Source organism: Kribbella sp. NPDC104740 (assembly GCF_055583505.1).
Genome location: NZ_JBVJNV010000008.1, coordinates 1 through 54,804, shown reverse-complemented (window position 1 = coordinate 54,804; position 54,804 = coordinate 1). Strand labels below are relative to the sequence as shown.

Here is a 54,804-nt window from a genome sequence, read left to right as displayed (position 1 = left end):
CTGCTCGGGTCGCGGTTCGAGGGGATGAAGGAGGCGATGCAGAACGTCACCCCGGAGGATGTTGCCCGGGTCAACGAGATGCTCGCCGACCTGAACGCGCTGCTGGCCGCGCACGCGCAGGACCGGCCCGACGTACCGCAGCTGTTCGAGCAGTTCATGGCCAAGCACGGCGAGTTCTTCCCGGAGAACCCGCGCACCGTCGACGAGCTGATCGACGCGCTGGCCAAGCGGGCCGCGGCGGCGCAACGGATGATGAACTCGATGACGCCGGAGCAGCGGGCCGAGCTGGCCCAGCTCTCGCAGCAGGCCTTCGGCAGTCCCGAGCTGTCGCAGCAGCTTCAGCAGCTCGACTCGCAGCTGCAGGCGCTGCGGCCGGGCGAGGACTGGTACTCCGGCGAGCGGATGAGCGGCGACGACCCGCTCGGTCTCGCCGAGGGCGCGCAGGCGATGAACGACCTGGCCGAGCTCGACGCGCTGGCCGAGCAGCTGTCGCAGTCGTACCCGGGCGCCCGGCTCGAGGACATCGACCTGGACGCGCTGGCCCGGCAGCTCGGCGACGAGGCGACGGTCGACGCCCGGCGGCTGAGCGAGCTGGAGCGCGAGCTGCGCAACCAGGGCCTGCTGGAGCGCGCTCCGGACGGCTCGCTGCGGCTTTCGCCGAAGGCGCTGCGTCAGCTCGGGCAGACCGCGCTGTCCGACGTACTGCGGGCTGCTCGTGGGCAGTCGGGTGAGCGCGAGTCGGCGTCGGCCGGGGCCGCGGGGGAGTTGAGTGGTTCGACTCGGCAGTGGCAGTTCGGCGACACCCAGGCCTGGGACGTGCCGAAGACCGTGCGCAACGCCGTACTGCGGAACGCCAGTGTCGGTGCGGATGTCCGACTCGACGTGGCCGATGTCGAGATCGCCGAGACCGAGCACCGGGCCCGGGCAGCGGTGGCACTGCTGGTGGACACCTCTTGGTCGATGGTCCAGGAGAACCGCTGGCTCCCGATGAAGCGGACGGCGCTCGCGCTGCACCAGCTCATCTCGACCCGCTACCGCAACGACGCGCTCCAGCTGATCACCTTCGGCCGGTACGCCGGCGTGGTGGAGCTGCCGCAGCTGATCGGGCTCGAGGGCACCTGGGAGCAGGGCACCAACGCGCACCACGCGCTGCTGCTGGCCGGCCGGCACCTCCGCCGGCACCCGGACGCGAACCCGGTGGTCCTGATGGTGACCGACGGCGAGCCGACCGCGCACCTGGAGCCGGATGGCACGGCGGAGTTCTCCTACCCGCCGGAGCCGGCGACGCTGCGCAAGACGATCTTCGAGGTGGACCGGCTGGCCAAGCTCGGGGCCTCGCTGACCGTCTTCCGGCTCGGCGACGACCCGCGGCTGGAGCGGTTCGTGGACCTGCTGGCCCGCCGCAGCGGTGGGCGAGTTCTCGCCCCGGACGCCGACGGACTCGGAGCAGCGGTGGTCGGTGATTACTTGAGAACTCGGCGAAAGTTCTGACAATCCCAAGGTGGTAAGGGTTTTCCACCTTGATCGTGTGGGCAGGGTCACGATCTCAATGTGAGACCAGTGTGCAAGTGGACTGTTTTTTGGGCTTACTCTGAAAAGACGCCCCCGCCACTGGAGTCGGACGGGCCAGCGACCACCACGTCGCGACCCACACCGCATCGCTCGACCACCTTGGGAGTGACTGTGCCGAAACTCGTCTACGACTTCGCCGAAGGCAACAAGGACATGAAGCAGCTCCTGGGCGGCAAGGGGGCGAACCTGGCGGAGATGACCAACCTCGGCCTGCCGGTGCCGCCCGGCTTCACCATCTCCGCCGACGCCTGCAAGGTGTACCTGGCCACCGGGTCGGTGCCGGTGGAGCTGGCCGACGAGATCGACCACCACGTCGACGCGCTGCAGCAGACGATGGGCAAGAAGCTCGGGCAGGCCGACGACCCGCTGCTGGTCTCGGTCCGCTCGGGCGCCGCCGTGTCCATGCCCGGGATGATGGAGACGGTGCTCAACGTCGGCCTGAACGACGACTCGGTGAACGGCCTGGCCCACCACTCCGGCAACCCGCGGTTCGCCTGGGACGCCTACCGGCGGCTGATCCAGATGTTCGGCAAGACCGTGCTGGGCATGGAGGGTGACGTCTTCGAGGACGCCATCGAGGCGGCCAAGCAGGCCAAGGGCACCAAGAACGACCTCGACCTGGACGCCGACGACCTGCAGGCGCTGGTCGCGACCTTCAAAGCCGCCGTCCGCGAGCACACCGGCCGCGACTTCCCGCAGGACCCGCGCGAGCAGATGGACCTGGCGATCGAGGCCGTCTTCGGCTCCTGGAACTCCGAGCGGGCCATCCTCTACCGCCGCCAGGAGCGGATCGCCACCGACCTCGGTACCGCGGTGAACATCTGCTCGATGGTCTTCGGCAACCTCGGCATGGACTCCGGCACCGGCGTCGCGTTCACCCGCGACCCGTCCAGCGGCCAGCCCGGCGTCTACGGCGACTACCTGCAGAACGCCCAAGGCGAGGACGTCGTGGCCGGCATCCGCAACACCGTCCCGCTGGCCGACCTCGAGCAGATCGACAAGACGTCGTACGACGACCTGATGGCGATCATGGCCAAGCTCGAGGGCCACTACCGCGACCTGTGCGACATCGAGTTCACCGTCGAGCGCGGCAAGCTGTGGATGCTGCAGACCCGGGTCGGCAAGCGCACCGCCGCGGCCGCGTTCCGGATCGCGACCAGCCTGGTCGACGAGGGCATGATCGACACCGACGAGGCGCTGAAGCGGGTCAAGGGCGCGCAGCTCGCGCAGCTGATGTTCCCGCGCTTCGACGCCGACGCGTCGAAGGAGCTGATCACCAAGGCGATCGGCGCGTCGCCGGGTGCGGCGTCCGGCAAGGTCGTGTTCACCTCGGCGGCCGCGGTCGAGGCGGCCGAGCGCGGCGAGAAGGTCATCCTGGTCCGCCGGGAGACGAACCCCGACGACCTGCACGGGATGATCGCGGCGCAGGGCATCCTGACCAGCCGCGGCGGCAAGACCTCGCACGCGGCGGTGGTCGCGCGCGGGATGGGCAAGACCTGCGTCTGCGGCGCGGAGGAGCTCGACGTCAACGTCGCGGCGGAGAAGATCACCGTCGGCGGCAAGACGTTCGGCCCGGGGGAGCTGATCTCGATCGACGGGACGACCGGTGAGGTCTTCCTGGGCGAGGTGCCGGTGGTGCCGTCACCGGTCGTGCAGTACTTCGAGGGGACGCTCGCGGCCGACGCCGGGGACGAGCTGGTGGCAGCGGTGGACCGGCTGATCACGCACGCGGACGAGATCCGGCGGCTCGGCGTACGGACGAACGCGGATACCGCGGACGACGCGGCGCGAGCCCGGCGGTTCGGGGCGCAGGGCATCGGGCTGTGCCGGACCGAGCACATGTTCCTCGGCGAGCGGCGCGAGTCGGTCGAGCGGTTGATCCTGGCGGAGAACGCCTCTGAGCGGGACGCGGCGCTGGCGGAGCTGGAGCCGTTGCAGCGTGGGGACTTCCTGGAGCTGCTGGACGCGATGGACGGGCTGCCGGTGACGATCCGGCTGATCGACCCGCCGCTGCACGAGTTCCTGCCGTCGATGGAGGACCTGGCGGTGAAGGTCGCTGTCGCGAAGGAGCGCGGCGAGGAGCCGGGGCACGAGGTGAAGCTGCTCGCGGCTGTCGAGCGGTTGCACGAGCAGAACCCGATGCTCGGGCTGCGCGGCGTGCGGCTGGGGCTGATGATCCCGGGGCTGTTCGCGATGCAGGTGCGGGCGATCGCGTCCGCCGCGGCCGAGTTGCGCAAGCAGGGCAAGGATCCGCGGCCGGAGATCATGATCCCGCTGGTGGGCGCGATCCAGGAGCTGCAGCTGGCCAGGGACGAAGTGGAAGGTGTGCTGAAGGAGGTCGCCGAGTCCGAGGGCGTGGAGTGGACCATTCCGATCGGCACCATGATCGAGCTGCCTCGCGCTGCGGTGATCGCCGACCAGATCGCTGAGGCCGCCGACTTCTTCTCGTTCGGGACCAACGACCTGACCCAGACCACCTGGGGCTTCAGCCGCGACGACGTCGAGGGCTCGTTCTTCTCGCGGTACCTGGAGAAGGGCATCTTCGCGGTCTCGCCGTTCGAGTCGATCGACCGCGAGGGCGTCGGCAGCCTGGTCCGCACCGGCGTCGAGCGCGGGCGGGCGACTCGCCCGGACCTGAAGCTCGGGATCTGCGGTGAGCACGGTGGTGACCCGGACAGCATCCACTTCTTCCACGAGGTCGGGCTGGACTACGTCTCCTGCTCGCCGTTCCGGATCCCGGTCGCCCGGCTGGAGGCGGGGCGCGCCGCGCTCGACTGACCGGTGAATGCCTGAGGCAACGAGTTAGGGTGAGGTCTCCCACGGGGAAACGGGGGAGACCTTGCAGCTTGCCTCAGGCAATCAACGCGCGGTGGACGTGGTGCGGGCCGGTGCTCTCGCGCTGGTGCTGGTCCTGCTGGTGATCGGCGGGGTGCTGGTCTACCGCGACTACGCCGCGATGTCGGACGCACCGGAGCCGCTGGACGACCGGGGCGGCGTGTTCGTGCTGCTCGATCGGCCGGGGGTGCCGGTGAGTGCCGAGGTGGTGGTGCGGGACAGCAAGCTCGACCTGAGTGTGGAGGTTGGGAAGGGGTACGCCGGTCCGGATGTTGGGTACTACTTGGTGCTCACGGGCAATGGTGCTGCCGCTGGGCAGGACGGCGTCAGCCCGAGCGGCGCGGACCCGGACGGCGCGGGCTGCCCGGCGGGGATCACCAGTGCGACCCCCGTGCAGTGTCACCCCGCGCAGCTCGATCCTGAGCTCGCGTTCGCGTCGCCCGAGCAGCCCAAGGACGCACAGGTCGTCGCCGGCCGGATCACCCGCGGCGACGACGGGCTGCGCACCGAGCTGACGATCGACACCGGACGCCGGTTCGCGCAGCTCTACGGGAAGCGCACGTACTTCGGTCTCCCCGCGATCGGCACGGCGTACCTGGCACCGGACGAACGGCGTACGGTCTCCTTCACCGTCGGGTCCGAGAAAGCGTTCGTGCCCGAGCGGCTCGACCTGAGCGTCGACTACGGCGACCTCCCGGTGACCCAGCGCGCCGAGACCGTCAGCCCCGAGCCGTGGATCGCCGGCACGCTGTTCTGGTTCGCCGAGGACGCGGCGACGGTGAAGGCGCGCGGCGCGCTCGTCGACGCGGTCACCGAGGACCGGGAGGAACGCACACTCTTCCTCGTCGGCCTGTACGTCGGCCTCGCGACCGCGTTCGTGCCGCTGCTGCTCCCGGCGCTCTGGCGCTCGGGGCAGCGCCTGCGCCGCAGCAGAGACTAGATTCCTCGCATGGGCTTGCGGGAGACGTTCGGGGAAGACGCTGAGCTGTACGACCGGGTGCGCCCGTCGTACCCGATCCGCCTGTACGACGAGATCGCGCGCCTCCTCGGCGGCCCGGTCACCCGGCCGCGGGTGCTGGAGATCGGCTGCGGTACCGGCCAGGCGACCGCGCCGATGATCCGGCGCGGCTGGTCGGTGAAGGCGGTCGAGCTGAGCCCGACTCTCGGCGCGGTCGCGCGCGACAAGCTGCCCGAGCTCGAGGTGATCGTCGCGGACTTCGACACCTGGCCGCTGCCGGCCGAGCGGTTCGACCTGGTGCTGTCGGCGACGGCGTTCCACTGGCTCGACCCGGAGACGCGGGTCGGGAAGGCGGCCGACGCGTTGCGGCCGGGCGGCGTACTGGCGGTGGTGTCGACGCACCATGTGGCGGGCGGCAGCGAGCAGTTCTGGATCGACGTGCAGGACTGCTACGAACGCTTCACCGGCAAGAGAAGATCCGACGGTCTCCCGGCGGGGGACACGGTGTCGAGTCCGACCGCCGACGAGCTGGCGGCCTCGGGCCGGTTCGGGCCCGTGAACGTGTGGCGGCACGAGTGGGAACTCACCTACACGACCGCCGAGTACCTGGATCTGTTGTCGTCCTATTCAGGGCACCGGGCCTTGACAGAGCAGGCGCGTGACGGACTGTACAGCTGTATCCGGGGCCTGCTCGACGCGTCGGGCGGTTCGGTCACGAAGCGTTACCTCTCGCTGCTGACCGCAGCAAATCGTCTTCACCAACCTCTTGCGTTGGGCTGATCCGGCAGTCCAAGATAGCCGGGCGGGAAGGGCATCACACGTCGACTTTCGGGTCTGACTCGAACCAGCCGCTGTGGCGGCTCGTGACTCCCTTCCCGCACCAAACTTCCTTGTGTGGATAGGGTTTCGGCATGGCCATCTTCGCTGTGCAGCTGACGTTCGACCCTTCCGGCACCGAGGCGCGGATGCAGGTCCGCCCCGCCCACCGCGACTACCTCGCCGAGCTCCAGCAGGCCGGCAAGCTGGTCGCCGCCGGCCCGTTCGCCGACGAGTCCGGCGCGCTGCTGCTGTACGACGTGGCGGACGAGGCCGAGCTGCGCGACATCCTCGAGAAGGACCCGTACACCCCGGCCGGGGTGGCCGAGGTGACCACTCTCAAGGAATGGAACCGCGTCTTCGGCGCCTAGGCTTCGGCCGCTTCCAGGTCGAGGAAGTCGACGTACGCCCAGAACCAGCTCAGCGGGCCGAGCACCAGCTCCGGCTCGCCGCCGTCGTCCTCGATGAACAGCAGCGTCCCGGTGCCGCCCTTGATGTCCTCGAGGACGGCACCGCAGACCTCGAGCGCGGCCTCGAACGACACCATCTCGGGGCCGCTGTCCCAGTGCGGTTTCGGCAGCGGCAGCACCGGCGCGTCCTCGGTGCCGTCCATGTCGACCGAGACCTGCTGCAGCATCTCGTACAGGTCGTAGGAGATCAGCCCGGCCAGCGGGTGCCCGTCGACACCGATCAGGTACGGGTCGTCGGCGCCACCGCGGAAGCCGTCGCGGACCTGCGGCAGCGCCGCGGCCAGGTCGTCGATCTCCAGGTACGGCGCTTCGCTGAGCTCCTCCTCGCCGTCCTCGGTCATCAGCCCGCTGCGCATCTGGTCGAACTGGTGCAGCAGCTCGGACAGCTCCTCGTGGGCGCCGCCGTTCGGCGCCTTCTGGGCGCGTTCCTCGAGCCCGCGCAGGTGCTCGACCAGGTCGTCCTCGAAGTGCAGGTCGTACTTCGGCAGCCCGGGCTCGCGGCCGGCGTTGATCTGGGCGACCAGCTGGGTGGAGATCGGGCCGAGCCGCTCGGCCAGCACCTCCAGCGGCGTGGTCGGCTTCTCCTCCTCGTCGTGCGCGCAGGAGTCGTCCTCGTCGGTGCCGCCGCCCTCCATCGCGAGCAGCACCGAGAACGCCGGGAACGCGATCAGCGCGGCGGTCGCGAGCATGCCGTCACCGATCAGCATCAGCGGGTTCCCGCCGGCTTCGGTCCGCCGTAGGTGGTCGGGCAGCAGGACCGCGGCCTGCTCGACGTTCACCTGGCTGGCGAGCGAGCTGAGCCCGTGGTCGGTGTCGACGCCGAGCTGCTCGACCAGGGTCTCCGAGCTCATGTCGAAGTTCGAGCGCAGGTAGTACCGCAGCCAGCCGGCGTCGACCGGGTTGCCGAGCAGCTCGGCGATCCGGGCCCGGAAGTCGGCCAGGTCCGCGATCGCCAGCACGACCAGCACCGGCTGGTCGCCGTCACCGATCACCAGCGGGCGGGTGTCGCCGTTGTGGAAGCCCTCGATCACCTGCGCGAGGCTGTCGGCGGCTGCTTCGAGAGGCCAGGACTCGGCCTCGAACTCGGTCACACCGGCGGCGGTGCTGACGTCGTCGGGCATCTACTGGTCCTCTCCGATGGCGGCGGCGGGGTGGCGACAACTGTAAGGGGCGGGCGATCTACCGGGGGTGGCCGGTCGGTGCGGCGTGACATTGGCTACTGTGGGAGCGGCGGGTCGGTGCAGCGGTATCTCACATGTGAGATAAGGTCCCGCGCATGACCGATGACTACCTGAGCCGGATCGGCAACCTGATCCGGGACGCCCGTAAGCACCGCGGCTGGACGCAGACCCAGCTCGCCGATGTGCTCGGCACCAGCCAGAGTGCTGTCAACCGGATCGAAAAGGGTCATCAGAACCTCACTCTCGAGATGCTCGCCCGGATCGGCGAGGCCCTCGACTCCGAAATTGTCTCTCTCGGTGGCGGTCCGGTCCACCTCCGTGTGGCCGGTGGCCGGCAACTGTCCGGATCGATCGACGTCAAGTCGTCCAAGAACGCCGGCGTCGCGCTGCTCTGCGCCTCGCTGCTGAACAAGGGCCGCACCACGCTGCGCAAGGTCGCGCGGATCGAGGAGGTCAACCGGCTGCTCGAGGTGCTGAACTCGATCGGCGTGAAGACCACCTGGCTGAACGACGCCGGCGACCTGGAGATCGTCCCTCCGGAGCACCTCGATCTCGGCGGCATGGACGCCGAGGCGGCCCGGCGTACCCGCAGCATCATCATGTTCCTCGGCCCGTTGCTGCACCGCGAGGACACCTTCGCCCTCCCGTACGCCGGTGGCTGCGACCTCGGCACCCGGACGGTCGAGCCGCACATGTCGGCGCTGCGCCCGTTCGGCCTGGAGATCAAGGCGACCGCCGGTGAGTACCACGCGGTGGTGAACCGGGCGATCACGCCGGGCAAGCCGATCGTGCTGACCGAGCGCGGCGACACCGTGACCGAGAACGCGATCATGGCCGCCGCCCGGTACGACGGCGTCACGGTGATCCGGAACGCCTCGTCGAACTACATGGTCCAGGACCTGTGCTTCTACCTCGACCTGCTCGGGGTGAAGATCGACGGCGTCGGCTCGACCACGCTGACCGTGCACGGCAAGGCCGAGATCGACGTCGACGTCGACTACGCGCCGTCGGAGGACCCGATCGAGGCGATGAGCCTGCTCACCGCGGCGATCGTGACCGGCTCGGAGATCACCATCCGGCGAGCCCCGGTGGAGTTCCTGGAGATCGAGCTGGCGCTGCTGGAGGAGATGGGCCTGGACTACAGCCGCTCCGACGAGTACCTGGCCGAGAACGGCCGGACCCGGCTGGTCGACCTGACCACCCGCCCGTCGACGCTGCACGCGCCGATCGACAAGATCCACCCGATGCCGTTCCCGGGCCTGAACATCGACAACCTGCCGTTCTTCGCGGTGATCGCGGCGACCGCGACCGGGCAGACGCTGATCCACGACTGGGTCTACGAGAACCGCGCGATCTACCTGACCGACCTGAACAAGCTCGGCGGCCGGGTCAAGCTGCTCGACCCGCACCGGGTGATGGTCGAGGGCCCGACGCACTTCTCCGGCGCCGAGATCATGTGCCCGCCGGCGCTGCGGCCGGCCGTCGTCACGCTGATCGCGATGATGGCCGCGAAGGGCACCTCGGTGCTGCGCTCGGTCTACGTGATCAACCGCGGCTACGAGGACCTGGCGACCCGGCTCAACTCGCTCGGTGCCCAGATCGAGACGTTCCGCGACATCTGAGATCACGCGGCGTCCTGCTGGTGGCGGAAGCCCGCCAGCAGGACGCCGTTCGCGGTCCGGAGGAGTTACAGTCGCGCCATGTGGCGATGGATCGCGCCCTTGCTGCAACTGAACCCGGGGCCTCGCCGCAGCTTGTACGGCGGGGTGGCGGCGGTGTCCACGGCGGTACCGATCGTGGTCGGGCAGGCCGCCGGGCGACCAGGCGTTGGCCTGGTGGCCAGCATCGGCGCGCTGGCGGCCCTGTACGGCGGATTCGGCACCGCGAAGCAGGAGCTCGCGGTGGTCAGCACCGCCGCGGTCGGGCTCACGGCGAGCATCGCCGTCGGTGTCACGGCGTCCGGTCATCGGCTGGCCGCCGTGCTCGTGACGACAGCGTGGGCGGTGCTCACCACTGTGGTGTGCCGCATGCTCGGGGCGCGGCAGCCCGGGCTGCTGATGTTCGTGCTGGTGTGCGCGGTCGGGACCACGCTGCCGTCCGCGCTGGCCGGCTCGTGGATCCTCGGTGTCGCGGCCGCCGGTCTGTTCGCCACGGTCCTGATGGGAATCACCGTCGCCGTTCGCGACGCCGTCGAGCACGGGTCCGTTCCGGCGCCGCCGCCGATCGTCACCGGCGCGCTGCCCAACGGGCCGTGGCTCGGCGTCCGGTCGCTGCCGCGCGAGCTCCGGCTGCTGCCGAGCTCAGCGGTCCCGCTGATGTCGCTGCGCGTCGGCGTCGCCGTACTGGTCGGTGGGCTGCTGTCGCTGGCGTTCCAGCTCCCGATGTCCGCGTGGGCGATGACAGTCGCGGCGGCGATCCTGTCGCAGGGCAGCTTCGCGCACAGCGTCAACCTGCGCGCGCTGCACACCGGGGTGGGGACCGCGCTGGGCTGTCTGGTGGCCGGTGCGCTGGTGCTGCTCGACCCGCATGGCGTCTGGCTGGCGCTGATTCTGGCGGCTTTGACGTTCGTCATCGAGCTGGTGGTGGTCCGGAACTTCGCGCTGGCGATGGTCTTCATCACCCCGCTGGCGGTGCTGCTCGTCCACGCGTCAGGGCCGCTGCCGAACCCGCTGACGCTGGTGTGGACGCGGCTGGTCGAGACGCTGATCGCCTGTGTGGCTGCTGTCGCGGTGGGGCAGATCGTGTCGCGGCGGTGGGCGGTGCGGCAGCGGCTGAACGCGGTGACCGCCGCACTGACTGCTGCTGCCGATGCGGTCGAGCAGGGCACGCCGGAGGCGGTTGGGGTGTTGCAACGGACTCGGTGGAACCTGGTGCTGGTCAGTGAGCGGACGGCGGGGGAGCGGGCCGACGTACGGGCTGCTGTGGCGCCGCTCGACCGGGTGGCTGAGGAGACGTTGCGGATCGTCGGGCAGATTGCGGACGGGTCTGCTGTGTCGACTGAGACTTCGGCTGCGCTGCGGCGGGTAGCGGCGTCGCTGGCTGTTGAACCGGCTGTGCTCGACAGGGCCGCGGCTGAGCTAGCGAGCGTCTAGTACGTCGTACTGGTGGCTGGGGAGGTCCCGGCGGGTGCGGATCGGGGAGCAGAGCAGGATCAGTGCGGCCAGCGGGATGCCGGCGGTGGTGATCCAGAGCGCGGTGCTGAGTCCGAGGAGCTGGCCGAGCGTGCCGCCGATCAGGGCGCCGAGCGGGATGGTGCCGTAGTTGACGAACGAGGAGGTCGCGGTGAGTCGGCCGAGCAGGTTCGGCGGGCAGTAGGACTGGTAGAAGGTCGCCTTCACGACGTTGCCGGCCACGACGCCGACGCCGATCGAGAACGCGCCGGCCAGGTAGAACCACGGGCTCAGGGTGCTCAACGGGATGAGCAGCGCGAGCGTCGGCAAGCCGAGCTCGGCGAGCAGGATCGTGCGGGCGGAGCCGAGGCGGTTCATCAGGCGACGGGCGGCGAAGGCGCCGAGGATGCCACCGCTGCCGGCCGCGGCGATCAGGGCGCCGACCGTGCCGGGGCTGAGGCCGGCCTCGCGGACGAGGAAGACGACGGCGATCGACTGATAGCCCATCAGGGCGAGGTTCGAGACCGCACCGAAGAGGGTCAGCGTGCGCAGCCAGACGTTGCGGGCGACCAAGCGCAGGCCGTCGGCGATCTCGGTGCTGATCGACGGGCGTGCTGTTGGGTGAATGGGCTCGCGGTGACGGATGGCGGCGAGGCAGCCGAGGGCGATCAGGAACGTCGCCGCGTCGACCAGCAGGCCGTTGACCGGGCCGGCGAGCTGGATGATCAGGCCGCCGCAGCCGGCGCCGGCGATCTGCGCGGCCGACGCGCTGCCGTGCAGCTTGGCGTTGCCCTCGGCGTGGTCGGCCGGGTCGATCAGGGTCGGGAGGTACGCCGTGTACGCGGTCTGGAAGAGGACGGCGGCGACACCGGTCAGTACGACGGCCGCGAGCAACACGTGGATGGTGAGCAGCCCGGCGGCCGCGATCAGCGGGACGCAGGCGAGCAGGGCGAACGAGACGGCGGCGGAGACGAGCATGATCGGACGCCGGGGGAGGCGGTCGACCCAGGCGCCGACCGGGAGGCCGATCACGAGCCAGGGCAGCCAGGCGAACGCGGTGAGCAGGCCGACCTGGAAGGTGGTTGCCTCGAGCACCGAGATGCCGACCAGGGGGATCGCGACGCTCGAGATCGCCGTACCGAATCTGCTGGTGGTCTCGCCGGTCCAGAGCAGGCGGAAATCACGATGTTTCTCGAGAAGACTCATTCGCGGGGGAACGACTGGAGCTGGACGATCACCGGCTTCGCGTTCGCGCCCGGCTCGACCGCCTTGTACCGCATGATCACCTCGGCGATCTCGTCGTTCATCGCCGTCAGCTGATCCGGCGCCAGCCGCAGGTCGCGCCAGTCCGACAGCGCCGCCGCGTGCTGCCACTCGCCGGGCCAGTTCTCCTCGACGTACGCCTGCACGCGCGCGTAGTACCGCTGCACCAGGTGCTGCAGATACACCCGCAGCGCTCCACTCGTCTCCGGGTCGTCGCGGAACTCCGCCGGGTTCAGCACGGTCCCGCCCTGCGGCACCTGCCACCAGCGCTCGCGCTTCGTCCCGCGCTCGGGGTCCTCCTCGATGTAGCCGTGCTCGGCCAGCAGCCGCAGGTGCCAGCTGATCGTGCCGGTGTTCTCCCCGAGCCGCTGCGCGAGCGTGCTCGACGTGGCCGGCCCGTCCAGCTCGAGCGCCTCCAGGATCGTCATCCGGAGGGGATGGGCCAGGCCGCGCAGACTCCGCGCATCGATCTTCCGCATGATGCAGAGAATACTCTGCAGAGGAGTCTCTGCAACCCCCGAACTGTCGGTGGCACCTCGTACGGTCTGGACATGCGGCCTCATGTGGTGGGTCATCTGGCGGTCTCGCTCGACGGCGTGACCGCCGGTTTCGATGTGGACCTCGCGCGGTACTACGCGATGGCGACCCTCTGGCAGGAGGACGTCACGTTGCTCGGCGCGGACGCGATCCTCGCCCAGGAGGCCGCCGTCCGATCGGCTCCACAGCCGGGCCCGCGCGAGACCGGCCCGCTGCTCGCCGTCGTCGACAGTCGCGCCCGCGTCCGCGACTGGGACCGCCTCCGCGCCACCGGCCACTGGTCCGACGTCCTCGCCCTGTACGCCGACCAGACGCCGGCTCGCCCGCCCGACAGTCGCACCCGCGAGCTGATCACCGGCTACGAGCGCGTCGATCTCGAGGAGGCGCTGCAGCTCCTCGGCAAGCAGTACGACGCCCGCGTGGTCCGTGTCGACACCGGCGGCCCGCTGCTCGGCGCCCTGCTCGACCTGGGCCTGGTCGACGAGCTCAGCCTGCTCGTGCACCCGGTGATCGTCGGCTCCGGACCGCGCTGGACCGGCGGTTTCACCGATCGCCTCGACCTCGCGCTGGCCAACGCCGAACCCTTCGAAGGCGGCCTGATCTGGCTGCGGTACTGCCTGCTCTGAAAACCGGGTACACTGTACGGAGTTTCACCGACGTGAGGAGCAGTGGATGTCCGGATACGAGCCGACCGCGGAGGACCTGGCCGGCGTGCAGGCCTGGTTCGCGACCTACGACAAGCTGGCCGACGCCCGCGACTACGAGGCGATGGCCGACCTCGCCGTCTTCCCGCTGAACGGCGTCACCGACGACGGCAAGGGCAACGGCTCGGCGACGCAGACCAGCCGCGCGGAGTACCTCGAACAGATGGCGCACGTGATGGGCGGCAACGACGACATCAAGCTCGAGACCACCCGGACGCCGCACTTCCTGTCCGACGCGCTCGTCTTCGTGATCAGCGACGGCACGATGACCTACGCCGGCGAGACCACCCCGATCCGGTACGGCGATCTCCTGCTCAAGACCGAGGGCGGCTGGAAGTTCCAGACGATGGCGCAGGGCGGCTGGGCCTGAACCTCCGCGCTGCAGTGCTGAGGTTCAGCGCTGCAGCGCGGTCTCCTGCGCCAGGCGGGACAGCTTGTCGGGGTTGCGCACGGCGTACAGGCCGGTGACGAGGCCGTCGTCCATCCGGAGGGCGACGACGGCCTCGATCTCGCCGGCGCGGCGGACGATCAGCGCCGGGTGACCGTTGACCTCGGCGGCCTCCAGCGACGCGTCGCCGAGGCGGGTCAGACCCTTCGTCAGGAAGTCGGCGACGGTCTCCGCGCCGACAACCGGCTGTAGCACGGCCGGTACGACGCCGCCGCCGTCGCCGAGCAGGACGACGTCCGGCGCGAGCACGTCCAGCAGTCCCTGCAGTTCGCCGGTCGTGACCGCGTGCCGGAACGCGGCCAGCGCGTCGCGCGCGGCGGCCGGCGGAACCAGCCCGCGCGGCCGGCGCGCGGCGACGTGGTCGCGGGCCCGGTGCGCGATCTGACGGACCGCGGCCGGCGTCTTGCCGACGGCCTCCGCGATCTCGTCGTACGGGAGCGCGAAGACGTCGCGCAGGACGAACACCGCACGCTCGACCGGTTTCAGCGTCTCCAGCACGAGCAGCATCGCCATCGAGACGTTGTCCGCGAGCTCGACGTCGTCGGCGACGTCCGGGGCCGTGAGCAAGGGTTCGGGCAGCCAGGACCCGACGTACGACTCCTTGCGGCGGCCGAGCGCGCGGATCCGGTCGAGTGCTTGGCGGGTGGTGATCCGGACCAGGTAGGCGCGCGTGTTCTGCACGGTGCCGAGGTCGACGCCGGCCCAGCGCAGCCAGGTCTCCTGCAGCACGTCCTCGGCGTCGGCGGCCGAGCCGAGCATCTCGTAGGCGATCGTGAAGAGCAGGTTGCGGTGGGTGACGAACGCTTCGGTCGCGGGGTCCAGGGCCATACGCACCTGACTCCTCCCGCGGCGGCGTTGTGACATCGGGATCGTCGACTGTGACGCGGGTCACTGTAGTCGACGATCTGTCACAGGCTCCGGGCGGCCGTCGTCGAGTGGTCATTCAACGGAAACCTGTGGAGGGAAACGTCATGACCTCAGCGCTGGACACACTGCGCGGCACCTTCGGCGGCGAGATCGTCGAACCGGGCGCCGCCGACTACGAAGCCGCCGCCCGGACGCTCCTGGCGGCCGGCAGCCCGGCGGTCGTCCTGCGGCCCGACAGCGTCGAGGGCGTCCAGGCCGGAGTCCGGTACGCCGCCGCGGAAGGGCTCGCGCTCGCGGTCCGCGGCGGTGGCCACAGCTTCCCGGGCTTCGGCACCAACGACGGCGGCGTGGTGATCGACCTGGGCAAGCTGACCGCGGTGGAGCTGGTCGACAAGGAGCAGCACGTCGTACGGGTCGGTGGTGGCGCGCTCTGGGGGCAGGTCGCGGCGGCGCTGGCGACGCACGGGCTGGCGATCTCGTCGGGGGACACGAAGAGCGTCGGCGTCGGTGGTCTGACGCTGAGCGGCGGGATCGGGTGGAAGGTCCGCAGGTACGGGCTGGCGCTCGACAGCCTGGTCGCGGCGGAGATCGTGACGGCTTCGGGCGACGTCGTGCGGGCTGACGCTGTTGAGAATGCAGAGCTGTTCTGGGCGCTGCGCGGCGGCGGCGGGAACTTCGGGATCGTCACCGCCTTCTTCTTCCAGGCGCATCCCACGACCGACGTGTTCTTCGGCCGGATCACCTTCCCGGCCGCCGAGCTGGACGGCGTCCTGCGGGGCTGGGCGGACTACCTGCGCGCGGCGCCGGACGAGCTCACCTCGATCGCGATCTTCGCCAACCCGTTCGCGGGCGGACCGAACGCGCCGCTGGAGATCCATGTCGCGTACGACGGCGACGACGCCGAGGCGGCTGCTCGTGCCCTCGACCCGATCCGGCAGCTCGGGACGGTGCTCGACGACGAGGTCGCGCTGACGCCGTACGCCGAGGTGCTGGTGGACGGGATGGTTCCGCCGCCGGGCTTCCGGGTGCTCAACCGGGGAGCTTTCGTCGACCGGGAGTCCGTCGGCGACGTGCTCGGGATCCTCGCCGAGGTCGGCTCGGCTGAGCGCTCGCCGTTGATCTCGGTGCGCAGCGTCGGCGGCGCGGTGGCGCGGGTCGACGCGGGCGCGACGGCGTACGCGCATCGGAGCGCCGAGCTGATGATCGTGCTCACGACGGCCGGACCGGCGCCTGTCGTCGACGCGGCGGAGCCTGGGCTGGACGCGATCTGGGGACGGCTCGAGCCGCACACCAGCGGGCTGTACGCGAACTTCCTGGCGTCGGCTTCGGCCGCGGATGTCGCTGCGGTCTACCCGGCGGCGACGTACGAGCGGCTGGCGGCGGTCAAGCGCGAGTGCGACCCGGGCAACCTGTTCGCGGGGAACCACAACGTCAGGCCCTGAGCTGTTCGCCCGGCGTTCGGGGGAATGTCGGTGCCGGGCAGTAGTTTGAGGGGTGATGAGGAAGCAGTCGGAGGGGTACGACGAGCACGATGCCGAGCGCTGGGTGCCCGAGCCGGTCAAGCGGCCCGGGCGGACGGCGTTCGCGCGCGACCGGGCGCGGGTCCTGCACAGCGCGGGCCTGCGCCGGCTCGCGGCCAAGACCCAGGTGGCGACGGCCGGCAGCGACGACTTCGTCCGGAACCGGCTGACGCACAGCCTCGAGGTCGCCCAGATCGGCCGCGAGCTGGCCAACACCCTCGGCTGCGACCCCGACATCGTCGACGCCGCCTGTCTGTCGCACGACCTCGGCCACCCGCCGTTCGGGCACAACGGCGAGCGCGCGCTCGACCAGATCGCGGCGGAGATCGGCGGCTTCGAGGGCAACGCGCAGACGCTGCGGCTGCTCACCCGGCTGGAGTCCAAGACGTTCACCGCCGACGGCCGCAGCGCCGGGCTGAACCTGAGCCGCGCGACCCTCGACGCCGCGACCAAGTACCCCTGGCCGCGGCGCGAGGGGGAGCGCAAGTTCGGCGTGTACGACGACGATCTGGCGGTGTTCGAGTGGCTGCGGCAGGGGCTCGGCGACGAGCGCTGCCTGGAGGCCCAGGTGATGGACTTCGCCGACGACGTCGCGTACTCGGTGCACGACGTCGAGGACGGGATCGTTGCGCACAGCATCGACCTCTTCAGCGTCGGCGCCGGGCGCGCGCCGTACTGGGAGACGGTGCGGGAGGCCTACCTGCCGGACGGCGACGACGCGCAGCTGGACGAGGCGTGGGAGCGGCTGACCGCGCTGCCGTACTGGCCGACCGCGCCCTTCGACGACAGCCGGCGGGCTCTCGGTGGGCTGAAGGACCTGACGAGTCAGCTGATCGGCCGGTTCTGCACGGCCGCCGAGCAGTCGACGCATGCTCGCTTCGGACGGCGTTCCCGGTTGGTTCGGTACGACGCTGATCTGGTGGTCCCCGACGGCACCCGCGCGGAGATCGCGCTGCTGAAGGGGATCGGCATGTTCCACGTGCTGAACTCGCCCGAGCGGCAGCGCCGCCGCGCGGTGCAGCGCGAGCTGCTGACCGAGCTGGTCGACGCGCTGGGCAAGACGGCGCCGGACGGGCTCGACGTACCGTTCGCCGCGGACTATCGGGCCGCTCAGGACGATGCCGCGCGGCTGCGGGTACTGATCGATCAGGTTGCCTCGCTCACCGATCCGTCGGCGCAGGCGTGGCACAGCGCCCTGACCGGGAACTGAAAGCGGTCTGACAGCGGGCGTCCCTGGCGTCCTCAGGTGTGCGAGCCCCCCAGCTTCAGCTCGGTGCGCAGGATGTCGAGGTACGCCGTACCGTCGCGTTCGTTCGGCTCGATCACGCCACCCTCGTGCCACTCGTTCCAGGCGTACAGCCAGACGTAGTTGTCGACCGCCGTCGGCCGCGTGGACGTCGCCATGTCGGCGGCGACGTTCCGCACGGCCTGCCGGTAGCCGTCGAACGACTGGTCCGGCATCCAGCGGATCGCCTTCACGTCCGGCGTCTCGATCGGGAACCGCGGCCGCTCGTCGAAGTCCGACAGCACGCACCGCCCGTACGCCGCCGGCGCCTGCGCGTAGAACGCGCGCTGACCCTTCAGGTAGTTCGCGTACGAGCGGCTCTCGATCGCCGGGCCGTCGGTCGTGCAGTACGGCGCGTCGCCGCCGGCCGCGGCGACCTGGCGCGGGTCGAAGCCGGCCTGGTTGATCATCACGTAGATGTCCTCGCCGGTCGCGGCCTTGGCCTGCGCGCGGACGGTGTCGGCGAACTGCTTCACCTGCGCCGGGCTGCCGTCGCCGAGGCCGCGGGCGTCGCAGATGTTGAGGATCTTGCGGCCGTCGTTGGTGCGCAGGGTGTTGTCCTGGGCCAGGTACGCGGTCACGTTCGCGGCGACCGCGTCGTACTGGGTGGTGGGGATCTGGAGGTTGCCGTACGGGTGGGCGCAGACGCCGACGGTGAAGTCGATGGTGTCCCTGTTGCTCGCCTTGGCGAAGGCGTCGAGGGAGGCCTTGGTGATGCCGTTGGTCTGCTTGGTGTTGTCCCAGTACCAGTAGAAGTTGAAGAAGCTGAGACCGGCCGCGGTGGCCTGGGCGATCTGCTTCTCGAGCGTCGCGGGCTGGCTGTCGTCGTAGTAGCCGATGGACGGTTTCAGGTACGACCAGTCCTGGCCGGGCCAGTTGTCGGTCGCGTAGTGAGTGCCGCTGCGGAAGTCGCGGACGCCACCCCACCAGTCGTTGCTGCGGCCGTAGATCTCCTTCGTGCGGGCGATGATCGTGGCGTGGCCGTTGGTGTTGAACATGCCGAAGTAGACGGCGCCGGCGCGGACGTAGTCGGCGTACACGTAGCCGAGGGGACCGTCGAGTTGGTAGCCGGCGTTGAGCAGCTCGGTGGTTTTCGGCTCGAGGGCCAGGCGCCATTCCTTGCCGTTGGTGAAGCGGCGGAGCTGCTGGAGATTCTTGCCGGGCTGGGGGTAGAGGTAGGCGGCGGTGCCTTCGTCGATCCAGCCCTGGGACTTGAGGGTGTCGTGCTCTTGCTGTGAGGCGGTGAACAGCCATTTGGTCGCCGTGGGGGTGGGCTTCAGGCGGTACATGGGGACGGCGCCGGGGAAGGGATGGCGGGGGAGGAAGCCGATCTGGCCGGGCTGGCGGTGCATGCCGGTGGCTGTTGCGGCGGCGACCTCTTGGGGGTCGGCGGAGTAGAAGCGGCCGGTTGCTGTTGTCAGTTCGGTGAGGGGGACCGGGGTGGGGGCTTTGGCTCCGGCTGCTCGGGTTCCGGCTGTGGGCGTTGTGGCTTCGGGGGTCTCGGACGCCGGGGTTTCGGCGTTGACGGGACCGGCGATCGCGACCGCCGCGGCGACCAGAGCGGTCACCGCCAGCGCCGTACCGAGGACAGGACGCTTCACTTCGGCTGACTCCTTGCGGGCTTCTGGTACAGACCGCTTGAAGCTAGCAGCCGGGCGGGGCAGCGGGCCGCTTCGGGATCCCCGTAGACTCGCCGCGTGGCAGGCAGGATCAAGGAAGAGGACATCGCGCTGGTGCGCGAACGGGCACGGATCGACGACGTCGTCGGCTCGTACGTGACCTTGAAGAACGCCGGCGGTGGGTCGCTGAAGGGGCTGTGCCCGTTCCACGACGAGAAGTCGCCGTCGTTCAACGTGACCCCGGCGCGCGGCTTCTTCTACTGCTTCGGCTGCCAAGAGGGCGGCGACGTCATCGACTTCATCCAGAAGATCGACCAGATCACCTTCGGCGAGGCCGTCGAGACGCTGGCCGCGAAGGTCGGCATCCAGCTGCGCTACGACGAGTCCGGCGCGCCGATCCCGAAGTCGCAGAGCAACCAGCGGCCGCGGCTCGTCGAGGCCCACAAGGTCGCCGCCGCGTTCTACTCCGAGCTGCTGTTCGGCGCCCCCGAGGCGACGCTCGGCCGCCAGTTCCTGGACAAGCGCGGCTTCGACCGCGACGCCGCCGCGCACTTCGGCGTCGGCTTCTCCCCGCGCGGCGGCGAGCAGCTCGTCGCGCACCTGCGCGGCCGCGGCTTCAGCAACGCCGAGCTGGTCGCCTCCGGCCTCGCCGCCGAGGGCCAGCGCGGCCTGTACGACCGGTTCCGCGGCCGCCTGATGTGGCCGATCCGCGACGCCGGCTCGGACGTGATCGGCTTCGGCGCCCGCCGCCTGTTCGACGACGACAAGATCGAGGCCAAGTACCTGAACACGCCGGAGACGGCGATCTACAAGAAGTCCAAGGTGCTGTACGGCGTCGACCTGGCCCGCCGCGAGATCGCGAAGGGCAAGCAGGCGGTGGTGGTCGAGGGCTACACGGACGTGATGGCGTGCCACCTATCCGGCGTACAGACTGCTGTGGCGACCTGCGGTACGGCGTTCGGCGACGACCACGCCCGCGTCCTGCGCCAGCTGCTGCTGGACCACGACCAGTTCCGCGGCGAGGTCATCTTCACCTTCGACGGCGACTCCGCCGGCCAACGCGCAGCCGTCAAAGCCTTCGAAGGCGACCAGGCCTTCGCCGCCCAAACGTATGTAGCGGTCGAGCCCGACGGCCTGGACCCCTGCGACCTCCGCCTCCAGAAGGGCGACGCCGCAGTCCGCGAACTCATCGGCCGCCGAGTGCCCCTCTACCGCTTCGTCCTCACCGACCGCCTGTCGAAGTACGACCTCGACCGCGCCGACACCCGCATCGACGCCCTCCGCGACGCCGCCCACCTGGTCGTCAGCATCCGGGACCGCTCCAAGGTAGACGCCTTCACCCGCGAACTGGCCGGCCTCCTCGGCATGGAGGTGGACCAGGTCCGCACCGAGGTCCACCGCGCCGCCTCCCGCCCAGCCCCGGCTCCCCGTACCGGCCCCGCCGACCGCACTCCCGTAGTAGTCCAAACCGAGGCCCCCCCACCGCCCCGCCAAAACCTCCCTTCCCCCCGAGACCCCCGCTTCCAAATGGAATGGGACGTCCTGAAACTCGCCCTACAACACCCTTCGCTGCTGGGCCCAGCCTTCGACGAACTGGACGACCAGGACTTCACCCACCCCTGGCTAGCCGCAGTCCACACCGCCGTAGCCAAGCTAGGCGGCCCCACCCAGGCAACCCCCGGCGAATCCTGGGTAGTAGCAGTCCGAGAAGCCATGGGCAACGACCCAGCCGCCGCCGTAGTCTCCGCCCTGGCGGTCGAACCCCTACGCCTAGGCCGAGACCCCGACGACCGCTTCGCCCGGGCTCACCTGGCCCGCCTCCAAGAACTGACCTGCCTCCGCCGAATCACCGACCTGAAGTCAAAACTCCAACGCACCAACCCCATCGACAAGGCCGACGACTACAACCGCATGTTCGGCGAGTTGATCGCGCTGGAGCAGTACAGAACAGAACTCCGAGAACAAGCCATCTCCGGAGCCCTGTAACTGCGCTCTCGGCCCTCGGCCTCACTCCTCGGACCGAAAACCAGGGCCGTGTCAGGGGTTTGCCCCAGTGATTCTCACCACCGGCAAGGGATGATGGAGTCCAGGTCCGACCGAAGGAGAAGTTCGATGGGCTGGTTCATCCTGCTGGTGCTGATCGTGGGCGCCGTCGCGGCGTACAAGTACCGCGTCCCCCTGATCGCCAAGCTGACCGGGCAACCCCAACACCGCATCCAGCGCGCCCTGGAACGCCGCAAGAACAAGAACTGACCCACCCAGCCCGGCCCCGTCGCCTCAGCGCGACGGGGCACCCCAACCCGCGCCACCCACAGAACGTCCGCCGCGCGATACCGCCGCAGCAGCAGCCGCGCCACCCACGGAACGTCCGCCGCGCGAGACCACCGCAGCAGCAGCCGCGCCACCCACGGAACGTCCGCCGCGCGAGACCACCGCAGCAGCAGCCGGTCCAGCTCCTCGTTGTTGAGTAAGACGTCGAGCGCGGCGGTCCTCCGGTGTGAGCGTGCCGACCTCGCCGTCCAGCACTGATCGCGTCACCGTGCCGGCCACCGGCAATCTTCCGACCAGTCGAGAACTCACCGGGTGTGGTCTACCTCACCCCAGCGCTCCCGCACCTTCCAAGCCGGCGCCACCACCACCCCGCCGTACAAACAAAAAGACCGGCTCCGAGTACCCGGAACCGGTCGATCTTGTCTTGCTCCCGCGACTGGACTCGAACCAGTAACCTGCCGGTTAACAGCCGGCTGCTCTGCCAATTGAGCTACGCGGGATCGATTCTGTTTCCTGCCCCCGATCCCCGAGGACCGGATTAGGTTAGCAGGATCAGGCCGAACTACAAAAACGGGATTCGCCGCCCCCGAGCACCCGCCCGAACTGCCTTTCGCGTCAGATTCCGAACTCGTCCCGGACCGCGTGCAACGCCGCCTCGGCCTGCTCGATCAGCCCCGGCCGATCCGGCTCCAATCCCTTGTCCAGAACGAAGTTCCACGCCACCGGAGCGTCCGTCGAAGCCGGGCTGCGCCGCCCGACGATCCGCACACCCTTCTTGCCCACCAACGGCACATGCCGCTGTACGACGATGCTCGCGTCCACCCGCTCCCGCAGCAGCTGCCCGAACCGCCCCGGGTCCTCCACCGACAGATCGGTCGACCGCAACGGCGTACCGAACGCAGTCGTCTCGAACACCCGCAGCACCGAAGCCTCAGAGTCCCAAGCCGCCCGCTCGATCGCCTCCCACCCAACCCGCCGAACCTTGTCACCCTCCGGCAGGTAGACGGCAGAACGAGTCCCCGCCACCCAGTCCCCATCAGCCAGCTGTACGGCGGCCAGGATGTCGTCCCGCCCACCCGCAGCCACCCGAACTCCCTCTACCAACTCGGAGGGCCACGCCGAACGCCGAAGTCTCAACACACCCCCATCGTCCCAGCCCCCTCCAAGCCATCCCCGCCGACCCCGTCAGTGCGAGCACCTGGTCCTCACCACCGCCGCACCGTTCGCCACGTTCAGCCGCCCCGCCGAACCCGCCGAACTCGCCGGACCCCGCCGAACCCGCCGGATCTCGCCGGATCCGCTGCGCCGCCTCTCGCCGCAGCCAGCCCATCCGCCCGGCGTGCCGGGACGCTCCCAGCTAGGTGCGCCGGCCGTCCGGGCCGCTGACTCCCAGCAGTTGGCCACTCGGCTGGCTGGGCCGCGCACCCAGCCAGCTGACCCCACCCCGCCGCATCCAGCGGACCCGCCCAGCCCCGCTGGGCCGCTCCCAGCCGCTGACCCCCGGCTGGGCGAGGCGCTGACCCAGCCAGCTGGCTACTCGGCTGGCACGGCCACTCACTTAGCCAGCTGACCACTTGACCCACCGCATCCGGCTGACCCGCCCACCCCAGCCAGTTCGCCGCTGGAGGAGCACGGCCCGGACCGCTGCGAGCTGTGGCATCTCATCCGCCTGCTGGCCTTGACCATGCCGCGACGGCCGGTACGCCGTACGCCCTTCCTCAGCGGCAGGTACGCCGTACACCGGTCACGTCGGCGCTGCGACCGACGTGGTGGTCGGCGTGAACCTTCCTGATGCTGCTCGTGTACGGCCACGCAGACAGTTCGCCGGAGAGCGGCGCCGCGGACTACGCGGCGCGCGGACGCGTGTGCAAGCGCGGCGCGCATAGTCGGTGGCGCGCAAGGTGGCGTGGGCATGGCGGTATGTGGAGGCGGCGGACCAGGCAAGGCGGCGCGCGGGGGCGCGGGTGTGGGGCCGACCGCGGTGAGGGCGGACCTGGCAACCACCGCGCGGAGGTGGTGGCGTGGGCATGGCGACGTGTGGAGGCGGCGGCTCGGGCAAGTAGCGCGCGGAGGCGCGCGTGTGGGACCGACTGCGGTCAGGGTGGGCGTGGTAACCCACCGCGCGGAGGTGATGTGTGGGCGAGCCGCGTGTGGAGATGGTGTGTGGGCTGGGCGGCGTGTGGGGGCGGAGTCTGGCATCCCATCGCGGCGGGGTGGTGGTGTGGGCAAGGGGTGTGCGGGGGCGCGGCGTGGCAACCCACCGTGGGGAGGCGGTGGTGTCGGCAAGGGGCGTGCGGGGGCGCGGTACGGGCAAGGCGGCACGCCGAGGAGTAGGCGCGGCTAGGGCCGCGGCGTAGCAATCCATCGCGGGGAGGCGCGGGTGTAGGGACCGACCGCGGTGAGGGCGGGTGTGGCAACTCACCGCGCGGAGGTGGTGGTTGTGGGTAGGGCGGCGTGTGGGGGCGGAGCCTGCCAACCCATGGCGGCGAGGTGGCGGTGTCGGCAAGGGGCGTGCGGCGGTGCGGTACGGGCAAGGCGGCACGCCGAGGCGGCGGGGCGGGTTGGGCCGCGGCGTGGCAATCCATCGCATGAAGGCGGCGGCGCGGTGGAAGCCCGCCGCCCGCCGCCTCCTCGCCGGTGACGGTTGTGGATCCTCGCGGCAGGTTGCGGTCAGGAGGTTGGTGGTGGGTGCGGGCGATTGCCTAGGTTGGAGGCATGCGACTGTTTCGGCGGGCCAAGACTGTTTCTGTGCCGGATCGGTACGGGCTCGGGGACGGGGACTCGATCGAGATGCCGGCTCAGCCTGACGTGGAGAACTTGCTCGGTGGGCTGGCGGGAAACGAACGCGTTCGGATGGTGGTGGGATATCTGAATCACCCGGAGCCCGCCGTGCGGGGCGCGGCTGTTCGGCAGGTGCCGGCGTCGGGGGAGGCGACGGTTGCTGAGGTCGAGGAGCTTGTTGATCGGTTGGCTGATCTGGATGCGGGGGTGCGGGCGGCTGCCGGTGCTGCGTTGTGGGACGTGCAGGGGGACAGCGACTGCGAGCGGACCGTTTTGATTCTTCGGGACGAGATTCGCGGGCACTCGATGGCGTTCGGGGCTCCTAGCACTGCTTCGTTGCGGCTGGGGCGGGAGCCCGCGGAGCAGGCGTTGCAGACCTTGCTGGCGTCGGCGCCGGACGATGATGCGCACGCGCGGTTGCAGGCTTTGATCGATGAGCATGTGGTCCTTCCGGATTCGGTGGAGGCCGACTCCTCGCTGGTGCTCGAGTTCATCGAGAAGGTGCAGCGGCGGGGTGGGGACGGGCAGGTGGCGACGTACGAGGCCTATCGGGCCGCCGATCGGGCGCAGGCGTTGGCGTACCTCAAGGCGCACCCGGTGGCGGAGGAGTTTTACTACCTCGAGGTCGAGACGCCGCAGGGGACGTTCGGGCGCGACATCAACGGGATCTACGACATCTGATTCCGTCATGATGACGCGCTCGCGTAGTTCCTGAGGCCGGGCGACTTGCGTAAGTAGCGCAGGGCTTCGAGCTCCAGGGCTCGGACCTTGGCGGGTGGGAGCTGAAGCTGTTCGGCGGTTTCCTCCAACGTGGACAGCGGGGTGTTGTGCAGGCCGAAGCGGAGGCGAAGGACGTCCTGGGCCAGGTCGTCGAGGTGCTCCAGTTGGCAGTGGAGGTCTCGGTTCAGAGCGGCTCGGCTGAGGGCCTCCTCGTCGTCGATCGGTTGGTCTGCCTGTCGGATGTCGAGAGGTGCGGGCCGGATCTTCGAGGCGCGGGCTCGCTCGACGCGCGCGGTCGTGAGGGACGCGGCTTCGGCCAGCTCCGCCGTCGTGGGTTCGCGTTCGAGGCGCTGGATCAGGTCGCGATGCACGGTCGCGACGCGGCCGGCGTCGACGTACGCCTGAGCTGGCATCCGGATCAGCCGCGAGCGGTCGGAGATCGCGCGGCCCAGCGACTGACGGATCCACCAGATCGCGTACGTCGAGAAGCGGTGCCCGAGTTTGTGGTCGAACCGCTCGACGGCGCGGATCAGCCCGATGTTGCCCTCCTGGATCAGGTCGAGCAGCGACAGGCCCTTGCCGGCGTACCGCTTGGCCAGCGAGACGACGAGGCGCAGGTTGCCCTCGATCATCCGCAGGCGCGCGGCGCGACCCAGTTCGACGACTGCAGCCAGCTCGGCGCGACGGGCGAGCACCGCACGATCGGTCGTGGGCGCGCCTCGAGCCAGCTCGTCGGCAGCCAGTACGCCGGCCTCGATCCACGACGACAGGTCGTGAACCTCCTCCGGACTCAGCAGTTCGTGCCGCCCGAGGTCGCGCAGGTACGCGACCAGCCCGGTCACATCAGCGGCATCGCAGTCCGTCTCGGCCATCGTTGCTCCCCTCTCTCTTGAAGGGATGGTGCCGCGAAACACCCCGCCGGAACGGCCCGATCTGAGATCAGTGGACAACTACGCCAAGTGACATTGATGTAACTCAGAGTGTGTGGATAACTGCGGTCAGCGATCGGCCCCGCCCGGGTATCCTCCAGCGCGAACAAGCCCCGCCGCACCAGATACGATCTCCCGACAAGCGCCAGACCAGGCGCCGGGGGCGGTAGCTCAGCCGGTCAGAGCAGGGGACTCATAATCCCTGGGTCGTGGGTTCGAGCCCCACCCGCCCCACGTCGAGGAACCGCCAGGCTACTTGCCGAGTCGGCGTTGGCGGGCTGCTCGTTGGGCGAGCACGGTGTTTCGGGTCGAGGCCGACTGGGACAGAGCGTGCGTTCTGGCTGCCGGTGTCAGGTGGTCGATGTAGAGGGTGCCGTCGAGGTGTTCCGTTTCGTGGGCCAGGCAGCGGGCGAAGTAGCCGGATGCTTGCACCTGGAGGTGGCGGCCTTCGAGGTCGAAGCCGCGGAGAACTACGCGGTCGGGGCGCGTGACCTGCTCGGTCGCGCCGGGTACGGACAGGCATCCCTCGCTGCCGGTCTGGTCGCCGGCGAGGGCGGCCAGTGACTCGAGTCGCGGGTTGAAGACGTGGCCGACGTGGCGGTCGCCGTACTCGTCGGTGAGGTCGTAGACGAACAGGCGGGCGTCGACGTCGACCTGGTTCGCGGCCAGGCCGCAGCCCTCGGCGATCCACATCGTCGTGAACATGTCGTCGACGAGGGCGGCCCAGCGATCGGCTCCGAACTCGGTGACCGTGCGGCAGGAACGGCCCAGGATCGGCTCGCCGTACTCGGTGATCCGTCGTGGTGAGCCGCGGAGGACCGCGTCGGTCAGTTCGGGGAGCCGGAAGGTAGCCACTCAAAGAAACTACTTTGCAAAGCAGTCCCTTTGCAAAGAGTTGACTATGCTCGGGAGCATGCCGGACCAGCGTGGGACCTCCAGCCAGCGAGACTCCGTGCACGGTCACCCGTTGCGCGACGCGCTGCTGACGCTCATCGATCGGGACGGGACCACGACGTCGACGCTCGCGGCGCGGGAGCTCGGCGAGAGCACGGGGGCCTGTTCGTTCCACCTTCGGCGGCTGGAGGAGTTCGGCCTGATCGAACCGGTACCGGAGACGCTCGGGCGGGCGAAGCCGTGGCGACGTGTTTCGTCCGCCCAGGCGAGCCTGAACCGCGAGCTGGAGGACGTCGCCTACGCCAGCTGGCTGGCCGAGCGGCAGTCCGAGGGAGAGGACTTCGCCTTCAGCGAGGTGGTCGCCTTGAGCGAAGGGCAGCTGGTAGAGCTTCGCGCGCGGCTGCAGCGGGTACTTCGTGAGTTCACCGGAGGCGAACCGGCGACTGACACGACGGCAACCGCGGTGGTGATCCGCGCGTTCCCCCTGAATGAGTAGGAGGATTCGATGGAGATGCCTGAGGTTGTCAGTGCGGCGGAGTGGCAGCGGGCGCGGGATGCGTTGTTGGTGAAGGAGAAGGAGTTCACGCACGCGTTGGATGCGCTGGCCGCTGAGCGGCGGCGGTTGCCGATGGTGCGGTTCGAGGATGCCTACGAGTTCAGCGGACCGCACGGGACGACGGGGCTGGCGGGGTTGTTCGAGGGGCGGCGGCAGTTGGTGGTCTACCAGATGATGGATCTGGGGGCTGACGAGTACTGCAACGGGTGCTCGAGCTTTGTGGACAACGTGGGGAACTTGGCGCATTTGCATGCTCGGGGGACGACGTTCGTCGTGGTGTCGGACATGCCTGAGGGGCAGCTGTTCGCTTGGCGGGAGCGGATGGGGTGGACGATGCCGTTCTACTCGTCGCGGGGGACTTCGTTCCGGGAGGATTGCGGGTTGGGCGAGGGGTTCGGGTTGAGCGTGTTCCTCAGGGACGGGGACGAGGTTTACCGGACCTACTTCACCGAAGCTCGTGGCGTGGATCGGTTGCGGGTGGACTTCAACCTGCTCGACCTGACGGCGTACGGGCGGCAGGAGGAGTGGGAGGACTCGCCGGTGGGGTGGCCGCAGGATCCGACGATGAGTTGGATGCGGCATCACGACGAGTACTAGTCCGAGCGGCCCTTCAGGCGGCGCTGGACCGCACGTTCGGCCTCGCGGTTGGCTTGGCGTTCGGCCAGGGCGTGGCGTTTGTCCCAGGTCTTCTTGCCTCGGGCCAGGGCGATCTCGACCTTGGCTCGGCCGTCCTTGAAATAGAGGACGGTGGGGACGACGGTCAGGCCGCTCTCGTTGATCTTGCGTTCGATCTTGTCGATCTCGGAGCGGTGCAGCAGGAGCTTGCGTTTGCGGCGGGAGCCGCCTTCGAACCAGCGGGACTGGGCGTACTGCGGGATGTGGACGCCGTGCAGCCACAGCTCGCGGTTCTCGATCTGGGCGAAGCCGCCGGCCAGGGAGGCGCGGCCGGCGCGGAGGCCCTTGACCTCCATGCCCTGGAGGACGATGCCGGCCTCCCAGGACTCGCCCAGGTCGTACTCGTGCGCGGCCTTGCGGTTGCGCGCGATCACCGGGTCGGTCTGGGGCTTCTTCACGACAGTGATTCTTTCACGACTTCCTTCAACGACAGTTGGAGGGCGGCAGGCTCGACGCCACCCGAGCGTCCAGTCGGCAACCTTAAAATCTTGCATCAATTTTCTAGGTTCTTGGGCATGGGAGTTGTCGAGGTCGACGGGTTGACGATGCGGTTTCGGGCGCCGGTGCGGGAGGCGGGGATGCGGGCCGCGTTGAAGGCGGTGGTGCGGCGGGAGTATCGGGAGATCGAGGCGGTGGGGGACGTCTCGTTCGAGCTCACCGAGGGGGAGGTGGTCGGGTTCATCGGGCCGAACGGGGCCGGGAAGACGACGACGATGAAGATCTTGTCGGGGATCCTGCATCCGACGGGTGGGAACGTGCGGGTGCTCGGGTTCGAGCCGTGGCAGCGGCGGCGGGAGTATCTGCGGCGGATCGCGTTGATCCGGGGGAGTCAGCCGATCGGTGGGCCGGCGGAGCTGACGGTGATGGATTCGTTCAAGTACCAGCGCGTCCTGTACGGCGTACCGCGTGGCGACACGACAGTGGACGAGCTGGTCGACCTGCTCGATCTCGGCGAGCTGCTGCATCGGCAGATCCGCGCGCTGAGCCTGGGGGAGCGGATGCGCGCGGGGCTCGCGTTGGCCTTGCTGTACAGGCCGCAGGTGCTCTTCCTCGACGAGCCGACGCTCGGCCTGGACGTGCTCGCCGCCAACGCGCTGCGCCGCTTCGTCGCGGAGTACGCCGCCACTACTGGCGCCACGATCCTGCTGACCAGCCACTACATGGCTGACGTCGAGACGCTCTGCCGGCGGGTCGTCCTGATCGACAAGAGCCGCATCCGGTACGACGGAGAGCTCTCCACCCTTGCGGCGACGTTCTCGCCGTACAAGCTGCTCAAGGTGTCGGTCGCTGAGCCGGGCAGTACCGAGTGGAGCCGGTACGGCGACGTGGAGGACGAGCAGGACGGCAAGGTCGTGCTGCGGGTACGCCGGGACGAGGTGCCGAGCGTCACCGGTGCGCTGCTAGCCCAGCTGCCGGTGGTGGACCTGTCGGTCGAGGACCCGTCGCTGGACGTCGTGATGGACCGCTTCTACCGCGACGGGCTCCCGGCATGACCCGTACGGCGGTGCTGCTGGGCATGGGCTTCTGGCGCAGCTCAGTGGAGTGGTGGAGCTTCCGGTCGTTCGTGCTGACGATGGTGGCCGGGCAGGTGGTGACGCCGCTGCTCGGGCTCCTCATCTGGTCTGCGGCGGTCCCAGGAGACGGCAGCATCGCGACGTACTACGTGGTGCTGCTCGCCGTGCAGCTGATGACCGTCTCCTACGAGCACCACACACTGGCGGGCAGCATCTACGGCGGCGACTTCGCGGTCGAGCTGGTGAAGCCGCGGCCGGTCGTGCTCGACTTCCTCGGGACCAATCTGGCGCTGCGGTTCTGGCACCTCGCGTTCGGGGCGCCGGTGATCATCGGCGTCGGAGTCGTTGCCGGCATCAGCCTGAACGGCCGAGACCTGTTGCTCGCGCTGCCGGCGATCGTGCTCGCGGCGGGGCTCCGGTTCGCGTTCACCTACACGCTGGCCCTGACCGCGGTCTGGACGCAGCGCGCGCACGGCGCCGTCGGGATGGGGGAGGCGCTGATCTTCCTGCTCGGCGGGACGGCGGCGCCGCTGACGTTCCTGCCCGAGCCGTTCCGCGCGGCCGGAGCGGTGCTGCCGTTCTGGTCGATGCTCGGGGCACCGGCTGAAGTTGCCGCGGGCAACGTTGACGACGTGCTCACGGTCTACGCGGTGCAGGCCGGATGGTTCGCCGCGGCCGTGCTGCTCGCCGTACTGGTCTGGCGGCGGGCCGTCCGCCGATTCACTGCCTTCGGAGGCTGACGATGCTGTTCGGTGTGCTGTTCTCGTTGTCCGTACGACGGGCGGTGGCGTACCGCGCGGACCTGTTCTTCGAGCTGGTGGTCACGGTCGTCGGCGCCGGTGCGTCGGTCGCGGCGCTGCTCGTCGTCTACACCCGGGCGGACACGCTCGGCGGCTGGGGCCCGGGCGAGGCGATCGCGCTGCTCGGCACGTTCCAGGTGGTGAGCGGGCTGCGCAGTACGTTCGTCGAGCCGAACCTGCAGTTCTTCGGCGAGCAGGTGAAGAGCGGGAAGCTCGACGCGATCCTGCTGCAGCCGGCGCCGAGCATGCTGCTCGCGAGCCTCGGGTCGTGCGCACCGGCCGCGCTGATCCAGGTGGGCCTCGGTGTCGGGATTGCTGTCACGGGGGCCCGCGAGGCGTCGCTCGCGATCACCGCGAGCGGGGTCGCGGCGTGGGCGGTCGTCGTGGTCGCGGCGGCGGTCTCGATGTGGGCGACGCGGGTGCTGATCGCGTCGGTGGTGTTCTGGGCGTTCGGGCTCAGCCTGGATGTGCTGTACGACGCGGTGTGGCAGTTCGGGCGGTACCCGGTGCAGGTCTACCGCTCGGGGTTGCAGGTGGTGTTCACGTACGTCGTACCGGTGGGACTGATCGCCACGGCGCCGGTGCAGGCGTTGACGGGGCAGACGCTGGTGGTCCCGACGGCGATAGTTGTTGCTGGAGGCACCAGTCTCGCGGCGACCCTGGTGTGGCGGAGCGGGCTGCGGCGCTATACGAGTGCGACGAGCTAGGAGCGGAGTCGGGCGGCGTCGGCGCCGGGTGGCGTGCCGAAGAGGCGGCGGTACTCGCGGTTGAACTGCGAGGGGCTGTCGTAGCCGACGAGGTGGCCGACGCCCGCGATGTCGCGAGGGCGAGCCGCCAGCAGCGACCGGGCTTCCTGCAGGCGAATGCGCTTCTGGAACTGCAGCGGGCTCAGGTTGGTGATGCTGCGGAAATGGCGGTGGAAGGCCGCTGGGCTCAGGCCCGCGAGGCCGGCGAGGTCGGGGACGCGGAGCGGTTCGGCGTAGTTGTCGCGGATCCAGTGGATGGCGCGGTTGACGTGCGCGAGGCTGCTGTCGGCGAGGCCGATCTGGCGGATCACGTCGGCGTGCGGGCCGGTGAGCAGGCGCCAGAGCAGCTCGCGCTCGATGAGAGGTGCGAGGACGGGGAGGTCGGCGGGGGTTTCGAGGAGACGCACCAGGCGGACGGCGGCGTCGAGGATCTCGGGGCTCGCCGGGCCGGTCGCGATCGCGCTGGTCCGGCGAGCGGGAGCAGTTGCGGCAGCACGGCGAGGCGGGGTGGGCGCGGAAGCGGTAGTACGGCGTACGGGTGGGGCTTGCAGCAGGAGTGGCGCGATCGCGTCCGCGCGCAAGGCGAGACCCAGGCCGAGCGCGGGCGTCGTCGGGCTCGCGTTGACGAAGTGGCCGGAGACCGGGAGGTCCGTGGTGACGATGAACAGGTCGCCGGCGCGGTAGTCGAACGTCTGGTCGCCGAGCAGCAGGCGTTTGCCGCCTTGGGCCATCACGACGAGCAGCGGTTCGGTGAGCGAGTAGTCGGGCTCCGAGGTCTCGACCTTCGACAGGGTCAGGCCGTCGAACGCGGTCCGCAGGTCGGGGCGCGCGTGGATCGCGATCAGGTCGCGCAGATCGGTGAGGTCTCGGGCCATGCTTCGAGGAAAGCACGCGAGCTCTACCAGAAACAACCTGGATGAGAGGAATAGGCAAGACGCCGAGCGGATCGGTCTACCTTCGCGACCAAGCCGGCGCTGAGATGGAGGTACCAACACGAAGGAGACCTCCGATGGGACTCGACCAGTACCTCACCCTCGGCCGATCCGGCCTGCGCGTCAGCCCGTTCGCGCTCGGCGCGATGACCTTCGGCGAGGACCCGGGCGGTGCCGGCTGCAGCGTCGAGGAGTCCGAGAAGATCCTCGCCACTTACCTCGATCGCGGTGGGAACTTCGTCGACACGGCGAACTTCTACACCAACGGGCACTCCGAGAAGATCCTCGGCGACTTCTTCGCCGCGCAGCCCGGGCGACGTGAGCACGTCGTCCTGGCCTCGAAGTTCTTCGGCAACATGTTCCCCGGCGACCCGAACGGCGGCGGTGCCGGCCGCGGCTCGATCGTCGCCCAGCTCGACCAGACGTTGCGCCGGCTGCAGACCGACTACCTCGACCTGTACTGGTTGCACAATTGGGACCGGAACACACCGATCGAGGAGACTTTGCGCACCCTCGACGACCTCGTCCGGGCGGGCAAGATCCGGTACGTCGGCTTCTCGAACACGCCCGCGTGGGTGACCGCGCAGGCACAGACGACCGCGCTGCTGAAGGGCTGGACGCCGCTGATCGCGCTGCAGGTCGAGTACTCGCTGCTGGCGCGGACCGTCGAGGGTGAGCTCGCGCCGCTCGCGCTCGACCAGGGGATGACGCTGGTGCCGTGGAGCCCACTGAAGAACGGGTTCCTGTCCGGCAAGTACCGGCGCGGGGTCGACGTCGCGGACTCGGCGCGGACGGCGTTCGTCGGCGGGCCGAGTGAGGCGGAGTACGCCGTGATCGACGTCGTCGCCGCGGTCGCCGACGAGCTGGGGGCGTCGTCGGCGGCGGTCGCGCTGGCGTGGTTGCGGCAGCGGCGGGGGAGCGTTGTGCCAATCGTGGGCGCGAGGCGGGTGGAGCATCTGGAGAGCAACCTCGCGGCGTTGGAGATCAGGCTGACCGAGGAGCAGATCAGCAGGCTCGACGACGTCTCGGCGCCGGAATTGAACTACCCCGCGCCGATGCACGGGGCAGGGCGGGCGATGCTGCAGTTCGCCGGAGCGACGGTCGATGGGGAGACCTCGACGGTCTACCCGCCGCTGCTCCAGAGCGACGTCCGGTACTAGTCCTGACGCGGCGGCGGGAGCGTCGGATAGTCGAGGATCGGGTAAACACCGGTGACGAACCCGTACGTCGTGTCACCCGCCCGCGGCAACGTGTCGAACTCGTGCACCAGCTGCTCGACCCGGTCCCAGAACTCGGCGACCCGCTCGTCGGGGATCCGCGCGTGCCGGATGAACGAGCGCAGCTGGCCGGCGTCGTACGCACCGGCCGACTCCTGCATCGCGACCTCGAAGTCGTTGAAGTCCGGCGGCAGCTCGACACCGTCGACGCGGCGGCCGAGGCCCACGAAGAACATCCGGGCCGCGCGGCCGTAGTACCGCTCGTCGATCGCGCGCACCTTGCGGGTTCGGACCACGCGCAGGATGCCGGCGTCGGCGAGCACCTTCACGTGGTGCGCGACCGTGCTCTTCGGGCGCTTCACCGCCGCGGCCAGCTCGCCGACGGTCGCGGCGCGCTCGTGCAGCAGGCCGAGGATCGTGGTCCGCAGCGGGTCGCTGATCGCCCGCACCTGCTCGGCCGTGGTGAGCTCGATGGTCTCCTCGAGCTCGTAGTCCGGAACAGCGGAGTCACTGGCCATGATCGGCTCAGAGTAGCACCGGGTACGCCGGGTCAGCCGCGCTCGCCGGCCGCCTGGTAGCCCGCGAAAAGGGGGCCACCGGCAAGCGTCAGCACCTCGCCGGCGAGCGCACGGATCGCCGCGGTGCTGGTCCGGGCGGCGAGCCAGCGGTCGGCGTACGCCGGGTCGAGGTCGCGCAGCTCGCGGAGCAGCCACTTGCCGTTGCCGACCCAGTGGTTGCGGACGCCAAGCATCGTCTCGGCGGTGCGGAGCCAGGTGTACGTCGCGATCACGGCCTGCTCGTCGGCGGGGGCGTGGGCGAGGTCGTCGAGCAGGTCGGTGAGCGCGTAGCGGAGGCTGTCCAGCTCGGGCTGCTCGAGTGCCGGCGGGCCCGCTTCGAGAGCGGCGAGGGCAGCGGCCTGGTGCTCGCTCGGGTCCCCGACGACGGGAGTGCCCAGGGCAACCATTCGGTGCAGCGCCGGGCGGCGGCCGGGCAGGTCCTTGGCGAGGTAGTGCGGGAGGCTCGCGCTGTCGTGGACGAAGAGCTCGACCGGCCAGCCGTCGTACTCGAGGGACTCGCGGCGTGGTGCGCCGGGGTTTCCGTCCGGGAGGAGGACGACGATGTCGAGATCCGAGCCCGCGGTCCGGGCCGACGTGAGGACGCTGCCGCTGAGGAGGACCCAGATCGCGGTCGGGAACAGGTCGGCGGCCAGGCGGCGGGTGGTCTCCACGGGATCCATCAGGACATCATGCAGGGATGTGGATGCCGATGCAGACCGGTTTTGGTGAGCCTGGCTTCGAGGAGTGGGAGCCGGTGGGGATCGGTGCGTTCGTCGAGCAGGTGCTGAGCGCGCGGCCGCGGGTGGTGGCGGTCGACGGGCGGAGTGGGAGTGGGAAGTCGACGCTCGCTGGTCGCTTGGCGGCGGCTGTTGCGGGGTCGGCGGTCGTTCACGGGGACGACGTGGCGTGGAATGCGCCGATGTTCGGGTGGAGCGAGTTGCTGGGGAAGGGGGTGCTGGAGCCGGTACGGCGGGGTGAGGCGGTGTCGTACCGGCCGCCGGCTTGGGAGGAGCACGGGCGCGCGGGGGCGATCGAGGTGCCGGCGGATGCTTCGCTGGTCGTTGTCGAGGGCGTGGGGGTTGGACGGCGGGATTTGGCCGGGCTGGTGGACGTGCTGGTGTGGGTGCAGTCGGATTCCAGTGAGGCTGAGCGGCGGGGGATCGCGCGGGATGTCGCGTCCGGGGTGAACGGCGATGCGGAGGCGGCGGCGGAGTTCTGGCGGGAGTGGATGGAGTCTGAGGTGCCGTTCCTGGAGCGGGACAAGCCGTGGGAGCGGGCGGACTTCGTGGTCGCGGGGACGGGCGGGGGTGAGGCGGGTGGCGGCACCGTCCACGTCGCCCGGGGTTGACGGCGGCGTACCGGCCTAGTTCAGTTCGGGGATGGAGTCGTACGTCGAGCGAGCGCCCGTCGCGGCGCTGGCCGGGGTGGTGCGGACGGTCTGGATCCAGCGGACCGGCGACTCGGCGTACGTGCAGCGCCATCTGCCCACCGGTGGCGTGGAGATCCACTTCCCGATCGGTGGCCGGCCGCAGCTCGTCGGCCCGCTGACCGGCCCGGAGGTCGAGGTGATCCCGGCGCGGACGACGATCGTCGGGGTCCGCTTCATGCCGGGGACGGCGCCGCCGTTGCCCGCGGGCCTCGACGACCTGGTCGACCAGCGGCTCGATCTCGCCGACCTGTGGGCTGGGCTCGTCGACCGGCTGGTCGAGACGATGGCCCTCGCCGGTACGCCGGAACGCGCACTGCTGATCCTGCAGCAGCATCTGCAACGGGAGTTCCGCGGCCAGGCAGATCGACGGACCGGCGCGCACCTCACGGAAGCACTGGATCCGCTCGTCGGCGAAGCCGTGCGGGCGTTGATGCCCTGGCGGCCGCTCAGCATCGACGCGCTCGCCGACCACCTCGCGCTCTCGTCCAGCCAGCTGCGGCGGCGCTGCCTGCAGTCGGTCGGGGTCGCGCCGAAAGTGCTGCAGCGGACGCTGCGCTTCCAGGGCTTCCTCGCGTTGGCGCAGGCCGGGGCGACCGCATCGGGTCAGCGCGGAGCCGACGGCACCGCCGGCCTGGCGATCGATGTCGGGTACGCCGACCAGGCGCATCTCAGCCGCGAGTGCGTGCGGCTGACCGGGCTCACTCCGGGCGAGCTGCTGGGCGGGACGGTCGACCGATGCCTGTGCGGTCACGACCACTCGGCGTCGTACCGGCCTTTCCTGCGTGCACGTTTTGTTCAAGACCCGGCGGGGCGGCGCAACTAGTTTCGGGGCATGACCTTGGTTCACCGGTGCGAGTCCGTCGCCGATGTCGTCGCCGGGCTGCGCGCAGGCGCGGCGCGCGGCGAGCGCGTGGTCGCGCGCGGCGGCGGGCACTGCTTCGCCCAGCGCTCGTCGACGGACGGGATCGTGCTCGACCTCGCGGGGCTGGACGGGGTCTCGGTCGCCGACGGGATCGCGACGGTCGGCGCGGGGGTCCGACTGGGTGCGCTGTACGACGCGCTGCACCGCGTCGGCCGAGCGGTGCCGGGCGGGTGCGGTGCGGGCGTCGGGATCGCCGGGCTGACGCTGGGTGGCGGGATCGGGCTGCTCGGGCGCAAGTACGGGCTGACCTGCGACCGGTTGGTCGGCGTACAGGTGGTGCTGGCGGACGGGCGGGTCGTCGAGGCGTCGGAGTCGTCGGAGCCGGAGCTGTTCTGGGCGTTGCGGGGTGCGGGTGGTGGGCAGTTCGGGGTGGTGACGGAGTTCCGGTTCGCGACGGTCGCCGAGCCGGTGATGACGCGGATCGAGGCGCGCTACCCGGTGGACCTCGCCGAGGTGATCGCCTGGTGGCAGGAGTGGGCGCCGGACGCGCCGGACGAGATCACAGTGAATCTCAGCGTCGGCGCGGGCGGGGCTCGGTTGTTCGGGGCCTCGATGCTGGACGCGAACGAGACGCGAGAGCTGCTGCCCGCGGGAGTCGAGGTGCGCGGTGGACTGCCGTACGCCGAGGTGAAGAGCTCGTTCGCTGATCCGCTGGAGCGGCCGGCGGTGCGGATCCGGTCGGAGTTCTTCGAGCAGTCGCTCCAGACCGCGACGATCAAAGCCCTCGTCGAGCAGCTCGGCGGCGAGCTCGCGTTCACCGCGATGGGCGGCGCGTACAACCGCGTCGCGCCCGACGCGACGGCGTTCGCGCACCGCGGGACGCGCTTCTTGCTCGAACATGTCGGCGCGGTCGGCGATCCGTGGGTCGACGCCTCGTGGGCGGTCGCGTCGAGCGATGGCTCGGGCCGCGTCTACCCGAACTTCCCCGACCTGGCGCTCGACGACTGGGCCATGGCGTACCACGGCGGGAACTATGCGCGCCTTCAGGCGGTCAAGCGCGCGTACGACCCGGAGCAGTTCTTCGACTTTCCGCAAGCGATCTCCGGAGGAGACAGATGAGCAAGGTGCTGACGGCGCTGTCGGTGTCGGTCGACGGGTACATCACCGGACGCGGTCCCGGCGCGGGGCGTGGGCTGGGCGACGGCGGGATGCTGTTCGACTGGTACTTCAGCGGGGACACGCCCAGCCGCGAGTTCGACGGGTTCAAGCTGAGCGCGGAGAGCGCGCGGGTGTTCGACGGGCTGGCGAGCCGGCTCGGGGTCAGCGTGGCCGGGCGCAACACGTACGACGACTCGGGCTGGATCGACGGGGGAGCGCCGCACCCGACGGCGCCGCTCGTGGTGGTCAGCCATCGTCCACTCGTTGGATCAGAGGCACCAGACATCGGACCAGGCATGAGCGACCGTCAGACCCTCGTCACCTCCGGGATCGAGGACGCGATCGCCGTCGCCAAGAAGCTTGCCGGAAGCAAGGACGTCGCCCTGATGGGTGGCGGAGTCGTCAGTACGGCGCTCGCCGCCGGCCTCGTCGACGAGGTCGTCCTGCACCAGGTCCCGATCCTCCTCGGCGCAGGCCGCAGCTTCTTCCAGGAGCTCCCCGAGCACATCCAGCTCCGACTGATCGAAGCCGTTGCAGCCCCCGGCGTGACGCACCTGCACTACGAGGTGGTCCGATGATCCTCGTCACCGGCGGCCTGGGAATGATCGGTGCGCACACCGCCCGGGCGCTGCTCGACCTCGGCGAAGAGGTCGTGGTCACGACGCACCGGCAGACCGACGTCCCGTCGTTCCTCGCCGGCCGGGTCGCGGTCGAGGCGCTCGACGTCACCGACCGGGACGCATTTCTTGCCCTGGGCAACCAGTACGCCGTGACCGGGATCGTGCACCTGGCCGGCAGTATCCCCGGCGAGAACCCGGTCGACTTCTACCGCACCGACCTGACCGGGCTGCTGAACGCCTTGGACGCGGCGCGGGCCTGGAACGTCCGGCGGTTCTCGGTCGCGAGCAGCCTCGGGGTCTACCTCGGCCGGAGCGAGATCCCGTGGCGCGAGGAGCTCGATCTGCCGTCGGCGGATCTGCCGCACCACATCATCGCGTTCAAGAAGGCCGTCGAGCCGATCACTACGCACGCGCTGCAGGGCACCGGCGTCGAACCGGTGCTGCTCCGGATCGGCAGCATCTGGGGACCGTTGATGGATCCGGAGTCGGCGTTCAGCCCGATCCCGTCGTACGTCAGTGCGGTGCTGCGCGGTGAGACGCCGCGCCCGGTGCCCGCCGAGGAGGGCGGTGACTCCTGCTACGGGCCCGACGCGGGACGCGCGATCGCGCTGCTGGCGTCCGCGCCGTCGCTGCGGCACACGACGTACAACGTTTCGGCCGGGCGGCCGTCGACCAACCGCGAGATCGTCGCCGCCCTGCGGGCGATCACTCCCGCCGAGCTGCTTCCGGCCGGCCCCGACGGCGGGGTCGACGAGAAGCCGTACCTCGACATCACCCGGCTGACCGAGGAAACCGGCTTCACCCCACGCTTCGACGCCGCGTCCGCGGTGGCCGACTACTTCGCCTGGCGGACCAAGAACCCGCGCTGAGCTTTCGAGGAGCACACCATGCTTGACCCAGCTGTCCGTGAAGTTCTCGACGGGAAGTCGATCGCCCACCTGGCGACCGTGGGGGCCGACGGGTCGCCGCACTCGGTGCCGGTGTACGTCGGTACCCGTGGCGACCACGTGGTGTTCTTCACCGGCCCGGACGCGCGCAAGGCGCGCAACCTGCGGCGCGATCCGCGCCTCGCGTTGTCGATCGCGCCGGTGGACAATCCGTTCAACCCGGTCGTCGTCAGGGGCCGGGTGGTCGAGTGGCTGACCGGGGACGAGGCGTGGGAGATCGTCGACCAGTTGGCGATCCAGTACGCCGGGCAGCCGTACCCGCGCGGTGAGGAGCGGGTCGTCGCCCTGATCGAGCCGACCCATCAATCGGTCGGCATCGGCTGAAGCCATCTTTGAGCACCGCCCAGCCACGAATTTCGCCGTACGACGACTGAGCCGTGCTCAAAGATGGCCGCGGGCGCTGCGCAGGTTGGGTGGCGCTGTCAGTCCGTGCCGGACTCCATCGCCGCGCGGTCGAGCAGCTCGTCGTCGGGGTCGACCTGCCCGCGCGACGCGATCAGGTCGGCGCCGCCCTCCGGCATCTCGCCGATCAGCTGCGGCGTCGTGGTGCCGATCAGCTCCGCGTGCGCTGTACCGATCATGCCCAGCCCGGCGTACTGCTCGAGCTTGGCGCGCGAGTCCGCGATGTCCAGGTTCCGCATGGTCAGCTGGCCGATCCGGTCCAGCGGGCCGAACGCGGAGTCCTCGGTGCGCTCCATCGACAGCTTGTCCGGGTGGTAGCTGAACGCCGGGCCGGTGGTGTCGAGGATCGAGTAGTCCTCACCGCGCCGCAGCCGCAGCGTCACCTCGCCGGTGATCGCGGCGCCGACCCAGCGCTGCAGGGACTCCCGCAGCATCAGCGACTGCGGGTCGAGCCAGCGGCCCTCGTACATCAACCGGCCGAGCCGCCGGCCCTCGTTGTGGTACGACGCGACGGTGTCCTCGTTGTGGATCGCGTTCACCAGCCGCTCGTACGCCGCGTGCAGCAGCGCCATGCCCGGCGCCTCGTAGATGCCGCGCGACTTCGCCTCGATGATCCGGTTCTCGATCTGGTCGGACATGCCCAGGCCGTGCCGGCCGCCGATCGCGTTGGCCTCCATCACCAGGTCGACCGCGGAGCCGAACTCCTTGCCGTTGATCGTCACCGGCCGGCCCTGCTCGAAACCGATCGTGACGTCCTCGGCCGCGATCTCGACCTCGGGGTCCCAGAACGCGACGCCCATGATCGGCTGCACGGTCTCGATCCCGGTGTCCAGGTGCTCCAGCGTCTTCGCCTCGTGGGTCGCGCCCCAGATGTTGGCGTCGGTGGAGTAGGCCTTCTCGGTGCTGTCGCGGTACGGCAGGTCGTGGGCGAGCAGCCACTCGCTCATCTCCTTGCGGCCGCCGAGCTCGGTGACGAACGCCGGGTCGAGCCACGGCTTGTAGATCCGCAGGTTCGGGTTCGCGAGCAGGCCGTAGCGGTAGAACCGCTCGATGTCGTTGCCCTTGTACGTCGACCCGTCGCCCCAGATCTGGACGTCGTCCTCGAGCATCGCCCGGACCAGCAGCGTGCCGGTGACCGCGCGGCCCAGCGGGGTGGTGTTGAAGTACGACCGGCCGCCGGAGCGGATGTGGAACGCGCCGCAGGTCAGCGCGGCCAGCCCCTCCTCGACCAGCGCCGCCCGGCAGTCGACCAGGCGGGCGATCTCGGCGCCGTACGCGTGCGCGCGGCCCGGGACCGAGGCGATGTCGGGCTCGTCGTACTGGCCGATGTCGGCGGTGTACGTGCAGGGGACGGCGCCCTTGTCGCGCATCCAGGCGACCGCGACCGACGTGTCGAGCCCTCCGGAGAAGGCGATGCCGACGCGTTCGCCGACGGGGAGAGAAGAGATCACCTTGGACATAGGAATAAGTATGCAGGGTTATGCATGATCATGCAAACCGGATGCACTGCGGTGGCGGGCGGTGGATGCTCGGGAGATGGCGTTTCCTGGGGCTGAGCTGCTGGAGGACACCGAGTTCGCGCCGGTGACGCGCGGGGAGATCGCCCGCGGGGTCGCCGGGCTGGGGGTGGTGGCGGGGGATGTGCTGATGGTGCACGTCCGGTTGTCGGCGCTCGGATGGGTGGTCGGCGGGATCGACACGGTGGTGCGGGCGCTGGTGGATGTGGTCGGTGCGGAGGGGACGCTGGTCGCGTTCTGCGGGTGGGACGACAGCCCGTACCACGTGAAGTTCTGGCCGCGGCGATGGCAGCGCGCGTACGACGAACTGCCGGGGTTCGCGCCGGAGGTGTCGTCGGCCAGACGGGATTTCGGGCGGTTCCCGGAGCGGCTGCGGACTTGGCCGGGAGCGCGCCGGAGCGGGCATCCGGAGGTGAGCTTCGCGGCGCTCGGTGCGCGGGCGGGAGGACTGCTGGCGTACGCCGGTCCCGCGGTCGAGGATCCGTGGGGTCGTGACGGGGTGCTCGGTCGGCTCACGGCCGCCGGCGGGAAGGTGCTGATGCTCGGCGCGCCGCTGAAGACGCTGACCCTGTGCCATCACGCGGAGGCGATCGCGGAGGTGGACGGGAAGCGGTATCACAGCTACCGGATGCCGGTGCGTACTGCGGAGGGCGATGTCTGGCGCGAGTACACAACTCTCGACACGTTCTACGGTGCGCTGCCGTACGCCGCTGGGCACTCGGTGGCGGACCTCGCCCAGCAAGCCGTCGCCGCCGGCGCCGGCGTGGGCGGGTGCGTGGGGTCGGCGGAGAGCTGGGTGTTCGACGCCCGCCGTACGGTCGGTGCTGTCAGGGGCTGGATCGAGGCAGCGTTCTGAGTTCGCCGTCGGTGTGGATGCGTTTGTCAGACCGGCGGCAAATCGTTGGCCAGCTTGATCAACCTGTCGAGCACCGCCCCACCCGACGCCCGTGCGCCGTCGTGCTCGTACTCGTTGGTGATCCACGTCGTCACGTTGCCCACCCGCGACGCCGTCTCCAGTGACAGCGAAGCGTCGACGTACATGTCGTCGTGGTAGATCGCCGCCGCGACCGGCACCTGGTTGGACGCCAAGCGCTCGACGTCGTACAGCGGTGTCCAGTCAGTCGCGGCCGCGAGTAGCTGCGCAGCTTCGGCGTACGGGCGCAGGCCGGCCAAGTCCTCGACCATCCAGGGGTAGATCATCTCGCCGGTGAAGAGGAACGGCTCCGCGGCGGCAGCGAACTCAGCCGGCATCACCCGCGCAGCCGCCCAGTTCGTCGGGCGCTCGTCCTGCCCGTACAGCGACTCGTGCAGCACCACGAACAGCGGGTTCAGCGTGTGATCGGTCCGCGCCAGCGCGCCGTGCAGGAACGCGTCCGACAGCTCGTCCCCGTCCCACGCCTCGTCGATCAGCCAGTGCAACGACTCCGCCGACTCGCTCATCCCCAGCCCGAAGCCGAGCGTCTGAAACCGCTCGACCGTCAAGCGATCCCCATTCGGCAGCCGGACATCTGAACCCAGCAGGTGATCAGCGATCCGCCGCACCTTCGCCACGTCCTCCGGGAACAGCCGGTAGTACCGCAACGTCTTCGCCTTGGCTCGCGGATACGTCCGCCGGTACACGTCATCAGCCGTCGCATCCAGCCCGGCCAGCCCGCCGGTCACGTAGCAGGCCTTCAAACCCTCTGGCGCCTTCGACAGATAAGTCAGCGTGATGAACCCGCCGTACGACTGCCCGAGCGTCGACCACGGCTTGCCCGGGCTCAGCTGCCCGCGGATGAACTCGGCGTCCGCCACGATCGAGTCCGCCCGGAAGTTCTTCAGGTACGCCGCCAGCTCCGCGCCGCTCATCGACGCGGCGGTCCGCCGGGTGACCGGCGTACTGCGGCCGGTGCCGCGCTGGTCGAGCAGCAGCACCCGGAACTCCCGCGTCGCGCGCTCCAGCCAGCCGCTCCCGCTCGTCGGCCGCGGTGACGCCGAACCGGGACCGCCCTGCAGGAAGACCAGCCACGGCAGGTCGTCGTCGTCCACCTTGGTCGGCGCGACCGCCTCGCGCGCGAACACCTCGATCGTCGGACCGCCGGGCCGCGCGTGGTCGAGCGGCACGGTGAAGGTGTGATCGGTCAGCACGAGTCCCGGGATTCTGGCCACCCGTTCATTGTCCAGGATCAGCCCACGAAGGCGGGATCGTTGTCCACAGCCTGCTCGACGACCCGCAGCGCGGCCTGTACGCGGAAGACGTGGTCGACCGGGTCGTGCCCGGCGAGCACTCGCCGTACGGACTGCAGGTGAGCCGTCCGGTACGCCGCCGCGGTCAGCGCCGCGACCAGCCGCGGCTGCCGGACGCCGGTCGCCTCCATCGCCATCGCGACCGCGTCCTCGAGCTGCTCGGCCATCTCCCGCGCGCGGGCCTGCAGCGCGCGCGACTCCGCGACCATGCGGAAGAACGGCTCCTGCCGCAGCCGGACCAGGAACGGCGGCGACTCCTGCGACGCCAGGAACAGCGCGCGGTCAGCGATCGCCCGGACCGCGCTCATCCCGTCGGGGCGGTCGAGCACCGCGCCGACGAACTCGGCCTCGGTCTCCGGGTACTGGTCGAAGAGCAGGTCCTCCTTGCGCGGGAAGTGTGCGAACACCGTCGGCCGCGCGACGTCGGCCGCCTCCGCGATCTCCGACACCGACACCTGGTCGAAGCCGCGCTCGACGAACAGCCCGGTCGCCACGTCGGAGATGTGCTGCCGCAGTGCGGCCTTCTTCCGTTCCCGGCGACCTTCCATGACAAAAGCATACCCAACTCAAAGTCATACCGAGTATGCTCAAACGCGGACGAGAGGAGGAGCCGGTGCAGTACGTGGAGGAGTCGATCGAGCTGCTCGACCAGATCGAGCTGGCGGCGGCGTTCTGGTTCGGTCTCGCTGAGTTCGAGCTGCCGGCCGAAGAGGACGCCGAGAGGAACTGAGCGGGGCTACGGTAGGCCCGTGCGAGTAGCTACCTGGAACGTGAATTCGGTGAAGCAGCGGATGCCGCGGCTGCTCGACTGGCTGGACGAGCGGGAGCCCGATGTCGTCTGCCTGCAGGAGACGAAGCTGGCCGATGACGCGTTCACCAGCCTGCTGGGCGCGGAGCTGTCCGGACGCGGCTACGAAACTGCCCTGTACGGCGAGGTGCAGTGGAACGGTGTCGCCCTGCTGTCCAAGGTCGGCATCGAGGACGTGGTGACCGGTGTCGCCGGTGCGCCGGGCTTCCCGAACCCGGAGGCCCGCGCGGTCGCGGCGACGTGCGGCGGGATCCGCATCCACTCCCTGTACGTGCCGAACGGGCGCGAGCCCGACTCCGACCACTACGTCTACAAGCTGGCCTGGCTGAAGGCGCTGCGGGACGTGGTCGCGGCCGGCCCGGCCGAGCAGATCGTCTGCGGTGACATGAACATCGCACCGGCCGATGCGGACGTCTTCGACCCGGCGGCGTTCGTCGGCTCGACGCATGTCACCGCGCCGGAGCGAGAGGCGTTGGCCGCGCTGCTGGCGACCGGGCTGCACGACGTGGTCCGCGACCGCTGGCCGAGCGAGCGGGTCTTCAGCTACTGGGACTACCGGGCCGGCATGTTCCACCAGGACCTGGGGATGCGGATCGACCTGATGCTCGCCTCCGACCCGGTGGCCGAGCGGGTGAAGGCCGCCTGGATCGACCGGAAGGCGCGCAAGGGCACCGGGCCCAGCGACCACGCTCCGGTGATCATCGACCTGGACGTCGCGCCCGACGGCGACATCGGTCCCGTCGTACCGCCGCCGTCGAACCCGCGCGGCGCTCGCAAGCGCACGACCAAGCTGCCGCAGAACCGCTGATGCGCAGAGCCCTCCTGCTGGCCGCTGCCCTGCTGCTTGCAGCGACCGCCTGCAGCGAGGACAAGCCGGCAGCAGCGGTCCCCTGGGAGCAGGTGAAGCTACCGGCCGAGGCGGTAGCGCTGGCAAGCAGCGGCGACCAGCTGCTGGTCGGACTGCGCGACCGCAACGCCAAGGTGGTCCCGCGACTGCTGCTGGTCGAGGGCGACAAGCAGCGCGAGGTCAGGCTGTCTCCGTCGCCGAGCAGCCCGTACTCGTTCCACGCGATCTGGAAGTCCATCGCGTACGACGGCCGCCGGGTCCTCGCGCTGGGCGGTGCTGCGGGCGGTGCGCACTCCAACGTGCGCTGGACGGTCTGGACCGGCGACACCACCGCGCTGAAGGAGCTGCCACAGGTGTTCACCACCTTCGGCGGCCCGGATGCGGGACGGGTCTACTCAGCGGTGATGACCCCGACCGGTCAGGCACTGCTCGGCGCCTGGGCGAGCAAGACCTCCGGACTCGACGCCGCGGTGTGGCTGCCGCAGGGGGAGAAGTGGACCCGGCAGGACTCGACCGGGACCGTGCTGCGCAGCCAGCCGTCGCTGCTGGTCGGTCCTGGCGACGCGACGGCGTTCAAGGACTCCATCGTGCAGACGGGCTCGCAGGTGCGCCTCGCGAAGGATGTCGTCCAGCAGGAGGCCGCGGTGTGGGTGTCGCGGCGGCTGAACGACGGGTGGTCGAGCTTCGCGCTGCCGGAGGTGGGCGCGCGGAGTCACGGCGTACGGGTGTCGTGCGGGGAGCAGCTGTGCACGGTCGCCGGGTGGGTGGACGGGAAGCTGGCGCTGTGGCAGTTCGACCCGACTCAGCCGGACAGTGCGCGGAGGCTGAAGGGCGTGCCCGACCTCGCGGTCGGTGACAAGACGCCGCTGCCGCCGCCGGTGCTCGACGGTGACACCGTCGTCCAGGTCGTTGCCGACGGCAATCAGGTGAAGGTGCTCCGGGTCGGCGACGACAACTGGACGGTTCAGACCACCGCCGGACCGACCGGCGAGGTCACGGACGCGCGGCTGGTCGGCCGCACGCTCTACCTGGTCGCCGGTCCGACGCTGTGGAAGTCAGCCGAGTAGACCACGCACGTACGCCGCCTGGCCGGCGTGCTGGAGGTCGTCGGACAGGACGCTGTTCAACCGGACGCCCAGGGTGACCGGCGGGTTCCAGCGCTTGTCGACGACGCGCTCGAGGTCGTCGTCGGTCAGTGTCTCCAGGTACTGGACCGTGCGGGCGTGCACGGCGTCGTAGTACCCGGTCAGCAACTCGGCCGACAGCTTGACGGCAGCGACGTCGTCAGGGGTGTGGCCGTAGCCGGTATCCGCCGGGTCGAACGGGAGGCCGAGGCGCTCGTGCCAGCCGTCGGCGGTCAGCACCTGCTCGTACCCGCCGGCGTCGGCCAGGTGGTCGTCCTGGATGCGGGTCAGGTGCCAGACCAGCCAGGCGATCGAGTTCGCCGAGTCGGCCGGGCGGGTGCTCAACGCGTCGTCGCTCAGCCCCTCGACGGTGTCGTGCACGACCTCCTGGATCCGGCCGAACGCGTCGACCAGAAGTGCGCTGATGTTCATCTTTTCCCTTCGCCGCGCGGACTTCCGCCACCGTACTCCGGCCTGTGGACACCGCTGCGCACGGCCGGACCGAAACGATCTACTGTGAGCGGTACCAGACCAGAAGGAGCAGCTGTGGAATACCGCACCCTGGGTGCGAGCGGCACCGTCGTCTCGACGTACGCGCTCGGCACCATGACGTTCGGGCACGAGACCGACGAGGCCGGCGCGCACCAGCAGCTCGACACCTACGTCGAGGCCGGCGGCACGCTGATCGACACCGCCGACGTGTACTCCGCGGGAGTGTCGGAGCAGATCGTCGGGAGCTGGCTGGCCAAGAGCTCCGCCCGCGACAACGTCGTCCTGGCCACCAAGGGCCGCTTCCCGACCGGCGACGGGCAGAACGACGTCGGCACCTCGCGCCGGCATCTGCGGCGCGCGCTCGACGCGTCGTTGCAGCGGCTCGGCGTCGACCACGTCGACCTCTACCAGCTGCACGCGTGGGACCCGATCACCCCGCTGCAGGAGACGCTCAGCTTCCTCGAGGACGCCGTCCGGGCCGGCAAGATCGGGTACGGCGGCCTGTCGAACTTCACCGGCTGGCAGCTGCAGAAGGCGTGCGACCTGATCGACCGGCAGGGCTGGTCGCCGCTGGTCACGCTGCAGCCGCAGTACAACCTGCTGGTCCGCGAGATCGAGTGGGAGATCGTCCCGGCCGCGCAGGAGAACGGGCTCGGTCTGCTGCCGTGGTCGCCGCTGGGCGGCGGCTGGCTGACCGGCAAGTACTCGTTCGACGAGGCGCCGACCGGTTCGACGCGGCTGGGGGAGAACCCGGAACGCGGCGTCGAGGCGTGGGCCAAGCGGAGCCGGAACGAGCGGGTCCGCGCGGTCGTCGACGCGGTCCGGGCGATCGCGGAGGCGCGCGGGACGTCGATGGCGCAAATCGCGCTGGCGTGGCTGGTGGACCGGCCGGCGATCACGTCGGTGATCCTCGGCGCCCGCACGCTCGAGCAGCTGAACGACAACCTGGCCGCCGCGGACCTGCACCTGACCGCGGAGGAGACCGCGCAGCTGGACGAGGCGAGCGACCCGGGTGCGGCGGACTACCCGTACGGCGTACCGGGCGTGCAGCAGCGCGACCGCCCGATCACGGGCGGCCGCGGCTAAGCACCGGCCCGACACCGCCCAAGTCGGAGTCGGCGCTGCAGCAGCTAGGCGCAGGGCGCGGGTGTGCTCAGGTCGGCAGAACGTCCGACCAGAGCACGCCCAGCGCCAGGCAGGCCAGCGTGATCAGGCCGAAGACGCCGACCCACAGGATCGCCGGTACGCCGGTGATGCGGCGGAGTTGGTCGGCGTCGGAGTTGCGCCCGGCGCTGTGCCGGCGCGAGCGCTGCAGCTCGAGTACGGCTCGCGGCGCCGCGAGCAGCAGGAACCAGGTGAGCAGGTAGGCGAACGCCGACTGGACCTGCTCCGAGCCCCACCACGACACCCCGAACACCACCGCGCCGAACGCGAGCACCGACCAGAGCCCGAACAGGTTCCGGATCTGCAACAGCAGGATCAGCAAGGCGAGCAGCAACCCCCAGAGCAGGCCCACGGCGTACCCGCGGCTGAGCACGAACGCGGCCGCGAGGCCGAACAACGCGGGACCGGGATAGCCGACGAGCAGCACCGCGGCCATCCCCGCACCGTCGGGCTTCCCGCGCGAGACGGTGACGCCGGACGTGTCCGAGTGCAACCGGATCCCCGCGAGCTTGCGACCGACCAGCAGCGCGATCAGCCCGTGTGCACCCTCGTGCGCGATCGTCACCACCTGACGCGTGTGCCGCCAGATCGGCCGCCACGCGATCAGCAGCAGCGCCACGACGCCGGTGCCGATCACGACCTCGAGCGGCGGGTCGGCCTGCACGGACGTGATGTTGTCCCAAACCTCGATCACCGGGACATCCTGACAGGTGGGTGGTCAACTCCTGGCACCCCACCGAGTCGCGGTGCACCCAGCCGTTGACACAGCGGTACCACCGGCGGACGGTGGACAGATCGCGGCGTCCGGGGAGGGAGGCCGCCTGTTGGGGGATTCAATGACCGAACCGCGCAAGACCGTCACCAAGAAGACGACCGCCAAGAAAACCGTTGCCCGCAAGGGAAGTCGCGCCACCCGGCAGGACCAGCAGGCGGCCGCCGTACCGCTGCCGCAGTTCCTCGCCGGAGCTGGTTCGCTGACGCTGGCACAACGCAAACTGCTCGTCGACCAGTCGCTGCTGCTGCTCGGCGAGAACTACGTGCACCTGCCGCTGAAGGCCGCGATGCACGCCGTCAACCCGCTGCAGCGGCTGCGGGTGCTGCGGGCCCGGATGGAACGCCAGAGCGACGCGACGATGGAGGCCGAGTGGATCTTCCACCGGTCGATGTCGAGTGTGTTCCACTCGGTCCGCGACCTGCACACCAACTACCTGCTGCCGGCGCCGTTCGCCGGGAAGGTCGCGTACCTGCCGTTCATGATCGAGAAGTGCTTCGACGCCGGCGGCGAGCACTACCTGATCACCCGGATGGTGACCGGGTACTCCGCACCGCAGTTCGGGCCCGGGGCCGAGGTGACGCACTGGAACGGTACGCCGATCGCGCGCGCCGCCGCGCTGAACGGCGCGATCTTCGCCGGCAGCAACGAGGCGGCCAACCTCGCGCGTGGGCTGGAGTCGCTGACGCTGCGACCGTTGGTGATCCAGGCGCCGCCGGACGAGGACTGGGTGACGCTCAGCTACACCGGGCTGGACGGATCGTCGCAAGAGCTGCGCGAGCAGTGGAAGGTGACGACGAACCTGCCGCCGATGACCGATCTCGACGCGATCAGCGAGACCTCGGCGTCGCTCGGGCTCGACCTGGACTCGGACGAGAAGAGCCGCGCGAAGAAGAGCCTGTACGTGCGCGAGGTGGTCGATCTCGAACGCGGGGCGAGCTCGAGCGTTGTCGCGGCGCCGGTCGCGGTGGGGGCCGCGGATCTGCCGACGACGATGCCGGGGGTGTTCCGGGCCCGGGCGGTGACGACAGCGCACGGGACGTTCGGGCATCTGCGGATCTTCACGTTCAGCGTCACCGATCCGGTCGGGTTCCGGGACGAGTTCGTCCGGCTGGCCGCGGCGCTGCCGCAGGACGGGCTGATCGTGGATGTTCGCGACAACGGTGGTGGGCACATCTACGCCAGCGAGTTCACGCTGCAGACGATGACACCGCGGCGGATCACGCCGGAGCCGGTGCAGTTCATCAGCTCCCCGCTGAACCTGCGGATCTGCCGGCGGCACAAGGACAACCCGGCCGGGATCGACCTCGGTCCGTGGTTCGACTCACTCGACCTGGCGACCGAAACCGGCGCCGCGTTCTCGGCGGCGAAGCCGATCACGCCCGAGGACGGCGCGAACGAGGTCGGGCAGACGTACTACGGGCCGGTGGTGCTCGTGACGGACGCGCGGTGCTACTCGGCGACGGACATCTTCGCGGCCGGCTTCGCCGACCACGAGATCGGGACGATCCTCGGGGTGGACGACAACACGGGTGCCGGTGGGGCGAACGTGTGGACGCACGGGTTGCTCGCGACGCTGCTGAACGAGCCGCCGCCGGCGGACCCGACGTCGCCGTACGTCGCGCTGCCGAACGGCGCGAACCTGCGGGTGGCGATCCGCCGGACGCTGCGGGTGGGGGAGTTGTCGGGTACGCCGGTGGAGGACGTCGGCGTACGCCCGCATGCGATCCACCGGATGACGCGGGCGGACCTGCTGTCGGGCAACACGGACCTGCTCGATGCCGCCGGCGCGATCCTCGCGGGGATGCCGCAGCGGCGACTCGACGTGACGACGTCGATGACCGGCACGACGCTGACGGTCGGCCTGGACGTCGACGGTATCGATCGAGTCGACCTGTACCTGGACGATCGCCCGATCAGCTCGGAGGACCTGGCCGGTGTGCCGATCGCCATCGAGATCCTGGAGGTGACGCCAGGGCAGTTGCTCCGCGCGGATGCGTTCGACGCAGGAGTGTTGGTCGCGTCGCGGCGCGTGCACGTCTGAAGGCAACCGGTGGGTGCGGGTTGCGCACCCACCGGTGCCGGATCAGAGGTCGGCGTCGGCTGGGGTGCTGGCGGTGGCCAGTTGTTCGTCGGCGCGGATCAGGTACGGGGGTTGGTCGACGACCAGGCGGGCTGCGGTGGCGCCGATGTCGAACCAGAGGCCGACCAGCTCCAGGCGGCCTGCCTCCTCTGCCTTGCGGACGCAGGCGAAGGAGCGGAGGTTTTCCAGTTGGACGGCGACGTTCGCTACCGAGAGCTTGTCAGCGGGCGCGAGTTTGAGGCCGGTGGCTGGGTCGATGATGTCGGGGAGGGCTACGGCTCGGCGTACTGATGGTTCCAGGTGGCGGAGCCAGGTGCGGAGGCCGGAGCCGTCGTCGTCGACCGTGTCCAGGGCGGCGCCGGCGGCGCCGCAGTGGGAGTGGCCGCAGACGACGATCGAGCTGACGCCGAGCACGTCGACGGCGTACTCGACGGCGGCGTCGACCGAGTTGCTGTTCGAGCCGTACGGCGGGACCAGGTTGCCCACGTTCCGGACGCAGAACTGTTCGCCGGGGCCTGACGTGGTGATCAGGTTCGGCACGATCCGGGAGTCCGCGCAGGTGATGAACAGCTGCGTCGGTTTCTGCCCGTCGGCGGCCAGGCGCGCCATCATCGGCCGGATCAAATCGGCCGACTCCTCGAACTCGCGGATGCCGTCCAGCATCGACGCCCGCTGGTCGGGCGCGGGCACGATCTGCCCGTGCTGCCAGGGCAACCAGCGCTTGGCGTCACCCTGCAAGGCGGCCCGGAAGGCGGCCCGGTTGAGCTCGACCGTCCCGCCGCGGGCGAGGTGACCGCGGCGCCAGTCCTCGATCGCTTCGTACGCCGCGTGGTCCAGGTGGTCGACCTGGAGCTTCACGCGGACCGCGGCACCGACCGGAATCGTGCGCAGCGTCCGGACCAGCGACGCGACCCCGAGGAACACCAGCGTGCCCTGGATCCGCACCGTCCAGACCCCGCCCTCCTCGGTCGCGGTGACTGTTGCCTTCGCCAACCGGTAGAGCACACGCCCGAGCGCGAGCACCAGCCCGGCGAGCACGCCCTCGGCGAGGCCGAGCGCGGCGACACCGGCCGCGGTCACGACGTACACGAGCAGTTCGTCGTGCCGCCGCAAGGTGCGGATGTGCGCGAGCTGGACCAGCCGGAGCCCGGTGACGAGCAGCACGCCCGCGAGAGCGGCCATCGGGATGAGTTCCAGCATCGCACCGGCCGCGAGCACGAAGACCGCGATCCAGAGGCCGTGCATGATCGCCGAGGCGCGGGTCTTCGCGCCGGCCGTGACGTTGGCCGTACTGCGCACGATGACGCCGGTGACCGGCATCCCGCCGAGCGCGCCGGAGACCGCGTTCGCGGCGCCCTGGCCGATCAGCTCACGGTCCAGGTTGCTCCGTTTGCCGCGGTGAAGTTTGTCCACGGCAACGGCCGAGAGCAGCGACTCGACGCTCGCGACCAGCGCGACGGTGAGCACCGCCGTCCCGATGTCGAGCGCGCTGCCGGCCGGTATCGCGGGCAGGATCAGCTCCTGCAGCGGGTTGTCCGGGAGGTCGACGCGGGTGACGTCGACCATGAACCAGGCGGCCAGCGCGGTCACGAAAACCACCGCGACCAGCGGCGCCGGAACGACTTTCACCTTCGGGATCCGCGGCCACGCGAGCAGGATCACGACGGTCAGCACCCCGACCAGCACGGAGCCCGGGTGGTGGGCGACGAGTTGGCCGGGAAGCCCGGCCAGGTTGGCGATCAGCGAGCTCTGCGCCTGTCCACCGAGAACGACGTGGAGCTGCTGGACGGCGATCGTGATGCCGATGCCCGCGAGCATGCCGTGCACGACCGCGGGGGACAAGGACAGTGCGAGCCGGCCGATGCGGGTGACACCGAGCAGGATCTGCAGCAGGCCGGCCGCGCAGGTGATGGCGGCGGTCGCGGCCCAGCCGAACTGGCTGACCAGTCCGGCGACGACAACGGTGAGGCCGGCGGCCGGGCCGCTGACCTGGAGCGGAGAGCCGCCGAGCGCGCCGGCGACCACGCCGCCGACGACGGCGGCGACGAGGCCCGCGATCAGCGGCGCCCCGGAAGCTGCGGCGATCCCGAGTGACAACGGGATCGCGATCAGGAAGACCACCAGCGAGGCCGGTAGGTCATGACGGACGATGGACCTCCACGAAACCTGTTCGACAGCAGGCTCGCGCGAAGGCGGTGAATGGGAAGTTGACATGGTCGGCACGGGTCCCTCCGGCGTCGGTGCTAGAGCATCAGGCGTCGAAACAAAGAGTGTCGATCTCGTTACTCATAGTACGCAGCCGTTCAAGGCCCGACGACCCTCGATTTGTTGCCCTGGGCTCAGAACGCCCGGAGTAGTGGCGAAATCGTTGCCTAAGGCAGCTTCGAGACCCGGCGCTCGGCGGCGATCCCGTCCCGCAGCCGGACACCGTGGCCGGGGGCATCGGTCGCGGCGATCCGCCCGTCGGCGATCGGCGGCAGGCCGTCGACCAGTTCGGCGTACCAGGTCCGCAGGAAGGCGCGGACGGTCTCCTGGATCAGCCCGTTCGGCGCTGACTGGGTCAGGTGTACGCACGCGGCCAGCGTCGCCGGCCCGGTGCAGTCGTGCGGAGCCACCGGTACGCCGTACGTGTCCGCGAGCGCGGCGACCTTGCGTGCCTCGGTCAGCCCGCCGGTCCACTGCACGTCGACGGTGACGACGTCAACCGCGCCGCGTTCCAGCAGCGGAAGGAATCCACGCCGCCCGACCAGCGTCTCGCCGGTCGCGATCGGTACGTCGACATCGCGCCGCAAGGCGGCCAAACCATCGACGGTATCGGGCCGCATCGGGTCCTCGACCCAGTACGGCCGGTACTCGGTCAGCGCCTGCAGGATCGTCGTCGCCCCGCGCCGGTTCCACAGCCCGTGCAGCTCGACCATCAGCCGCATGTCGAACCCGACCTCGGCGCGAATCGCCTCGATCACCGCCAGCCCGCGGCTCAGCTCGGCCGGCGAGATGTCGGTCCCACCGGTTGCCTCGGCTGCGCGGTCGAACGGCCAGACCTTCATCCCCGTGATGCCCTCGTCCCACAGGTCGCGGGCCAGCGCGGCCGGACGGTTCAGGAAGGCGTCGAGATCGTCCCAGCGGTCGGGAGTCGTTGCCGGGACACCCCAGTTGTCCGATCGTTGCCGCGTACTCGTACTGATGTACCCCGGTCCGGCACACGTGTTGTACGTCGGCAACGACTCGGCGACCGGCCCGCCGAACAAGCGCACCAGCGGCAGCCCGGCCTCCTGCCCGACCAGGTCCCACAGCGCCAGATCGACCGCGCCGTTCCCGCGCGTCTCGACCCCCGCCCCGGCGAACCCCGTGTACGACGCGAGCGCCCGCGCCATCGACTCCGGCGTCGGGTCGGCCGCCGTCAGCAGCACCTCGGCCGCCGACTCGTGCAGGTACGCCTCGACCGTCCGGCCGCCGAAGAACGCCTCGCCGAGCCCGGTCCGCCCGTCGTCGGTGTGCAGCAGCACGAACACCAGGTTGGGCTGGATCGCGGGCCGAACCGTCTCCACTGCGCTGATTCTCATCGCGGATCCTCTCCTCGTCACCCCTCCCTTACCAAGCAGCGGCGACCGGGAAACTACGATCGGGACCAGTCGAGCGCGGGAGAGAAGTCGATGGATCTTCAGTTGTCGGGAAAGACGGCCGTCGTCACCGGGGCCAGCAAGGGGATCGGACTGGCCTGCGCGGAGGCGCTGGCCCGGGAGGGCGCGCGGGTCACCGGGATCTCCCGCGACCCCGCGAACCTCGCGCAGGCGCAGGCCGAGCTGAAGACGAAGGGCCTCGAGTACGCCGTGGAGGCGGTCGACCTGACCGACGCCGACGCGACGAACGCGCTGTTCGCGCGGATCGGCGTACCGGACGTTCTGGTGAACTGCGCGGGCGCGGCCCGGCAGGTGCCGGTCGACGAGCTGAGCAGCGCGTCGCTGCACTCGGCGATGGAGGCGAAGTACTTCACCTACATGCACGCGACCGAGGCGGTGATCCGTGGGATGGCCGAGCGCGGCAGCGGCACGATCGTGAACGTCGTCGGCCAGGGCGGCCGGCAGGCGAGCCCGCTGCACATCGGCGGCGGCGCGGCGAACGCGGCGCTGATGCTCGCGTCGGTCGGCTACGCCAAGGCGTACGCCGGACGCGGCGTCCGGGTGAACGTGATCAACCCGGGCCTGACCCGGACCGGCCGGATCGACGACCGGCTGGACGCGGCCGTCCGTGAGGCGGGGCGGCCGCGGGAGGAGCTGCTGGCCGAGATGGTGGCCGGCATCCCGCTCGGGCGAGCGGGCGAGCCGGCCGAGATCGCGAACGTGGCGGTGTTCCTGGCGTCGCCGCTGGCCAGCTACGTGACCGGCGCGGTCGTCCCGATGGACGGCGGCGCGACCTCCGCGATCTGAGGTCGCGCGCGACACCCACCACCGATCAAGCGAGCGCGGGGGGGGGGGGGGGGGGGTTAGGGGGTTGGCCGTCCCGCGTCGGAAAAGGGGGGGGGCGGGGGTGGGGGTGGGGGTTGGTGGCGGCCAACGGACCACCCCACCGTTCGGAA

Annotated in this window: 51 protein-coding genes and 2 tRNA genes (1 of these 53 only partly in view); 33 read left to right on the top strand and 20 right to left on the bottom strand. The window is 70.2% G+C overall.

All coding sequences use genetic code 11. From position 1 onward, the window contains the following. The 5 genes from ACZ6Z4_RS32870 to ACZ6Z4_RS32850 all read left to right on the top strand — a co-directional run. A protein-coding gene (locus ACZ6Z4_RS32870) for a vWA domain-containing protein (protein ID WP_465573583.1) crosses the window boundary here: on the top strand, positions 1-1,491 show its 3' portion. The gene continues 471 nt to the left of window position 1, outside the view; 1,491 of the gene's 1,962 nt are visible here — the last part of the coding sequence; its start codon lies off the left edge, out of view; the stop codon is at positions 1,489-1,491. Positions 1,492-1,683: 192 nt separating this feature from the next. Beyond that, positions 1,684-4,350 (top strand): pyruvate, phosphate dikinase, encoded by a 2,667-nt coding sequence (ppdK, locus tag ACZ6Z4_RS32865; protein WP_465573580.1) that lies wholly within the window; start codon positions 1,684-1,686, stop codon positions 4,348-4,350. A gap of 91 nt (positions 4,351-4,441) precedes the next feature. Then, a complete protein-coding gene (locus tag ACZ6Z4_RS32860; protein WP_465573577.1) occupies positions 4,442-5,347 on the top strand; it encodes a hypothetical protein in 906 nt (301 codons plus the stop codon). Positions 5,348-5,356: 9 nt separating this feature from the next. After that, entirely contained in the window at positions 5,357-6,145 is a 789-nt protein-coding gene (locus ACZ6Z4_RS32855; RefSeq protein WP_465573574.1) for a class I SAM-dependent methyltransferase, read from the top strand. A gap of 131 nt (positions 6,146-6,276) precedes the next feature. Continuing rightward, entirely contained in the window at positions 6,277-6,552 is a 276-nt protein-coding gene (locus ACZ6Z4_RS32850; RefSeq protein ID WP_465573569.1) for a YciI family protein, read from the top strand. Here ACZ6Z4_RS32850 and ACZ6Z4_RS32845 read toward each other — a convergent pair. Beyond that, positions 6,549-7,772: a hypothetical protein gene (locus ACZ6Z4_RS32845; protein WP_465573566.1), complete on the bottom strand. Its 1,224-nt coding sequence runs from the start codon at positions 7,770-7,772 to the stop codon at positions 6,549-6,551. The genes ACZ6Z4_RS32850 and ACZ6Z4_RS32845 overlap by 4 nt on opposite strands. Positions 7,773-7,927: 155 nt before the next feature. Here ACZ6Z4_RS32845 and ACZ6Z4_RS32840 point away from each other — a divergent pair, with 155 nt between their 5' ends. After that, positions 7,928-9,454 carry a helix-turn-helix domain-containing protein gene (locus ACZ6Z4_RS32840; protein ID WP_465573563.1) on the top strand — a complete coding sequence of 509 codons (1,527 nt, stop codon included), beginning with the start codon at positions 7,928-7,930 and terminating at the stop codon, positions 9,452-9,454. Between the two features lie 78 nt (positions 9,455-9,532). Then, the gene (locus ACZ6Z4_RS32835) at positions 9,533-10,924 is read left to right on the top strand and encodes an FUSC family protein (protein ID WP_465573560.1); all 1,392 of its coding nucleotides are present in this window, start codon (positions 9,533-9,535) and stop codon (positions 10,922-10,924) included. On the opposite strand, the gene ACZ6Z4_RS32830 is transcribed toward ACZ6Z4_RS32835, so the two are convergent. Further along, positions 10,910-12,148, bottom strand: coding sequence for an MFS transporter (locus tag ACZ6Z4_RS32830; RefSeq protein ID WP_465573557.1), 1,239 nt, complete (start codon positions 12,146-12,148; stop codon positions 10,910-10,912). The genes ACZ6Z4_RS32835 and ACZ6Z4_RS32830 overlap by 15 nt on opposite strands. After that, positions 12,145-12,684, bottom strand: coding sequence for a helix-turn-helix domain-containing protein (locus ACZ6Z4_RS32825; RefSeq protein ID WP_465573552.1), 540 nt, complete (start codon positions 12,682-12,684; stop codon positions 12,145-12,147). Before ACZ6Z4_RS32825 ends, ACZ6Z4_RS32830 begins: the two co-directional genes overlap by 4 nt. 72 nt (positions 12,685-12,756) lie before the next feature. Here ACZ6Z4_RS32825 and ACZ6Z4_RS32820 point away from each other — a divergent pair, with 72 nt between their 5' ends. Together ACZ6Z4_RS32820 and ACZ6Z4_RS32815 are read left to right on the top strand one after the other, a co-directional pair. Further along, positions 12,757-13,368: a dihydrofolate reductase family protein gene (locus tag ACZ6Z4_RS32820; protein ID WP_465573547.1), complete on the top strand. Its 612-nt coding sequence runs from the start codon at positions 12,757-12,759 to the stop codon at positions 13,366-13,368. A gap of 46 nt (positions 13,369-13,414) precedes the next feature. After that, positions 13,415-13,816: a nuclear transport factor 2 family protein gene (locus tag ACZ6Z4_RS32815; RefSeq protein ID WP_465573544.1), complete on the top strand. Its 402-nt coding sequence runs from the start codon at positions 13,415-13,417 to the stop codon at positions 13,814-13,816. A 24-nt stretch (positions 13,817-13,840) separates the two neighbouring features. Here the strand turns inward: ACZ6Z4_RS32815 and ACZ6Z4_RS32810 are convergent, their stop codons facing one another. Beyond that, entirely contained in the window at positions 13,841-14,722 is an 882-nt protein-coding gene (locus ACZ6Z4_RS32810; RefSeq protein ID WP_465574449.1) for an RNA polymerase sigma-70 factor, read from the bottom strand. Between the two features lie 143 nt (positions 14,723-14,865). On the opposite strand from ACZ6Z4_RS32810, the gene ACZ6Z4_RS32805 reads away from it, so the two are divergent. Then, positions 14,866-16,203, top strand: coding sequence for an FAD-binding oxidoreductase (locus ACZ6Z4_RS32805; RefSeq protein WP_465573539.1), 1,338 nt, complete (start codon positions 14,866-14,868; stop codon positions 16,201-16,203). 55 nt (positions 16,204-16,258) lie between these two features. Beyond that, the gene (locus ACZ6Z4_RS32800) at positions 16,259-17,491 is read left to right on the top strand and encodes a deoxyguanosinetriphosphate triphosphohydrolase (RefSeq protein ID WP_465573535.1); all 1,233 of its coding nucleotides are present in this window, start codon (positions 16,259-16,261) and stop codon (positions 17,489-17,491) included. A 32-nt stretch (positions 17,492-17,523) separates the two neighbouring features. Here ACZ6Z4_RS32800 and ACZ6Z4_RS32795 read toward each other — a convergent pair whose 3' ends face one another. After that, positions 17,524-19,167, bottom strand: a complete 1,644-nt coding sequence (locus tag ACZ6Z4_RS32795; protein WP_465573531.1) for a glycoside hydrolase family 99-like domain-containing protein — start codon at positions 19,165-19,167, stop codon at positions 17,524-17,526. 96 nt (positions 19,168-19,263) lie between these two features. Here ACZ6Z4_RS32795 and dnaG point away from each other — a divergent pair, with 96 nt between their 5' ends. Beyond that, complete coding sequence (dnaG, locus tag ACZ6Z4_RS32790; RefSeq protein WP_465573527.1) at positions 19,264-21,171, top strand: DNA primase; 1,908 nt, start codon at positions 19,264-19,266, stop codon at positions 21,169-21,171. A 126-nt stretch (positions 21,172-21,297) separates the two neighbouring features. Then, the gene (locus ACZ6Z4_RS32785) at positions 21,298-21,438 is read left to right on the top strand and encodes a hypothetical protein (protein ID WP_363674756.1); all 141 of its coding nucleotides are present in this window, start codon (positions 21,298-21,300) and stop codon (positions 21,436-21,438) included. Positions 21,439-21,883: 445 nt separating this feature from the next. Here ACZ6Z4_RS32785 and ACZ6Z4_RS32780 read toward each other — a convergent pair. Both ACZ6Z4_RS32780 and ACZ6Z4_RS32775 read right to left on the bottom strand, forming a co-directional pair. Beyond that, positions 21,884-21,956, bottom strand: a tRNA-Asn gene (locus tag ACZ6Z4_RS32780). Positions 21,957-22,071: 115 nt separating this feature from the next. Beyond that, positions 22,072-22,542 (bottom strand): hypothetical protein, encoded by a 471-nt coding sequence (locus ACZ6Z4_RS32775; protein WP_465573524.1) that lies wholly within the window; start codon positions 22,540-22,542, stop codon positions 22,072-22,074. 1,629 nt (positions 22,543-24,171) lie between these two features. On the opposite strand from ACZ6Z4_RS32775, the gene ACZ6Z4_RS32770 reads away from it, so the two are divergent. After that, entirely contained in the window at positions 24,172-24,918 is a 747-nt protein-coding gene (locus ACZ6Z4_RS32770) for a hypothetical protein (RefSeq protein WP_465573519.1), read from the top strand. A gap of 5 nt (positions 24,919-24,923) precedes the next feature. Here the strand turns inward: ACZ6Z4_RS32770 and ACZ6Z4_RS32765 are convergent, their stop codons facing one another. Then, entirely contained in the window at positions 24,924-25,829 is a 906-nt protein-coding gene (locus ACZ6Z4_RS32765; RefSeq protein WP_465573514.1) for a sigma-70 family RNA polymerase sigma factor, read from the bottom strand. A 217-nt stretch (positions 25,830-26,046) separates the two neighbouring features. On the opposite strand from ACZ6Z4_RS32765, the gene ACZ6Z4_RS32760 reads away from it, so the two are divergent. Next, positions 26,047-26,120 (top strand) — tRNA-Ile (locus tag ACZ6Z4_RS32760). An 18-nt stretch (positions 26,121-26,138) separates the two neighbouring features. Here the strand turns inward: ACZ6Z4_RS32760 and def are convergent. Next, positions 26,139-26,741 (bottom strand): peptide deformylase, encoded by a 603-nt coding sequence (gene def, locus ACZ6Z4_RS32755; protein WP_465573510.1) that lies wholly within the window; start codon positions 26,739-26,741, stop codon positions 26,139-26,141. Between the two features lie 58 nt (positions 26,742-26,799). On the opposite strand from def, the gene ACZ6Z4_RS32750 reads away from it, so the two are divergent. Together ACZ6Z4_RS32750 and ACZ6Z4_RS32745 are read left to right on the top strand one after the other, a co-directional pair. After that, positions 26,800-27,276 (top strand): ArsR/SmtB family transcription factor, encoded by a 477-nt coding sequence (locus ACZ6Z4_RS32750; protein WP_465573507.1) that lies wholly within the window; start codon positions 26,800-26,802, stop codon positions 27,274-27,276. A 9-nt stretch (positions 27,277-27,285) separates the two neighbouring features. After that, complete coding sequence (locus ACZ6Z4_RS32745; RefSeq protein ID WP_465573504.1) at positions 27,286-27,933, top strand: DUF899 domain-containing protein; 648 nt, start codon at positions 27,286-27,288, stop codon at positions 27,931-27,933. Here ACZ6Z4_RS32745 and smpB read toward each other — a convergent pair. After that, the gene (gene smpB / locus ACZ6Z4_RS32740) at positions 27,930-28,409 is read right to left on the bottom strand and encodes an SsrA-binding protein SmpB (protein WP_465573501.1); all 480 of its coding nucleotides are present in this window, start codon (positions 28,407-28,409) and stop codon (positions 27,930-27,932) included. The two genes, ACZ6Z4_RS32745 and smpB, sit on opposite strands and share 4 nt — an antisense overlap. A 117-nt stretch (positions 28,410-28,526) precedes the next feature. Here smpB and ACZ6Z4_RS32735 point away from each other — a divergent pair, with 117 nt between their 5' ends. The 3 genes from ACZ6Z4_RS32735 to ACZ6Z4_RS32725 are packed head-to-tail and all read left to right on the top strand — an operon-like array spanning position 28,527 to position 31,032. Further along, positions 28,527-29,504 carry an ABC transporter ATP-binding protein gene (locus tag ACZ6Z4_RS32735; RefSeq protein ID WP_465573498.1) on the top strand — a complete coding sequence of 326 codons (978 nt, stop codon included), beginning with the start codon at positions 28,527-28,529 and terminating at the stop codon, positions 29,502-29,504. Continuing rightward, on the top strand, positions 29,501-30,265 hold the full coding sequence (locus ACZ6Z4_RS32730) for an ABC-2 family transporter protein (RefSeq protein ID WP_465573495.1): 765 nt from the start codon (positions 29,501-29,503) through the stop codon (positions 30,263-30,265). The genes ACZ6Z4_RS32735 and ACZ6Z4_RS32730 overlap by 4 nt, the downstream gene beginning before the upstream one ends. A 2-nt stretch (positions 30,266-30,267) precedes the next feature. Continuing rightward, positions 30,268-31,032: an ABC transporter permease gene (locus ACZ6Z4_RS32725; RefSeq protein WP_465573492.1), complete on the top strand. Its 765-nt coding sequence runs from the start codon at positions 30,268-30,270 to the stop codon at positions 31,030-31,032. Here ACZ6Z4_RS32725 and ACZ6Z4_RS32720 read toward each other — a convergent pair. Then, positions 31,029-31,946 carry an AraC family transcriptional regulator gene (locus ACZ6Z4_RS32720; protein WP_465573490.1) on the bottom strand — a complete coding sequence of 306 codons (918 nt, stop codon included), beginning with the start codon at positions 31,944-31,946 and terminating at the stop codon, positions 31,029-31,031. The two genes, ACZ6Z4_RS32725 and ACZ6Z4_RS32720, sit on opposite strands and share 4 nt — an antisense overlap. Before the next feature lie 134 nt (positions 31,947-32,080). On the opposite strand from ACZ6Z4_RS32720, the gene ACZ6Z4_RS32715 reads away from it, so the two are divergent. Continuing rightward, the gene (locus tag ACZ6Z4_RS32715) at positions 32,081-33,163 is read left to right on the top strand and encodes an aldo/keto reductase (RefSeq protein ID WP_465573488.1); all 1,083 of its coding nucleotides are present in this window, start codon (positions 32,081-32,083) and stop codon (positions 33,161-33,163) included. On the opposite strand, the gene ACZ6Z4_RS32710 is transcribed toward ACZ6Z4_RS32715, so the two are convergent. After that, positions 33,160-33,738 carry an ArsR/SmtB family transcription factor gene (locus tag ACZ6Z4_RS32710; RefSeq protein ID WP_465573486.1) on the bottom strand — a complete coding sequence of 193 codons (579 nt, stop codon included), beginning with the start codon at positions 33,736-33,738 and terminating at the stop codon, positions 33,160-33,162. The two genes, ACZ6Z4_RS32715 and ACZ6Z4_RS32710, sit on opposite strands and share 4 nt — an antisense overlap. Before the next feature lie 32 nt (positions 33,739-33,770). Beyond that, the gene (locus tag ACZ6Z4_RS32705) at positions 33,771-34,457 is read right to left on the bottom strand and encodes a nucleotidyltransferase domain-containing protein (protein ID WP_465573484.1); all 687 of its coding nucleotides are present in this window, start codon (positions 34,455-34,457) and stop codon (positions 33,771-33,773) included. 23 nt (positions 34,458-34,480) lie between these two features. Here ACZ6Z4_RS32705 and ACZ6Z4_RS32700 point away from each other — a divergent pair, with 23 nt between their 5' ends. The 6 genes from ACZ6Z4_RS32700 to ACZ6Z4_RS32675 are packed head-to-tail and all read left to right on the top strand — an operon-like array spanning position 34,481 to position 39,117. Then, positions 34,481-35,125 carry a hypothetical protein gene (locus ACZ6Z4_RS32700; RefSeq protein ID WP_465573482.1) on the top strand — a complete coding sequence of 215 codons (645 nt, stop codon included), beginning with the start codon at positions 34,481-34,483 and terminating at the stop codon, positions 35,123-35,125. A 31-nt stretch (positions 35,126-35,156) separates the two neighbouring features. Further along, positions 35,157-36,029, top strand: coding sequence for a DUF6597 domain-containing transcriptional factor (locus tag ACZ6Z4_RS32695; protein ID WP_465573480.1), 873 nt, complete (start codon positions 35,157-35,159; stop codon positions 36,027-36,029). Positions 36,030-36,038: 9 nt separating this feature from the next. Beyond that, positions 36,039-37,187, top strand: a complete 1,149-nt coding sequence (locus tag ACZ6Z4_RS32690) for an FAD-binding oxidoreductase (protein WP_465573478.1) — start codon at positions 36,039-36,041, stop codon at positions 37,185-37,187. After that, on the top strand, positions 37,184-37,804 hold the full coding sequence (locus ACZ6Z4_RS32685; protein WP_465573475.1) for a dihydrofolate reductase family protein: 621 nt from the start codon (positions 37,184-37,186) through the stop codon (positions 37,802-37,804). Before ACZ6Z4_RS32690 ends, ACZ6Z4_RS32685 begins: the two co-directional genes overlap by 4 nt. Then, entirely contained in the window at positions 37,801-38,715 is a 915-nt protein-coding gene (locus ACZ6Z4_RS32680; protein ID WP_465573472.1) for an NAD-dependent epimerase/dehydratase family protein, read from the top strand. The genes ACZ6Z4_RS32685 and ACZ6Z4_RS32680 overlap by 4 nt, the downstream gene beginning before the upstream one ends. A gap of 18 nt (positions 38,716-38,733) precedes the next feature. Then, positions 38,734-39,117 (top strand): PPOX class F420-dependent oxidoreductase, encoded by a 384-nt coding sequence (locus ACZ6Z4_RS32675; protein WP_465573470.1) that lies wholly within the window; start codon positions 38,734-38,736, stop codon positions 39,115-39,117. A gap of 98 nt (positions 39,118-39,215) precedes the next feature. Here ACZ6Z4_RS32675 and argG read toward each other — a convergent pair whose 3' ends face one another. Further along, on the bottom strand, positions 39,216-40,655 hold the full coding sequence (gene argG / locus ACZ6Z4_RS32670; RefSeq protein ID WP_465573468.1) for an argininosuccinate synthase: 1,440 nt from the start codon (positions 40,653-40,655) through the stop codon (positions 39,216-39,218). A gap of 76 nt (positions 40,656-40,731) precedes the next feature. On the opposite strand from argG, the gene aac(3) reads away from it, so the two are divergent. After that, entirely contained in the window at positions 40,732-41,568 is an 837-nt protein-coding gene (gene aac(3) / locus ACZ6Z4_RS32665; protein ID WP_465573466.1) for an aminoglycoside 3-N-acetyltransferase, read from the top strand. A gap of 26 nt (positions 41,569-41,594) precedes the next feature. Here the strand turns inward: aac(3) and ACZ6Z4_RS32660 are convergent, their stop codons facing one another. Beyond that, entirely contained in the window at positions 41,595-42,860 is a 1,266-nt protein-coding gene (locus tag ACZ6Z4_RS32660) for an alpha/beta fold hydrolase (RefSeq protein ID WP_465573464.1), read from the bottom strand. Between the two features lie 17 nt (positions 42,861-42,877). Further along, positions 42,878-43,486, bottom strand: coding sequence for a TetR/AcrR family transcriptional regulator (locus ACZ6Z4_RS32655; protein WP_465573462.1), 609 nt, complete (start codon positions 43,484-43,486; stop codon positions 42,878-42,880). A 201-nt stretch (positions 43,487-43,687) separates the two neighbouring features. Here ACZ6Z4_RS32655 and ACZ6Z4_RS32650 point away from each other — a divergent pair, with 201 nt between their 5' ends. Both ACZ6Z4_RS32650 and ACZ6Z4_RS32645 read left to right on the top strand, forming a co-directional pair. Next, the gene (locus ACZ6Z4_RS32650; protein WP_465573460.1) at positions 43,688-44,554 is read left to right on the top strand and encodes an exodeoxyribonuclease III; all 867 of its coding nucleotides are present in this window, start codon (positions 43,688-43,690) and stop codon (positions 44,552-44,554) included. Continuing rightward, a complete protein-coding gene (locus tag ACZ6Z4_RS32645) occupies positions 44,554-45,660 on the top strand; it encodes a hypothetical protein (RefSeq protein WP_465573458.1) in 1,107 nt (368 codons plus the stop codon). The genes ACZ6Z4_RS32650 and ACZ6Z4_RS32645 overlap by 1 nt, the downstream gene beginning before the upstream one ends. On the opposite strand, the gene ACZ6Z4_RS32640 is transcribed toward ACZ6Z4_RS32645, so the two are convergent. Continuing rightward, complete coding sequence (locus ACZ6Z4_RS32640; RefSeq protein ID WP_465573455.1) at positions 45,649-46,149, bottom strand: mycothiol transferase; 501 nt, start codon at positions 46,147-46,149, stop codon at positions 45,649-45,651. The two genes, ACZ6Z4_RS32645 and ACZ6Z4_RS32640, sit on opposite strands and share 12 nt — an antisense overlap. Positions 46,150-46,263: 114 nt before the next feature. On the opposite strand from ACZ6Z4_RS32640, the gene ACZ6Z4_RS32635 reads away from it, so the two are divergent. Next, on the top strand, positions 46,264-47,295 hold the full coding sequence (locus tag ACZ6Z4_RS32635; protein WP_465573452.1) for an aldo/keto reductase: 1,032 nt from the start codon (positions 46,264-46,266) through the stop codon (positions 47,293-47,295). Positions 47,296-47,362: 67 nt separating this feature from the next. On the opposite strand, the gene ACZ6Z4_RS32630 is transcribed toward ACZ6Z4_RS32635, so the two are convergent. Next, a complete protein-coding gene (locus ACZ6Z4_RS32630; protein ID WP_465573450.1) occupies positions 47,363-48,067 on the bottom strand; it encodes a M50 family metallopeptidase in 705 nt (234 codons plus the stop codon). A 142-nt stretch (positions 48,068-48,209) separates the two neighbouring features. On the opposite strand from ACZ6Z4_RS32630, the gene ACZ6Z4_RS32625 reads away from it, so the two are divergent. After that, positions 48,210-50,189, top strand: coding sequence for a S41 family peptidase (locus ACZ6Z4_RS32625; protein ID WP_465573447.1), 1,980 nt, complete (start codon positions 48,210-48,212; stop codon positions 50,187-50,189). A 42-nt stretch (positions 50,190-50,231) separates the two neighbouring features. Here the strand turns inward: ACZ6Z4_RS32625 and ACZ6Z4_RS32620 are convergent, their stop codons facing one another. Together ACZ6Z4_RS32620 and ACZ6Z4_RS32615 are read right to left on the bottom strand one after the other, a co-directional pair. Further along, positions 50,232-52,442: a bifunctional SulP family inorganic anion transporter/carbonic anhydrase gene (locus ACZ6Z4_RS32620; protein ID WP_465573444.1), complete on the bottom strand. Its 2,211-nt coding sequence runs from the start codon at positions 52,440-52,442 to the stop codon at positions 50,232-50,234. A gap of 158 nt (positions 52,443-52,600) precedes the next feature. Continuing rightward, positions 52,601-53,791: a mandelate racemase/muconate lactonizing enzyme family protein gene (locus ACZ6Z4_RS32615; protein WP_465573441.1), complete on the bottom strand. Its 1,191-nt coding sequence runs from the start codon at positions 53,789-53,791 to the stop codon at positions 52,601-52,603. A 90-nt stretch (positions 53,792-53,881) separates the two neighbouring features. Between ACZ6Z4_RS32615 and ACZ6Z4_RS32610 the strand changes: the two genes are divergently transcribed. Then, positions 53,882-54,655 carry an SDR family NAD(P)-dependent oxidoreductase gene (locus ACZ6Z4_RS32610; protein WP_465573437.1) on the top strand — a complete coding sequence of 258 codons (774 nt, stop codon included), beginning with the start codon at positions 53,882-53,884 and terminating at the stop codon, positions 54,653-54,655. Positions 54,656-54,804 lie beyond the last annotated feature (149 nt).

What these genes read in the sequence shown, in the direction of transcription:
- ACZ6Z4_RS32645 (WP_465573458.1), top strand. Translation starts at nt 44,554, where the DNA reads ATGCGCAGAGCCCTCCTGCTGGCCGCTGCCCTGCTGCTTGCAGCGACC.
- ACZ6Z4_RS32815 (WP_465573544.1), top strand. Translation starts at nt 13,415, where the DNA reads ATGTCCGGATACGAGCCGACCGCGGAGGACCTGGCCGGCGTGCAGGCC.
- ACZ6Z4_RS32615 (WP_465573441.1), bottom strand. Translation starts at nt 53,791, where the DNA reads ATGAGAATCAGCGCAGTGGAGACGGTTCGGCCCGCGATCCAGCCCAAC.
- ACZ6Z4_RS32640 (WP_465573455.1), bottom strand. Translation starts at nt 46,149, where the DNA reads ATGAACATCAGCGCACTTCTGGTCGACGCGTTCGGCCGGATCCAGGAG.
- ACZ6Z4_RS32810 (WP_465574449.1), bottom strand. Translation starts at nt 14,722, where the DNA reads ATGGCCCTGGACCCCGCGACCGAAGCGTTCGTCACCCACCGCAACCTG.
- ACZ6Z4_RS32690 (WP_465573478.1), top strand. Translation starts at nt 36,039, where the DNA reads ATGACCTTGGTTCACCGGTGCGAGTCCGTCGCCGATGTCGTCGCCGGG.
- ACZ6Z4_RS32700 (WP_465573482.1), top strand. Translation starts at nt 34,481, where the DNA reads ATGCCGATGCAGACCGGTTTTGGTGAGCCTGGCTTCGAGGAGTGGGAG.
- ACZ6Z4_RS32735 (WP_465573498.1), top strand. Translation starts at nt 28,527, where the DNA reads ATGGGAGTTGTCGAGGTCGACGGGTTGACGATGCGGTTTCGGGCGCCG.
- ACZ6Z4_RS32655 (WP_465573462.1), bottom strand. Translation starts at nt 43,486, where the DNA reads ATGGAAGGTCGCCGGGAACGGAAGAAGGCCGCACTGCGGCAGCACATC.
- ACZ6Z4_RS32715 (WP_465573488.1), top strand. Translation starts at nt 32,081, where the DNA reads ATGGGACTCGACCAGTACCTCACCCTCGGCCGATCCGGCCTGCGCGTC.
- ACZ6Z4_RS32800 (WP_465573535.1), top strand. Translation starts at nt 16,259, where the DNA reads ATGAGGAAGCAGTCGGAGGGGTACGACGAGCACGATGCCGAGCGCTGG.
- ACZ6Z4_RS32855 (WP_465573574.1), top strand. Translation starts at nt 5,357, where the DNA reads ATGGGCTTGCGGGAGACGTTCGGGGAAGACGCTGAGCTGTACGACCGG.
- ACZ6Z4_RS32845 (WP_465573566.1), bottom strand. Translation starts at nt 7,772, where the DNA reads ATGCCCGACGACGTCAGCACCGCCGCCGGTGTGACCGAGTTCGAGGCC.
- ACZ6Z4_RS32685 (WP_465573475.1), top strand. Translation starts at nt 37,184, where the DNA reads ATGAGCAAGGTGCTGACGGCGCTGTCGGTGTCGGTCGACGGGTACATC.
- ACZ6Z4_RS32695 (WP_465573480.1), top strand. Translation starts at nt 35,157, where the DNA reads ATGGAGTCGTACGTCGAGCGAGCGCCCGTCGCGGCGCTGGCCGGGGTG.
- ACZ6Z4_RS32785 (WP_363674756.1), top strand. Translation starts at nt 21,298, where the DNA reads ATGGGCTGGTTCATCCTGCTGGTGCTGATCGTGGGCGCCGTCGCGGCG.
- ACZ6Z4_RS32830 (WP_465573557.1), bottom strand. Translation starts at nt 12,148, where the DNA reads ATGAGTCTTCTCGAGAAACATCGTGATTTCCGCCTGCTCTGGACCGGC.
- ACZ6Z4_RS32820 (WP_465573547.1), top strand. Translation starts at nt 12,757, where the DNA reads ATGCGGCCTCATGTGGTGGGTCATCTGGCGGTCTCGCTCGACGGCGTG.
- ACZ6Z4_RS32770 (WP_465573519.1), top strand. Translation starts at nt 24,172, where the DNA reads ATGCGACTGTTTCGGCGGGCCAAGACTGTTTCTGTGCCGGATCGGTAC.
- ACZ6Z4_RS32750 (WP_465573507.1), top strand. Translation starts at nt 26,800, where the DNA reads ATGCCGGACCAGCGTGGGACCTCCAGCCAGCGAGACTCCGTGCACGGT.
- ACZ6Z4_RS32850 (WP_465573569.1), top strand. Translation starts at nt 6,277, where the DNA reads ATGGCCATCTTCGCTGTGCAGCTGACGTTCGACCCTTCCGGCACCGAG.
- ACZ6Z4_RS32840 (WP_465573563.1), top strand. Translation starts at nt 7,928, where the DNA reads ATGACCGATGACTACCTGAGCCGGATCGGCAACCTGATCCGGGACGCC.
- ACZ6Z4_RS32705 (WP_465573484.1), bottom strand. Translation starts at nt 34,457, where the DNA reads ATGGATCCCGTGGAGACCACCCGCCGCCTGGCCGCCGACCTGTTCCCG.
- ACZ6Z4_RS32725 (WP_465573492.1), top strand. Translation starts at nt 30,268, where the DNA reads ATGCTGTTCGGTGTGCTGTTCTCGTTGTCCGTACGACGGGCGGTGGCG.
- ACZ6Z4_RS32730 (WP_465573495.1), top strand. Translation starts at nt 29,501, where the DNA reads ATGACCCGTACGGCGGTGCTGCTGGGCATGGGCTTCTGGCGCAGCTCA.
- ACZ6Z4_RS32835 (WP_465573560.1), top strand. Translation starts at nt 9,533, where the DNA reads ATGTGGCGATGGATCGCGCCCTTGCTGCAACTGAACCCGGGGCCTCGC.
- ACZ6Z4_RS32805 (WP_465573539.1), top strand. Translation starts at nt 14,866, where the DNA reads ATGACCTCAGCGCTGGACACACTGCGCGGCACCTTCGGCGGCGAGATC.
- argG (WP_465573468.1), bottom strand. Translation starts at nt 40,655, where the DNA reads ATGTCCAAGGTGATCTCTTCTCTCCCCGTCGGCGAACGCGTCGGCATC.
- ACZ6Z4_RS32680 (WP_465573472.1), top strand. Translation starts at nt 37,801, where the DNA reads ATGATCCTCGTCACCGGCGGCCTGGGAATGATCGGTGCGCACACCGCC.
- ACZ6Z4_RS32710 (WP_465573486.1), bottom strand. Translation starts at nt 33,738, where the DNA reads ATGGCCAGTGACTCCGCTGTTCCGGACTACGAGCTCGAGGAGACCATC.
- ACZ6Z4_RS32765 (WP_465573514.1), bottom strand. Translation starts at nt 25,829, where the DNA reads ATGGCCGAGACGGACTGCGATGCCGCTGATGTGACCGGGCTGGTCGCG.
- ACZ6Z4_RS32675 (WP_465573470.1), top strand. Translation starts at nt 38,734, where the DNA reads ATGCTTGACCCAGCTGTCCGTGAAGTTCTCGACGGGAAGTCGATCGCC.
- ACZ6Z4_RS32720 (WP_465573490.1), bottom strand. Translation starts at nt 31,946, where the DNA reads ATGGCCCGAGACCTCACCGATCTGCGCGACCTGATCGCGATCCACGCG.
- ACZ6Z4_RS32745 (WP_465573504.1), top strand. Translation starts at nt 27,286, where the DNA reads ATGGAGATGCCTGAGGTTGTCAGTGCGGCGGAGTGGCAGCGGGCGCGG.
- ACZ6Z4_RS32625 (WP_465573447.1), top strand. Translation starts at nt 48,210, where the DNA reads ATGACCGAACCGCGCAAGACCGTCACCAAGAAGACGACCGCCAAGAAA.
- ACZ6Z4_RS32610 (WP_465573437.1), top strand. Translation starts at nt 53,882, where the DNA reads ATGGATCTTCAGTTGTCGGGAAAGACGGCCGTCGTCACCGGGGCCAGC.
- ACZ6Z4_RS32825 (WP_465573552.1), bottom strand. Translation starts at nt 12,684, where the DNA reads ATGCGGAAGATCGATGCGCGGAGTCTGCGCGGCCTGGCCCATCCCCTC.
- ACZ6Z4_RS32620 (WP_465573444.1), bottom strand. Translation starts at nt 52,442, where the DNA reads ATGTCAACTTCCCATTCACCGCCTTCGCGCGAGCCTGCTGTCGAACAG.